Annotated in this window: 45 protein-coding genes, 1 tRNA gene and 1 pseudogene (2 of these 47 cut by a window edge); 31 read left to right on the forward strand and 16 right to left on the reverse strand. The window is 49.1% G+C overall.

Annotation, left to right across the window (positions count from 1 at the left end; translation table 11 throughout):
• The 5 genes in view from ACO0LI_RS24595 to ACO0LI_RS24615 are tightly spaced (at most 35 nt apart) and all read left to right on the forward strand, a layout consistent with a single transcriptional unit that may run on beyond the window.
• Nucleotides 1–343 carry the end of a hypothetical protein gene (locus tag ACO0LI_RS24595; RefSeq protein WP_423035946.1) on the forward strand. Its footprint begins 524 nt before the window's first position, so 343 of the gene's 867 nt are visible here — the last part of the coding sequence; its start codon lies off the left edge, out of view; its stop codon occupies nucleotides 341–343.
• A 5-nt stretch (nucleotides 344–348) separates the two neighbouring features.
• Nucleotides 349–1,011, forward strand: a complete 663-nt coding sequence (locus ACO0LI_RS24600; RefSeq protein ID WP_423035948.1) for a hypothetical protein — start codon at nucleotides 349–351, stop codon at nucleotides 1,009–1,011.
• A 35-nt stretch (nucleotides 1,012–1,046) separates the two neighbouring features.
• Nucleotides 1,047–1,826, forward strand: coding sequence for an enoyl-ACP reductase FabI (gene fabI, locus ACO0LI_RS24605; protein ID WP_422952338.1), 780 nt, complete (start codon nucleotides 1,047–1,049; stop codon nucleotides 1,824–1,826).
• Nucleotides 1,827–1,843: 17 nt separating this feature from the next.
• On the forward strand, nucleotides 1,844–3,265 hold the full coding sequence (locus ACO0LI_RS24610) for a bifunctional enoyl-CoA hydratase/phosphate acetyltransferase (protein ID WP_423035950.1): 1,422 nt from the start codon (nucleotides 1,844–1,846) through the stop codon (nucleotides 3,263–3,265).
• Entirely contained in the window at nucleotides 3,262–4,488 is a 1,227-nt protein-coding gene (locus tag ACO0LI_RS24615; RefSeq protein ID WP_423035952.1) for an acetate/propionate family kinase, read from the forward strand. Before ACO0LI_RS24610 ends, ACO0LI_RS24615 begins: the two co-directional genes overlap by 4 nt.
• Nucleotides 4,489–5,230: 742 nt before the next feature.
• Here the strand turns inward: ACO0LI_RS24615 and ACO0LI_RS24620 are convergent.
• On the reverse strand, nucleotides 5,231–7,801 hold the full coding sequence (locus ACO0LI_RS24620; RefSeq protein ID WP_423035954.1) for a cation-translocating P-type ATPase: 2,571 nt from the start codon (nucleotides 7,799–7,801) through the stop codon (nucleotides 5,231–5,233).
• 939 nt (nucleotides 7,802–8,740) lie between these two features.
• Here ACO0LI_RS24620 and ACO0LI_RS24625 point away from each other — a divergent pair.
• The 10 genes from ACO0LI_RS24625 (at nucleotide 8,741) to dnaK (ending at nucleotide 20,597) form a co-directional block, all read left to right on the forward strand.
• Nucleotides 8,741–9,901 carry an Acg family FMN-binding oxidoreductase gene (locus ACO0LI_RS24625; RefSeq protein ID WP_423035956.1) on the forward strand — a complete coding sequence of 387 codons (1,161 nt, stop codon included), beginning with the start codon at nucleotides 8,741–8,743 and terminating at the stop codon, nucleotides 9,899–9,901.
• A 4-nt stretch (nucleotides 9,902–9,905) separates the two neighbouring features.
• On the forward strand, nucleotides 9,906–10,751 hold the full coding sequence (locus ACO0LI_RS24630; RefSeq protein ID WP_423035958.1) for a DUF6920 family protein: 846 nt from the start codon (nucleotides 9,906–9,908) through the stop codon (nucleotides 10,749–10,751).
• A 401-nt stretch (nucleotides 10,752–11,152) separates the two neighbouring features.
• Nucleotides 11,153–11,644: a response regulator gene (locus ACO0LI_RS24635; RefSeq protein WP_423035960.1), complete on the forward strand. Its 492-nt coding sequence runs from the start codon at nucleotides 11,153–11,155 to the stop codon at nucleotides 11,642–11,644.
• 398 nt (nucleotides 11,645–12,042) lie between these two features.
• Complete coding sequence (locus ACO0LI_RS24640) at nucleotides 12,043–13,425, forward strand: NAD-dependent succinate-semialdehyde dehydrogenase (RefSeq protein WP_423035961.1); 1,383 nt, start codon at nucleotides 12,043–12,045, stop codon at nucleotides 13,423–13,425.
• Between the two features lie 333 nt (nucleotides 13,426–13,758).
• Nucleotides 13,759–14,793, forward strand: coding sequence for a zinc-dependent alcohol dehydrogenase (locus tag ACO0LI_RS24645; RefSeq protein WP_423035962.1), 1,035 nt, complete (start codon nucleotides 13,759–13,761; stop codon nucleotides 14,791–14,793).
• A 9-nt stretch (nucleotides 14,794–14,802) separates the two neighbouring features.
• Nucleotides 14,803–16,281, forward strand: a complete 1,479-nt coding sequence (locus ACO0LI_RS24650; RefSeq protein ID WP_423035964.1) for an NAD(P)H-hydrate dehydratase — start codon at nucleotides 14,803–14,805, stop codon at nucleotides 16,279–16,281.
• Nucleotides 16,282–16,292: 11 nt separating this feature from the next.
• Nucleotides 16,293–17,276 (forward strand): zinc-dependent alcohol dehydrogenase family protein, encoded by a 984-nt coding sequence (locus tag ACO0LI_RS24655; protein WP_423035966.1) that lies wholly within the window; start codon nucleotides 16,293–16,295, stop codon nucleotides 17,274–17,276.
• Between the two features lie 123 nt (nucleotides 17,277–17,399).
• Nucleotides 17,400–18,053, forward strand: coding sequence for a BON domain-containing protein (locus ACO0LI_RS24660; RefSeq protein WP_423035968.1), 654 nt, complete (start codon nucleotides 17,400–17,402; stop codon nucleotides 18,051–18,053).
• Nucleotides 18,054–18,146: 93 nt separating this feature from the next.
• A complete protein-coding gene (locus ACO0LI_RS24665) occupies nucleotides 18,147–18,644 on the forward strand; it encodes a general stress protein (protein ID WP_422952326.1) in 498 nt (165 codons plus the stop codon).
• Nucleotides 18,645–18,668: 24 nt separating this feature from the next.
• The gene (gene dnaK, locus ACO0LI_RS24670; protein WP_422952325.1) at nucleotides 18,669–20,597 is read left to right on the forward strand and encodes a molecular chaperone DnaK; all 1,929 of its coding nucleotides are present in this window, start codon (nucleotides 18,669–18,671) and stop codon (nucleotides 20,595–20,597) included.
• A gap of 377 nt (nucleotides 20,598–20,974) precedes the next feature.
• Here dnaK and ACO0LI_RS24675 read toward each other — a convergent pair whose 3' ends face one another.
• From ACO0LI_RS24675 to ACO0LI_RS24685, 3 genes are all read right to left on the reverse strand, one after another.
• Nucleotides 20,975–21,919 carry a CHAD domain-containing protein gene (locus ACO0LI_RS24675; protein WP_423035970.1) on the reverse strand — a complete coding sequence of 315 codons (945 nt, stop codon included), beginning with the start codon at nucleotides 21,917–21,919 and terminating at the stop codon, nucleotides 20,975–20,977.
• A gap of 84 nt (nucleotides 21,920–22,003) precedes the next feature.
• Nucleotides 22,004–22,393: a translational machinery protein gene (locus tag ACO0LI_RS24680; RefSeq protein ID WP_422977665.1), complete on the reverse strand. Its 390-nt coding sequence runs from the start codon at nucleotides 22,391–22,393 to the stop codon at nucleotides 22,004–22,006.
• A 130-nt stretch (nucleotides 22,394–22,523) separates the two neighbouring features.
• Entirely contained in the window at nucleotides 22,524–22,742 is a 219-nt protein-coding gene (locus ACO0LI_RS24685; protein ID WP_423035972.1) for a hypothetical protein, read from the reverse strand.
• A gap of 278 nt (nucleotides 22,743–23,020) precedes the next feature.
• Here ACO0LI_RS24685 and gnd point away from each other — a divergent pair, with 278 nt between their 5' ends.
• From gnd to ACO0LI_RS24725, 8 genes are read left to right on the forward strand one after another with little or no spacing between them, the layout of a single operon-like run.
• Nucleotides 23,021–24,073 carry a phosphogluconate dehydrogenase (NAD(+)-dependent, decarboxylating) gene (gene gnd, locus ACO0LI_RS24690; protein WP_422952321.1) on the forward strand — a complete coding sequence of 351 codons (1,053 nt, stop codon included), beginning with the start codon at nucleotides 23,021–23,023 and terminating at the stop codon, nucleotides 24,071–24,073.
• Nucleotides 24,073–24,858, forward strand: coding sequence for an HAD family hydrolase (locus tag ACO0LI_RS24695; protein WP_423007277.1), 786 nt, complete (start codon nucleotides 24,073–24,075; stop codon nucleotides 24,856–24,858). The genes gnd and ACO0LI_RS24695 overlap by 1 nt, the downstream gene beginning before the upstream one ends.
• 20 nt (nucleotides 24,859–24,878) lie before the next feature.
• Nucleotides 24,879–26,009 carry a transaldolase gene (gene tal, locus ACO0LI_RS24700; RefSeq protein WP_423035974.1) on the forward strand — a complete coding sequence of 377 codons (1,131 nt, stop codon included), beginning with the start codon at nucleotides 24,879–24,881 and terminating at the stop codon, nucleotides 26,007–26,009.
• On the forward strand, nucleotides 26,006–28,171 hold the full coding sequence (gene tkt / locus ACO0LI_RS24705) for a transketolase (RefSeq protein ID WP_423035976.1): 2,166 nt from the start codon (nucleotides 26,006–26,008) through the stop codon (nucleotides 28,169–28,171). The genes tal and tkt overlap by 4 nt, the downstream gene beginning before the upstream one ends.
• Nucleotides 28,172–28,176: 5 nt before the next feature.
• Nucleotides 28,177–29,844 (forward strand): phosphoglucomutase (alpha-D-glucose-1,6-bisphosphate-dependent), encoded by a 1,668-nt coding sequence (gene pgm / locus ACO0LI_RS24710; protein ID WP_423035978.1) that lies wholly within the window; start codon nucleotides 28,177–28,179, stop codon nucleotides 29,842–29,844.
• 3 nt (nucleotides 29,845–29,847) lie between these two features.
• On the forward strand, nucleotides 29,848–32,232 hold the full coding sequence (locus tag ACO0LI_RS24715; protein ID WP_423035980.1) for a phosphoketolase family protein: 2,385 nt from the start codon (nucleotides 29,848–29,850) through the stop codon (nucleotides 32,230–32,232).
• A gap of 13 nt (nucleotides 32,233–32,245) precedes the next feature.
• Entirely contained in the window at nucleotides 32,246–33,178 is a 933-nt protein-coding gene (locus ACO0LI_RS24720) for a DnaJ C-terminal domain-containing protein (protein WP_422952315.1), read from the forward strand.
• Entirely contained in the window at nucleotides 33,175–33,489 is a 315-nt protein-coding gene (locus ACO0LI_RS24725) for a chaperone modulator CbpM (protein ID WP_422977651.1), read from the forward strand. Before ACO0LI_RS24720 ends, ACO0LI_RS24725 begins: the two co-directional genes overlap by 4 nt.
• 349 nt (nucleotides 33,490–33,838) lie before the next feature.
• On the opposite strand, the gene ACO0LI_RS24730 is transcribed toward ACO0LI_RS24725, so the two are convergent.
• The 4 genes from ACO0LI_RS24730 to ACO0LI_RS24745 all read right to left on the reverse strand — a co-directional run bounded on the left by ACO0LI_RS24730 (nucleotide 33,839) and on the right by ACO0LI_RS24745 (nucleotide 39,792).
• Nucleotides 33,839–35,215, reverse strand: a complete 1,377-nt coding sequence (locus ACO0LI_RS24730) for an efflux RND transporter periplasmic adaptor subunit (protein WP_423035982.1) — start codon at nucleotides 35,213–35,215, stop codon at nucleotides 33,839–33,841.
• A gap of 64 nt (nucleotides 35,216–35,279) precedes the next feature.
• Nucleotides 35,280–37,643, reverse strand: coding sequence for an ABC transporter permease (locus tag ACO0LI_RS24735; RefSeq protein WP_423035984.1), 2,364 nt, complete (start codon nucleotides 37,641–37,643; stop codon nucleotides 35,280–35,282).
• A gap of 128 nt (nucleotides 37,644–37,771) precedes the next feature.
• On the reverse strand, nucleotides 37,772–38,524 hold the full coding sequence (locus tag ACO0LI_RS24740) for an ABC transporter ATP-binding protein (RefSeq protein WP_423035986.1): 753 nt from the start codon (nucleotides 38,522–38,524) through the stop codon (nucleotides 37,772–37,774).
• Nucleotides 38,525–38,667: 143 nt separating this feature from the next.
• Nucleotides 38,668–39,792: a sensor histidine kinase gene (locus ACO0LI_RS24745; RefSeq protein ID WP_423035988.1), complete on the reverse strand. Its 1,125-nt coding sequence runs from the start codon at nucleotides 39,790–39,792 to the stop codon at nucleotides 38,668–38,670.
• A 799-nt stretch (nucleotides 39,793–40,591) separates the two neighbouring features.
• Here ACO0LI_RS24745 and ACO0LI_RS24750 point away from each other — a divergent pair.
• From ACO0LI_RS24750 to ACO0LI_RS24760, 3 genes and pseudogenes are all read left to right on the forward strand, one after another.
• On the forward strand, nucleotides 40,592–42,106 hold the full coding sequence (locus ACO0LI_RS24750) for a hybrid sensor histidine kinase/response regulator (protein WP_423035990.1): 1,515 nt from the start codon (nucleotides 40,592–40,594) through the stop codon (nucleotides 42,104–42,106).
• Nucleotides 42,107–42,472: 366 nt separating this feature from the next.
• The gene (gene trhA / locus ACO0LI_RS24755; RefSeq protein ID WP_423035992.1) at nucleotides 42,473–43,090 is read left to right on the forward strand and encodes a PAQR family membrane homeostasis protein TrhA; all 618 of its coding nucleotides are present in this window, start codon (nucleotides 42,473–42,475) and stop codon (nucleotides 43,088–43,090) included.
• 663 nt (nucleotides 43,091–43,753) lie between these two features.
• Nucleotides 43,754–44,122 (forward strand): annotated as a pseudogene (locus tag ACO0LI_RS24760) (helix-turn-helix domain-containing protein); the annotation flags it as partial.
• A 236-nt stretch (nucleotides 44,123–44,358) separates the two neighbouring features.
• Here the strand turns inward: ACO0LI_RS24760 and ACO0LI_RS24765 are convergent.
• The 3 genes from ACO0LI_RS24765 to ACO0LI_RS24775 all read right to left on the reverse strand — a co-directional run bounded on the left by ACO0LI_RS24765 (nucleotide 44,359) and on the right by ACO0LI_RS24775 (nucleotide 46,853).
• Nucleotides 44,359–44,448 (reverse strand) — tRNA-Ser (locus ACO0LI_RS24765).
• A 107-nt stretch (nucleotides 44,449–44,555) separates the two neighbouring features.
• Entirely contained in the window at nucleotides 44,556–45,020 is a 465-nt protein-coding gene (locus tag ACO0LI_RS24770) for a rhodanese-like domain-containing protein (protein ID WP_423035994.1), read from the reverse strand.
• Nucleotides 45,021–45,080: 60 nt separating this feature from the next.
• On the reverse strand, nucleotides 45,081–46,853 hold the full coding sequence (locus ACO0LI_RS24775; RefSeq protein ID WP_423035996.1) for a putative bifunctional diguanylate cyclase/phosphodiesterase: 1,773 nt from the start codon (nucleotides 46,851–46,853) through the stop codon (nucleotides 45,081–45,083).
• Nucleotides 46,854–47,519: 666 nt separating this feature from the next.
• On the opposite strand from ACO0LI_RS24775, the gene glnA reads away from it, so the two are divergent.
• The 4 genes from glnA to ntrC all read left to right on the forward strand — a co-directional run bounded on the left by glnA (nucleotide 47,520) and on the right by ntrC (nucleotide 52,324).
• Nucleotides 47,520–48,935, forward strand: a complete 1,416-nt coding sequence (gene glnA, locus ACO0LI_RS24780; protein WP_422952306.1) for a type I glutamate--ammonia ligase — start codon at nucleotides 47,520–47,522, stop codon at nucleotides 48,933–48,935.
• 140 nt (nucleotides 48,936–49,075) lie between these two features.
• A complete protein-coding gene (locus tag ACO0LI_RS24785) occupies nucleotides 49,076–49,564 on the forward strand; it encodes a DUF4124 domain-containing protein (RefSeq protein WP_422952305.1) in 489 nt (162 codons plus the stop codon).
• Between the two features lie 85 nt (nucleotides 49,565–49,649).
• Nucleotides 49,650–50,723, forward strand: a complete 1,074-nt coding sequence (glnL, locus tag ACO0LI_RS24790) for a nitrogen regulation protein NR(II) (RefSeq protein ID WP_162058484.1) — start codon at nucleotides 49,650–49,652, stop codon at nucleotides 50,721–50,723.
• Nucleotides 50,724–50,800: 77 nt separating this feature from the next.
• Nucleotides 50,801–52,324, forward strand: a complete 1,524-nt coding sequence (gene ntrC, locus ACO0LI_RS24795) for a nitrogen regulation protein NR(I) (RefSeq protein ID WP_423035998.1) — start codon at nucleotides 50,801–50,803, stop codon at nucleotides 52,322–52,324.
• 56 nt (nucleotides 52,325–52,380) lie between these two features.
• On the opposite strand, the gene ACO0LI_RS24800 is transcribed toward ntrC, so the two are convergent.
• From ACO0LI_RS24800 to ACO0LI_RS24820, 5 genes are all read right to left on the reverse strand, one after another.
• A complete protein-coding gene (locus ACO0LI_RS24800) occupies nucleotides 52,381–52,905 on the reverse strand; it encodes a phosphatidylglycerophosphatase A (RefSeq protein ID WP_423036000.1) in 525 nt (174 codons plus the stop codon).
• On the reverse strand, nucleotides 52,902–53,870 hold the full coding sequence (thiL, locus tag ACO0LI_RS24805) for a thiamine-phosphate kinase (protein ID WP_423036002.1): 969 nt from the start codon (nucleotides 53,868–53,870) through the stop codon (nucleotides 52,902–52,904). Before thiL ends, ACO0LI_RS24800 begins: the two co-directional genes overlap by 4 nt.
• A 75-nt stretch (nucleotides 53,871–53,945) precedes the next feature.
• Nucleotides 53,946–55,133 (reverse strand): FAD-dependent oxidoreductase, encoded by a 1,188-nt coding sequence (locus ACO0LI_RS24810; protein ID WP_423036004.1) that lies wholly within the window; start codon nucleotides 55,131–55,133, stop codon nucleotides 53,946–53,948.
• 7 nt (nucleotides 55,134–55,140) lie between these two features.
• Nucleotides 55,141–55,305 carry a rubredoxin gene (locus ACO0LI_RS24815; RefSeq protein ID WP_110258335.1) on the reverse strand — a complete coding sequence of 55 codons (165 nt, stop codon included), beginning with the start codon at nucleotides 55,303–55,305 and terminating at the stop codon, nucleotides 55,141–55,143.
• 35 nt (nucleotides 55,306–55,340) lie between these two features.
• The gene (locus tag ACO0LI_RS24820; protein WP_422952300.1) at nucleotides 55,341–55,820 is read right to left on the reverse strand and encodes a rubrerythrin family protein; all 480 of its coding nucleotides are present in this window, start codon (nucleotides 55,818–55,820) and stop codon (nucleotides 55,341–55,343) included.
• Between the two features lie 282 nt (nucleotides 55,821–56,102).
• Here ACO0LI_RS24820 and ACO0LI_RS24825 point away from each other — a divergent pair, with 282 nt between their 5' ends.
• Nucleotides 56,103–57,671 carry the 5' portion of an NADP-dependent malic enzyme gene (locus tag ACO0LI_RS24825; RefSeq protein ID WP_423036006.1) on the forward strand. Its footprint extends 741 nt past the window's final position, so 1,569 of the gene's 2,310 nt are visible here — the first part of the coding sequence; the start codon lies at nucleotides 56,103–56,105; the stop codon falls past the right edge of the window.

Genomic DNA, 57,671 nt, shown 5'->3' on the forward strand with positions numbered 1-57,671 from the left:
GTTGACGCAGCATCGTGTTGAATTACAGAGATCTGGCGCAGACAATAGTGAGGCAATCAGATTAACTGAGCAAGCGATAGCTATTCGTGGAAATATGCTAAACATATTTAATGCCGAACCAGAAGATTTGCTGAAATCTATGCAGGAAGTCCTGCTAGCAATTCGCGGCGCAAATCTAGGTGAAGCACAGAGTCATTATAATGATTCTTTCGGGGAGGCCGAATCATGCCTCGGCTATGCGCAGGATTACTGGAAGGCGAAGGCCCTGAAAAATGAAGCATATTGGAAGACGCTGGTCACTCTTGATAACGATATTTGGCAGCAGTTTTCAAACTCTGTTTAATCCTCATGAATATACTCGCGGTAGAAGACCCGGGTATACCGGAAGTATTGGATTTGTCGTCTGGGTTGCATATGTCAGCTCATCAAGTCATCGGCACTGACTATGAGAAACTCATCCAGCTTCGTATGAAGATAAAAGAGAGGCTAAAGAATGGGATGCCTCTCTATACTTGCTCAGTCTGTGGAATTGCGGTGAGCTTGCTAAGGAACAAGATGAGTCGCCATTTTTTATTTAGGCATCTGAAGGAAGATGGATGGTGTCCGCAAATTTCTCGCGATGAGTTATCGAGAGAGGAGATCAATTCACGCAAATACAATGGTGCAAAGGAAAGTGCACTGCATGGCAGAATGAAGTCCTTAGTAGCTCAATCTCTGGCGGCAGACAAAGAATTTTCTGACATCAAGGTAGAAGAGAGGTGGATGGGAAGCCTGTCTGGCGAGTGGTGCCAGCCTGATATTTGTGCGACATATCGGGGAACAAAGATTGTATTTGAAATTCAACTTTCGACGACTTACCTGGATGTCATTGTAGAGCGGATCAGAACAAAGTTTGATCTGCATCAATGTTTTGACCTTGCGCTGACCAGTTTCTGGCATGCGCAAGCAAGATGGCGCTCGCAGATTATTTGTGTAGCTTCTTTATGTAACTTATTTATGCAACTTTCCTAAGCAGGTTTCCTACATCACCCTGATCGGTAAAACAAATGACTGAAGCAAGTTCTTCTTTTTCATTACAAGGCAAGCGTGGCATTATCATTGGCTTGGCCAATGAACACAGCATCGCCTATGGCTGTGCTGCCATGCTACGGCAACTGGGCGCAAAGATGGTGTTATCCTGCGTGAATGACAAAGCCCGGCAATTCGTGGCACCACTGGCAGGCGCGCTTGAATCAAGCTTGGTGGTGTGCGATGTCGAGCAGGATGGTTCACTGGAAGCGCTGGTTGATGCCGCAGCCAAAGAATTGGGTGAGTTCGACTTTGTCATTCATTCCATCGCCTGGGCACCGCTGGATGATTTGCATGGTCGCGTCATCGACAGTTCCAGTGCTGGCTTCTCGCGTGCCATGAATGTGTCCTGTCATTCATTTGCCCGCCTCGCTAAATTATGCGAACCACATTTGAGCAAGAATGCTAGTATCATGACCATGACCTATCTGGGGGCAGACGAAGCAGTTGCTCATTATGGCATCATGGGCCCGGTCAAGGCCGCGCTGGAATCAACAGTACGTTACCTGGCGACCGAGCTTGGCGCCAGGGGTACGCGGGTACATGCCATTTCCCCAGGTCCTGTGCCTACCCGCGCCGCATCGGGTTTGCAGGATTTTGATGCATTGATGCAAAAAGCCATCGCCCGCTCACCTTTGTGCCGGCTGGTGACGCTGGATGAAATCGGCAGACTGGCCGCCTTTCTGGTCAGCGATGCATCCTCAGGCATGACAGGGCAAACCCTGTATGTTGATGGTGGTTATCACATCGTGAATTGATGAAAGTCCAGATTCCAATGAATACCATAAACACTGATTTGAACGAGCCAGACATCATTTCCAACGTGGTGTACGAAGATTTGCAAATAGGGCAGAGCGCCAGCCAGGTACGTACATTGACCAATGCCGATATCCAGGCTTTTGCCACGGTCACTGGTGATGTCAATCCCACCCATCTGGATGCCGAGTATGCAGCGCATACCTTGTTCCATGGCGTCATCGCTCACGGCATGTGGGGTGGGGCGCTGATTTCCACTATCCTTGGCACGCGCCTGCCCGGGCCAGGTACGATTTACCTGGAACAAAACCTGCACTTTGCCAAGCCTGTACGCATAGGCGACACCCTGACTGTGTCTGCAACAGTCGTGGCAAAAGACGACGAAAAAAAACGCGTGACCCTGGACTGCGAAATCATCAACCAGAAAGGTGACAGGGTCGTCTACGGCAATGCCCTGGTCATCGCCCCGACAGAAAAAGTCAGTCGCCCGCGCACCCATTTGCCCACCATGACCATGTTTGACCTGGGCGAACGCCAGCGCCATTTGCTGGATAGTGTCAAGGATTTACCAGCGATACGCTGCGCGGTTGTTCATCCCTGTGATGCAGATTCTTTGCAAGGTGCAGTGGATGCCGCCAGGCAGGGCTTGATTATTCCGGTGTTGGTCGCCCCACTGGAAAAACTGCTCGCCGTTGCTGCAGCCGTGAATATTGATATCACAGGATTTGAAAAAGTTGATGCTCCACATAGCCATGCCGCTGCCGACATAGCCGCCGAAATGGCTGCCAAAGGCCAGGTAGAAGCACTGATGAAAGGCAGCCTGCATACCGACGAACTCATGCATGCCGTGGTTGAATGCACTGCCTTGCGCACTGGTAGACGGTTGTCGCACGTTTATCATCTGGATGTGCCCATGTATCACAAGCTCTTGTTGCTGACAGATGCCGCTCTGAATATCTATCCGACCCTGCCAGAAAAAGCTGACATACTGCAAAATGCCATCGACCTGGCCCACGCACTGAACATTCCTCTACCGAAGGTCGCGCTGTTGTCGGCGGTAGAAACGGTTAACCCTAAAATCATGTCTACGATCGATGCCGCTGCTTTGTGCAAAATGGCAGAACGCAAACAGATCACTGGCGCAATTGTTGATGGCCCGCTGGCATTTGACAATGCCATATCTGCCCGTGCAGCACAGATCAAGGGCATAGCTTCTGCCGTTTCTGGAGATGTTGATATTCTCATGGTGCCGGATCTGGAATCGGGCAATATGCTGGGCAAGCAATTTGAATATCTGGCAGGCGCTGCGACTTGTGGTGTCGTCCTGGGTGCAAAAGTGCCTATTGCATTGACCAGCCGTGCCGATGGGCCATCTTCCAGGGTTGCTTCAGCCGCACTGGTTAAATTACTGGCCCATGAATACCGGAAGAATGCACCATGAAAAACCCGGTCATCCTCTCTGTGAATTCAGGTTCGTCCAGTATCAAGTTTGCGCTGTACCCGTATACTGATGCAGGAGTCACGCGCAGCAATCTGACTGGGGTGATTGAGGGTCTGCAACCCGGTGGCAAGCCATTCATACAATTCCGTGCTGGCACCGAAGTGCAGCAATTGACTCTGGACGAAGCTGCAATCAAGGCGGCAGATGGTGATCAGTTTGCTGCTGCATTAGTAGCCCTGCATGGTTTATTGCTGAGTCATAGCGCAGATATGCAAATAGCTGCCGTTGCCCACCGCATCGTCCATGGCGGTGAACGTTTTTCATCTTCCATTATTATTGATGATGACGCCCTTGCTTACTTGCATACCCTTGATACGCTGGCACCCCTGCATCAACCGCATAATCTGGAAGGAGTAATCGCCTTCCGTCATGCCTATCCCGGCATACTGCAAATAGCCTGTTTTGATACTGGCTTCCATGCCGATATGCCTGCACGCGAAACCACGCTGGCTTTACCGCAATCTCTGCGTGCCATTGGCATACGCCGTTACGGTTTTCACGGCCTGTCTTACCGCTATGTCGCCAGCCACCTGGCTCAGCAATCGGCACGCGCATTTGATCCTGCTGCCGGGCGCGTCATCATGCTGCACCTCGGCAATGGTGCCAGCGCCTGCGCCATGAAAAACGGCAAAAGCATCGCCACCTCCATGGGCTTTTCTGCACTCGACGGCCTGATGATGGACACCCGCTGCGGTGCACTCGATCCCGGTGTCTTGCTGCATTTGATGCAGCAGGGCTGGGATGAAAAACGACTTGAAACGACTCTGTATAAAGAATCCGGTTTACTGGGGGTTTCCGGCATTTCTGCTGACATGCGCACCCTGCGCGCCAGCAGCGACCCGCAAGCCAACTTCGCCATCGATTTATTCACCTACCGCGTCATACGCGAATGCGGTGCTCTAAGCGCCTGTTTGAATGGCCTGGATGTGCTGGTGTTTACGGGCGGTATAGGCGAGCACGATGCTGTATTAAGGCAGCAAGTGGCAGAAGGGCTGGCCTATCTTGGCGTGCGAGTCGATACAAACAAAAATAGCGCAGCACGTGGGGACCACATCATGGCAATCCATACCCCGAACAGCAGCATAGAAGTTTGGGTGGTGCCTACTGATGAGGGACGTATCGCTGCAATGGATGCACAGCAGCTACTCCACCCCAAGCAATGAGGTGAATTTTTAAGTGACTCTAAGTGATTAAATAGCAGCCTTGTAACTGAAACAAAGTTTGCCGTGATATCAAAAATCTTGGCTCACTTTAGTTTTTCAAGGTTTGTAAGTCTTTTAGCGATTCAAGTGCTTTGGGAGACAGGTTTTCTGTCTCTTTCACGATGTCCAATAGCACGTCAGTGTTCTGACCAAGTTGAGTACCATACGACGCTAGCTAAAATACCTGCGCCTCTATTCCCGCATCCCCTGAGACAGGCGGAATCATATTGTAGAACCAGGTCGTATTCGGCTCTATGCTTTGCGCAACGCTGCCACTCCAGGGAAAGTGAACCTGTGGTGACCAAACCCATAACCATGGATACGCGATAGCTCCTTGTTTTGATGAGAATTTCAATAAACAATCACATGCAACTTGAAACAACGGCGTCCTTTATTGACAGTACACCTCACTAAAGATTACGACTAGCTGGACCAATTATGTTGGACGGAACCAGAAGGTTATTTTTTAGAAATCAAGCGTATCAGTACATCTTTAAAAAATTAGTAAAATCCTTAGCCAGGATCATAAAAAAGTATAAAAATCTAATTGGCCGTTCGAAATTTCGAACAGAATATCGTCTTCATAATTGGTATTGCAAGCGTCCACATTATTGTTTTGCATTTTCTGATCACTTGTCTTACCGTTACTTTCAAGTACCCAAACATCATTCCTGAGATTAAGCTGTGAGTGAAAGATTAGAAATCATTTCATAAATACTCTGAAGGTCGCCATCAGAGTGATGCAAAGCAGCGCGGCAAGCAAGCTGATTGCCAATTGAGCGAACGGTAATCTGGCAAAATAAAACAGCTTGACTAATTCAGGTAAAAACAGCGCCAAAGACAACACTGCGACAGCAAATGTTACCACCCACCACAACACTGGGTTGGGTAGGCGCAAACTATGCAAAATATTGGCTGACAAACTACGGTTGATGAAAATAAGACCTATATTGCCTATCACCATGGCCGTGAATGCCATAGTCCTGGCTTGATTCACTTCCATCGGTTGTTGCAGGGCCAGGTAGTAAATTGCCAGTATGGTTAAGAGCAAAGCTGAACCTTGCAGCAAACCCTTGAGTAAGGTTTTGCGGTTAAAGATGCTTGCATTGGTGGCGCGTGGTAGCCTATGCATGGCATCTTTTTCTTCCACCTCTGCTTCAAATACCAGTGAACAGGTAGGGTCGATAATGAGTTGTAAAAACAAAATATGCACAGGCATTAGCATGACAGGCCAACCCATCATGACGGGAATAACCGACATGCCAATGACAGGGATGTGAACGGCAACGATAAAACAAATGGTTTTTCTTAGGTTATCAAAGATCCTGCGACCTGATTTGACGGCTGCGACGATGGACGAAAACTCATCATCCAGTAATACCAATGCAGCAGACTCACGCGCCACGTCAGTGCCACGCTTGCCCATGGCAATACCTATGTTTGCAGCTTTCAGCGCAGGGGCATCATTCACCCCGTCACCCGTCATGGCAACGACTTCTCCGGCGGCTTTGAAGGCATTTACCAGACGCAGTTTTTGCTCCGGGGCGACACGGCAAAATATGGCTACGTCGGCAATGCGTTGCTGCAATTGCGTCTCATCCATGTCGTTGAGTTCTGCCCCGGTGATGATGCCCCCGGTAACTGGCAAGCCACACTGTGCTGCAATATTTTTTGCGGTTGCAGGATAGTCACCGGTAATCATCACTACCCGTATCCCGGCAGTCTGACATTCATGGATAGCTTCTGGCACTCCGGGACGTATCGGGTCTGCCATTGCTATCAGACCGACCAGTTCAAAATCAAAATCATGCTGGATGTCCGGCAGTTCAGCGTCCGCTATGTTCTCGATGATAATGGGCGCATGGGCGGCCTTGAATTTTGCTTTGGCAACACCGAGTACACGTAGCCCTTTTTCAGCCATCAAGTTGACTTGTTCCAGCAATGCTTCTACTTCATCGGTTGGCAAATGGCAAAGGTCGGCGATAGCCTCGGGCGCTCCTTTGGTGGCAATGACATACTGCTCCCTGTCTTCCGATGCCCATACTCTAGACATGGCCAGCAATTCCTTTGACAGTGGATATTCTTCGACCAGTCCCCAGCCCGCGTGCAAATGCTCGGTTTTGCCGAGCATGTTGTTACCGGCGTTCTGGATAGCCACTTCCATAGGGTCAAACGGCTCACGGTGGCTGGCCAGAATGGCGAACTCAAGCACTTCATGAAATTCTTCTGGCAAATCAGATGTCGGCTGCTGGCAGTCAATGACTTTATTCCCTGAGAATAATAGCACTACCTCCATTTTATTTTGCGTCAGCGTGCCGGTTTTGTCCGTGCATAAAACTGTCGTTGCTCCAAGAGTCTCTATGGCTGGTACTCTGCGCGTCAATACCTGCTGCTTTGCCATGCGCCATGCGCCTATACCAAGGAAGAGGGTTAATACGACTGGTAATTCTTCAGGTATCAAGGCCATTGCAAAAGTAAGACCTATCAGTACCCCATCCAGCCAAAGATGACGACTTAATCCATACCAGATTGCCAATAATACAGCCATGCCCAGGCTGGAGAGGGCGACATATTTGACTACCTTGCGGGTTTCAACTTGCACCCGCGTGGGCTCTATTTCGACCGACGATAAGGCTGCGCCTATCTTGCCTAAGGCAGTCTGGCCACCTGTTGCCAGCACTTGCGCCAACCCTTTGCCTTGCACTACCAGGCTACCAGAAAAGACAAAAGGCGTATCTTCACCTCCAGCTTGTCCCATTAGTGCTGGTAAAACTTCCTGGGCGGCTTTATTGACAGGAACAGATTCACCGGTCAGCAGGGATTCATCGACAGTCATATTCAAGCAAGACAACAAGACAGCATCTGCGGCTATCCTGTCGCCTTCGGCCAGTACAAGCATATCGCCAGGAACCACTTCACGGCCTGCTATCCGTATTTGTTGGCCATCCCTGATCACCAGCGCCCGCGGGCTGGATAAGTCACGCAAGGCCTCCAGCGCACGCTCAGTTTTGTGCTCCTGATAAAAAGTTATTGCGATGATGACAAAAACAAAAGCCAGCAGCACCAGCGCTTCACGCAAGTCTCCCAGTAACAGATAAATGCTGCCACAAGCGATTAACAGCAAGAGCATAGGTTCACTTAATACTGTCCAGGCAATTGCCCAGACCTTGCGTGGCTTGGCTGATGGCAACTCGTTGGGGCCGATTGCCAGAAGTCGCTCGCTTGAAGCGGCAGAGCTAAGTCCGGTGGTTGCAGCAAGCTCAGGTGTTGCCATGTCAGCGCCTGTCAGTGGTAATTCAAAGTTACAGCTTTACAGAGATAAGCAGGCTGGCATATTGATCAATCGCAAAGCTACGGCATTGAAGCAGGAAGTAGAACTCATTTCATCAATAGTAGTGGGTGCGGCCAAGTCGATTTGAGGTGTAGTGCAAGGCAACGCGATGGATGACACAACCACCTTCAGCATTTGAGACCTGACCTGTCTTTGATAGATGAATATAATATTGATGAAGAATTTTAATTTGTGAAATATGGGCACGCTTGCCTGCCTTAGATTCCAGAGACTTTTCGCTAAATCGCTTGACCAAATCCTCACATATGTCGCATCGCTGGAATCGCTCTGGTGGCGATGTGCCAGGCGAATAAAATTTACTGTCGAATTCCGTCAGCAGCAATTTGGCTTGAACCCCTAAGTTTACTCCGAGCAATACTGTAGTCGGAAACTATCAGCGATCTGATATGCAATTTACCTGCAGGACTGGCTGTGAACGGAAATACTTCAACATCGCACTCTAATCTTGATTAGATCCTAACGTTTATTTTGAACTTCTTGTAAGGGAAGTTGCTTTCCTGGTTCAGTTTACTCATGGTGTGATTCATATGGTCATTACCGAAATGAATCGCAAAATGATGGCTGGAAGAAAAATTTCTACTATGCATGGGAAGTTTTTTAAGGACGCTGGCCGCTTTGAGTTGAAAAATCGCTAGCATCAGTAAGGCATATCTTCACAAGATGCTTCGTTGCTCCAAAAACTCTTTCGATATAAGGAAAAATTCAGTTGCCTCATGCCTCTATGATACGTCCAGATTGTCGGATTTGTGCTTGCTAGTAACCACAAACAGTAAGTGTGTCAGCGCACAGAGTCAGCCTTAAGCAACGCGCATGATGATTGATTATGGAAGCTTAAACGCATGTACGCAAGAGGAGCAGCACATGGATCGTCGTATGTTCGTTCAGGTAGCCGGTGGCGGCTTTATCGTCTCTGCTGCAATAGCCTCCGCAGGATGCGCTCAACACATGCCTGCCGTTGCCATTGAGTCGTGGCGCGGCCCAGGCCAAGAAGCTGACCTCAGACGCTGGATAATCGGCTATGCGATCTTGGCACCGCACTCCCACAATTTGCAATCATGGATTGTAGATTTGCGTACACCGAATGAGATAGTATTGTGTTGCGACCTGACCCGCCTATTGCCAGAGACTGACCCATTCTCGCGGCAAATTATGATGAGCCATGGTACCTTTCTTGAGCTGTTGGATCTGGCTGCACGTGAGCGGGGTCTGAGAGCCGATATTTCACTGTTTCCAGAAGGCGTGTTCGGCTCGTCCGCGCTTGATCAACGACCGGTCGCGCGTATAAGGCTAGTGCCTGATCCCTCTGTAATCCGGGACCCCCTATTTGCTCAAATACTGAATCGGCGAACCAATCGTAGTGTTTATGACTCTGCCAAGCGCGTGCCGTCGGAGGCATGGCAAGCGATGTCGGAGAGTGTTAAACCGAATTCCTTGCGTATTGGATTTGTTGGCCTGGATCAGCCTGATGCGCTACATCGTCATCGTTCCATTGCTGCCGAAGCATGGCGTATCGAACTGAGTACGGCGAGGGTAGTCATGGAAACGTACAAGGTGCTGCGTGTGGGAGGTGCGGAAATTGCACAACACCGAGATGGCTTGTTCGTGCTGGACCGATTCCCTGTCGTGATGAGCAAGCTTGGGCTATTCAACCGCGGCAAGCCGCCCGCACCATCCGACTACGCCACCACCAGCCAGATCAAAGATTTCAATACAAAGCTCGACTCAACACCAGGCTTTTTGTGGATGGTTACCGATGGCAATGACCGCGTGACCCAGGTTAATGCAGGTCGCGCCTATGTTCGGGTGCAACTTGCTGCCACTGCCGCAGGAATCGCTTTGCAGCCACTTTCGCAAGCCTTGCAGGAATATCCAGAACAGGCCAAACCCTATGCAGATATTCGCAGTTTACTCAATGTATCTCATCCGGACGGCACCGTGCAGATGTGGGCTCGGGCTGGTTTTGCACCACCAGTCGGACCTGCTCCACGTCGTGGTGTTGACGCACAATTGCTAAAGGGGTGAGCTGATGATCATTCTGGCCTACATGATAGCGTTGGTGGTTTCGGCTACGGCTGTCGCTTTGACACAGGGCCGCTTGCGCTGGCAGCGCAGGAGCTTCGCCCTGTCCGAAAAAATGCAAGCTGCCTGTCGTCTCTTTTCCATAAAATTCTATGATCCAGTCGAAATCGAAGATCTACCGTTACCAGTGAAACGCTACTTTGAGACCGCATTGCGCGAGGGGCAGGCAATGATCGCCATTGTTCGGTTTACACAGCAAGGGACGTTTCGGCAAAACGAGAAGAAGGACAACTGGCAACCGTTCCAGGCTACCCAGTTCGTGACAACGCATCCGCCAGGATTTGAATGGGATGCGCGCATCAGGATGGCTCCGGGCATCTATGTCTGGGTTCGGGATGCCTATGTTCTTGGTGCCGGATCTTTGCGTGCTGCCCTACTCGGTCTTATAACAGTGGCAGACTTACGTGATACTGCGGCGTTGGCAAGCGGCGAGTTGATGCGTTATCTGGCTGAGGCGGTTTGGTATCCAACAGCACTGCTGCCTAGCCAGGGTGTGCTATGGCAAAGCATCGATGAAACCTCCGCAAGGGCGACTCTCAGTGATGGCACAACGACTGTCTCGCTAGATTTTAGATTCGGGGCAGATGGCTTGATCGCGGAAGTATGGTCTAAATCCCGTTCGCGAACGGCAACCGAGTCGGCACCATGGCTTTGCCGTTTAGGTACGTATGAACAGCGTTTCGGTATGTCTATCCCGCTGCTGGGTGAGGTGGAGTGGGAATTGCCGGCGGGACCGGCACCATACTTTAAGGGGCGATTGACAAACATTGATTATGAGTTCGTAAGCCAGTAAACAATTCATTCTGCTGATTAATTCGATCTAACGTCACTATTTCAATGGGAAATTGTTTCCAAATCTTCTCAATCAAATCACTTGCTTGGAATCATCATCGACCTATTCAGTCTGAGTAAATCCGTTCTCTATGATTTACAGAGATATCTTTGGTCTAGCACCTTGATGTAAATCAAACGATTTGTCGTTTGCACTCATATGTCCCATTACTGTTGCGCAATGAAATGAAATGCGTATAAGTGTGATGTCGCACAGACCAGAGCTCACATAAGGTTTAATCTCACCTGTGCACTTACTAAAGATAAAAACTTTTGTTTAACCAAGAGTTTTCCAACTTGGACTATTTTTGGTGTGTATAGATTTTTCTATGATCTCCAACTTATTGTAAAGAGGCTCCTGATTTGTCTAATACACATATTTGCAGTCAAGAAACTATTTTTTCCACGCAAAAAATCCTACCTGACTATCGTAAAGTGCTTTATATCGAAGACCATCCGGCAAATTTAGCTTTGGTAGGTAACTTGCTGGCGAGACGCCTTGACTGGAAGTTGCTAACAGCTAGGGATGGCAATCTTGGTATTACGATAGCCCGCACTAATCAACCGGATGTTATCTTGATGGATATTAACTTGCCCGGTATTAGCGGCTTCGAAGCATTAGAAATTTTGCTTGCAGATCCAGAAATTGCGCATATTCCCGTCATTGCATTATCGTCAGATGCGTTTCCGCATCAGATAGAAAAAGGCATCAAGGCCGGATTTTTTCGGTATTTGACCAAACCATACAAGCTCGATGATTTGATGGGTGCGTTGGATGATTCCATCTATTTTTCTTTAAATAACTGTGGTTACTCGGCAACCAATCTAGGCGAAGAGGCCACCGTTCTAACGTAAAAAAGACCGAAACATAGTAACCGTAATCCCAAGCAGCACAAGCACTATTTTCCTAGTTACTTTGTTCTTTTATGCGTCGCCACCTCAACCTGATAAGGCTACTGTTCCTTCACTGGTAGTCTGAATATTCACTCCATTTTTCCAGTATTTATTGCCGACAAATCGGTAACAAGGATGTTCTTACAAGCACGTGACGGCTTCAAATTCTTTCTCTAATCGTCGCTGCCAAATGTCGTGATAGTCCTTACATCGCGATATTTTTAATATGCGTGCCACCGTACCGAAGGCTATTGCATAGAAGTCCACTATCGGACGATTAGATTTACCTTGCAAACGATCATTCTCAGCAATATTGCAGAGAGCGAAGCCTTTGCAATTACTCAGAAAGAGTTCACATCATGGCCTATCAAAGCATCAACCCGAACGACGGTAAGATCATTAAAACATTTGAGCATTTCAATAAATCTCAACTTGAAAAATCACTCGCTACTGCTGAATCATGTTTTCAAGCATGGAGACATACTAGCTACAAAGACCGCGCCGCTATCGTAAATAGGGCAGCCAAGCTTATGGCTGCGAATGTGGATGATTTCGCCAAGCTGGCAACGCTGGAGATGGGCAAGCGCATCAACGAAGCGCGCGGTGAAGTTATTTTCAGCGCTGATATCCTGACCTATTACGCAGATCATGCCGAAAACTTTCTCAAGCCAATGACGTTGAGCCCGAAAGTCGGCGAGGCACACATAGAAAGCAGCCCATTTGGTGTGCTCTTTTGCGTTGAGCCATGGAATTTCCCGTATTACCAACTTGCGCGTGTCGCCGGACCGCAATTAATGGCTGGTAATGTCGTGGTAGTGAAGCATGCAGGCTGTGTACCACAATGTGCGATTGCCTTTGAAAAGCTCTGGATTGATGCTGGTGCTCCTGTGGGAACTTATACGAATTTACTGATTACACATGAACAGTCAGAGGCCGTGATCGACGATCCACGTATCAGAGGTGTGGCATTGACCGGGAGTGTTGCGGCGGGACGGGCCGTTGCTGCCCGAGCTGGGCAAAACCTCAAAAAGACTTCGATGGAATTAGGGGGTAGTGATGCGTTTATCGTGCTTGAAGACGCTGACCTCGAAACAACTATTCCATGGGCGGTCTGGGGAAAAATGTATAACGGTGGTCAAACTTGTTGTGCCGCGAAGCGTTTTATTGTGGTCGACTCTATAGCTGACGAATTTCTTGAGAAATTCTCGTCTGCATTGTCTGCATTAATACCAGGTGATCCGATGGACGAATCAACCACGCATGGGCCTTTATCGACAGAAGAAGCATTACTTCAATTAATCAAGCAGGTTGACGGTGCCGTGAAACATGGTGCCAAGCTAGTGATGGGAGGTAAGCGTCTTAACCGCGCTGGCTCCTTTATGGAAATCACGATCCTCACTGACATCAAGCCAGAAAATCCAGCTTTCCGCGATGAATTCTTTGGACCAGTGGTTTGCTTCTACCGTGTCAAAGACGAAGCAGCTGCCATTGCGTTGGCAAACGATTCCGACTTTGGCTTGGGCGGGTCAGTATTCACCCAAGACATCGCGCGTGGCAAACGTATTGCAAGCCAGGTCGATACCGGCATGATGTTTATTAATAATCTCGATTGGGCAGATGCTGAACTTCCGTTTGGCGGGATCAAATACTCCGGTTACGGACGCGAATTGGGCAACATGGGAATACAAGAATTCGTGAATAAGAAGTTGGTCCGTATTACAGAGCACGCTGCCCCCAACTGATTGACGAAAAAATTCAATCATGTACATCAACAACGTCTCAGTTTTAACAAAGCCACTTGCACGCAGGTGTCGCGTGGCACTTGAGCCTCCTTTGACTTCGACAATAAACGAAGCGGGCGACCATTCTCATCGTTTGAAGGGAACCTTAACAATGAAATCTCAAGACGGTAGATTGTCTGATACCAAAAACCAGATTAGCTATCAGAGCGGATCCTCGGACTGATTTCGTCCACTTTCAGCAGTCTGGCAATCAGGGGCAAAACCCATATCGGGGTCGTTGTCTTACCACATCGCAGGTTGCGTGAGCTTACGTAGGCTCAAAAGGAGATATTCATGACACAAAAAATGCAAGCGGCAGTTGTCGAAAATTTCGGTAAGCCATTAGCTATCAGAGAATGGGACATTCCCCAACCTGGTCCCGGCCAGATTCTCATAAAAACCGAAGCCTGCGGTGTTTGTCACACGGATTTACATGCTGCCAATGGTGATTGGCCGCTCAAGCCTGCATTACCATTCATTCCAGGGCACGAAGGCATAGGCGTTGTTACTGCCCTAGGTAAAGGAGTAACTGCCGTAAAAGAAGGCGACCGGGTAGGCGTACCCTGGCTCTACTCGGCTTGCGGACATTGCGAATACTGCCTGGCGGCCCGTGAGCCGGTGTGTGCTGATGCCCAGTTTGGTGGTTATACGAAGAATGGCGGATTTGCCGAATTCATTGTTGCTGATCCAAATTATGTTGCGCACATTCCATCACACCTGGCATCACGAGATGCTGCACCGCTTATTTGTGCGGGCATTACATCGTATAAGGGAATCAAAGAAACGCAAGCTAAACCCGGCGATTGGATTGTCATTTCCGGCGTTGGTGGCTTGGGACATTTAGCTGTTCAGTACGCAAAGGCGATGGGCTTGCATGTATGTGCAGTCGATATTGATGACAGTAAGCTCGCACATGCCAAACGTCTTGGCGCGGATGCAGTTGTCAATGCCAAGGCCGAGGATGCAATTGAAGCAGTGAAGAAAGCCACTAGTGGCGGGGCGCATGGAGTATTGATTACCGCACCTTCGCTTGCAGCGTTCAAACAGGGTGTAGGTATGACCCGCAAGTGGGGCACCTGTGTATTGGTAGGGTTGCCGCCCGGGGAATTCCCGACACCATTGTTCGATGTCGTCGCCAATTGCATCACGATTCGTGGTTCTTTCGTGGGCAATCGCCTGGACATGGCAGAAGCACTAGCTTTCGCTGTAGACGGCAAGGTCAAAGCTGATATTGAATTGCAACCACTGTCGGCGATCAATAAGGTATTCGAGCGACTTGCGCATGGCGATGTACCTGCCCGTGTTGTGCTCGAATTTATCGACTCATGAGGTAATCCAATGTCATTCGTCCTGAATACTTCGACGGCTTTGCTTACGGCAAATCAAATGGCTGAAGCTGATCGCTTGACTGCTGCGGTCGGCATCAGCGATATTGATCTGATGGAAAATGCGGGTCGCTCCGTCGCACAAGCTATCCTGCAGCGCTGGGCAAGACGTCCTCTCGTCGTTCTATGTGGCCCTGGTAGCAATGGTGGGGACGGCTTTGTGGTGGCCAGGCGACTAGCTGAAGCCAACTGGCCTGTGCGTGTTGCATTATTGGTGCCGCGAGATCAGCTTCGAGGCCCTGCTGCCCACCACGCAGCACTGTGGCGGGGGTCTGTAGAATGCATGGCTCCAGAGGCACTTGATGGCGCAGAATTGGTTGTTGATGCAATTTTCGGGGCAGGGTTAAGTCGTCCGCTCGAAGGTGTTGCTGCTACCACGTTAGCCGCAGCAGCTAGCAAGTTGCCAATCGTCGCGGTTGACGTACCTAGTGGCTTAATGGGTGACTCGGGTTTAAGTCTCGGTGCTGTAAAGTGTGTACTCACGGTAACTTGCTTTCGCAAGAAGCCCGGTCATCTGCTGTTGCCAGGACGATCGCTCTGCGGCGAAGTGGTAGTGGCCGACATTGGCACGCCGGTGTCCGTATTCGGTGAGGTCAATCCCGATACTTTTGAAAACGATCCAAGATTATGGGCAAGTGCTCTTCCTAAGCTCGCGGAAAATGACAACAAATATACGCGTGGACACGCATTGTTGATCGGCGGGTATCCAGCGACTGGTGCTGCGCGTATGGCAGCACGCGCTGCGGCACGTTCCGGCGCAGGACTGACTACCATAGCCGTGCCTGAGTTGGCATTGCCCATATACGCGGCTTCCCTGACCAGTATCATGGTAAGTCCCCTCGTGATTGCCGAAGATCTGCAATTGCTACTGTCTGATAGTAGATATACTGGATTTCTGATTGGCCCTGGCACAGGGTGTGGTCCGGCAACTCGTGTGCAGGTGCAGGAAATCTTGAAAACGGGGCGACCCACTGTACTCGACGCTGACGCATTGTCGACTTTCCGGGATGATCTATCAGTGTTGTCTAGGTCCATCATTGGACCCTGTGTGTTGACGCCCCATGAAGGCGAATTCACCCGCCTCTTCGATGTCAGCGGCGACAAGCTGACCCGGACCCGTGCTGCGGCACGAGCATGCGGCGCCATCATCGTTCTCAAAGGCAGCGATATAGTAATCGCGGCACCAGATGGAAGGGCCATTATCAATGCCAACGCACCACCCACCTTGGCTACTGCAGGTGCAGGAGACGTACTTGGCGGCATCATACTGGGCCTACTGGCACAAGGTATGGACCCCTTCCTGGCCGCCGCAGCAGCAGTTTGGCTGCACGGTGCTGCTGCTAGTGCTTTCGGTCCAAAGCTATTAGCTGAGGATATTCCTGATCTGCTTCCAACAGTCTTTTCGCAATTACAAGCGTTACCTAGGTCATAGGTGAATTTATTATGCAAGCAATGGTATTGAACAAGATTGGTACTCCGCTTGAATGGACGAATTTACCTGATCGTGAACCAGGGCCAGGCGAAATTCGCGTGAAAATTGGTGCATGCGGCGTCTGTCGCACAGACTTGCATGTGGTTGATGGCGAATTGCCTACTCCGCAGGTACCGATAATCCCTGGACATGAAATTGTAGGGAGAATAGATAAAATAGGATTCGGGGTTGAGGGATTCACGTTGGGCGAGCGTATCGGCGTCCCTTGGCTTGGCCATACCTGCGGTGTTTGCCCATATTGCGTCGACAACCATGAAAATCTCTGTGATCGACCGATATTCACCGGATACACTCGCGACGGTGGTTTTGCGACGCACACGATTGTTGATGCCCACTTTGCCATACGACTAGGGGAAGTGGGTAGCGATGTGGACCTTGCGCCTTTGCTTTGTGCTGGCCTTATTGGGTGGCGTTCCTTAGGTATCGCTGGACCCGGCAGAAAGCTGGGACTGTATGGATTCGGCGCATCTGCACATATCGTGGCACAGGTAGCGAAATGGCAGGGACGCTCTGTATATGCTTTCACCCGTCCCAGTGATATTGCGACCCAAGCTTTTGCGCTTCATCTTGGCGTCACCTGGGCGGGAGGGTCTGACGAATTGCCCACAGACCACCTCGATGCAGCGATTATTTTTGCACCCGACGGTGATCTAGTGCCTATTGCGTTAAAGGCGGTTCGAAAGGGCGGGCGTGTTGTATGCGCTGGGATTCACATGAGTGATATTCCCAGCTTGCCCTATCGCTTATTGTGGGAAGAGCGGCAACTTGTGTCGGTCGCAAACCTGACGCGGCAAGATGGAGCCGATTTTTTCCGACTAGCACCTCAGATTGGAATCGTTACCCACACCAACAGCTATCCCCTTAGCCAGGCAAATTCAGCGCTTGATGACCTTCGTGCCGGTCGGTTCGAAGGTGCAGCAGTGCTTGTTCCATAAGTGATTTCTTTTGGAATTACGCGTAAAAAATATAAAAAAGACTGCTATATGTTTGACATCGAACAGACCAAGCAACGAAATGCTTGTAGGCTAAATTTTCCCCAACTGTGAAAAGAGACAAAAATGAAAACCGATGCAAAACTGAAAGAAGACGTTAATGCTGAGTTGCAATGGGAGCCGTCTATTAATGCAGCAAGAATTGGTGTGGAGGTAAAGGATGGCATCGTGACTCTCGCTGGGCATGTCGATAGCTATTCAGAAAAACTGGAAGTCGAACGCGCTACACAACGTGTCACTGGTGTTAAAGCGCTCGCTGTTGAGATCGAAATTGATTTGCCTGGCACTAGCCACAGGCATGATCGTGACATTGCCGCTACGGCACAAAACGTGTTGGGCTGGATGTCGATTTTACCGTATGGATCAGTCAAGATCATGGTTGAAAATGGCTGGATCACTCTCTCAGGAGAAGTTGATTGGGAATTTCAAAAGGTAGCAGCAGTCGTTGCCGTTCGTTACTTAATGGGTGTCAGAGGCGTGAGCGACGATATCCAGATTAAAAGTAAAGTGTCCCCTGGTGTCGTCAAATCAGAAATTGAAGCCGCATTGAAACGCAGCGCCATGGATGACGCAAAAAAAATAAACGTCGTAGTGGATAACGCTAATGTGACCTTGTCCGGAAAAGTAGGCAACTGGGCTGAGCGTGAATCTGCAAGGCATGCTGCATGGGGTACACCTGGTGTAAAAAAAGTAGTCGATAACATGACGCTGTCTTATTGATCCTCAAGCAATACCAGCATCTTTACTCGTCTTTGTAGGTGCTGTTTAAATTCTCAATGCTCTCGCATTTCTTCAAATCTTTTAGGAAAAATAATGGACATTAAAAATTCACCCGCCTACATTTATAACACGCACCTAGAAGCGGAAGACGCCATTCGTTCGCTCAGTAAATCTGGCTTCGATGTAAAAAAATTGTCCTTAATTGGCAAGGGCTATCACAGTGAAGAACAACCGATCGGCTTCTACACAACCGGCGATCGTATTAGATCCTGGGGCGGAAATGGCGCTTTTTGGGGCGGGATTTGGGGGCTGCTAATGGCGCCTGCTGTTTTCTTCCTGCCCGGCTTTGGGTTGCTGGCTATGGCTGGTCCCGTGGTCACGGCTTTGGTTGCAGCCCTTGAAGGGGCAATGGTTGTTGGTGGATTGTCTGCAATAGGTGCTGCACTCAGTCAGATAGGTGTATCAGACAAACAGATAATTAAATATGAGATGGCATTAAAAGTTGATAAGTACATTCTCATGGTACATGGCAATGCTGATGACCTGGCACATGTGCATTCGGTTTTAGCAGATGCCGTAGCAGCAACCTGAAGCCTATCCAACAAAGGAATTATCATGACTAAAATTATCGGCATTGATCTGGGTACCACCAATTCTTGTGTTGCAGTGATGGAAAATGGCAAGCCAAAAGTCATTGAGAATTCTGAAGGTGCGCGCACGACGCCATCTATCATCGCCTATCAGGCAGATGGAGAAATCCTGGTGGGCGCACCCGCCAAACGGCAAGCAGTGACCAACCCTAAAAATACCTTGTATGCAGTCAAGAGATTGATAGGCCGAAAGTTTGATGAAAAAGAAGTGCAGAAAGATATTGCTCTTATGCCTTTTAACATCCTTAAAGCAGATAACGGTGACGCATGGATAGCCGTGCGCGACAAAAAGCTGGCTCCTCCGCAGATTTCTGCTGAAATCTTGCGCAAAATGAAAAAAACAGCAGAAGATTATCTGGGCACAGAGGTAACTGAAGCAGTAATTACTGTACCGGCCTATTTCAATGATGCTCAACGACAAGCTACTAAGGATGCTGGACGCATCGCTGGGCTGGAAGTAAAGCGGATTATTAACGAACCTACCGCTGCGGCTCTCGCATTTGGTATGGACAAGAACGAAAAAGGCGATCGCAAGATTGCCGTATATGACTTGGGCGGTGGTACTTTCGATGTATCTATCATCGAAATCGCTGAGTTGGCAGGTGAACGTCAGTTTGAAGTTCTGTCCACTAATGGCGATACATTTCTTGGGGGCGAAGACTTCGATCAGCGCATTATTGACTACATCATCGAAGAATTTAAGAAGGTACATGGACTTGATCTTAAAAAAGACCCTATTGCGCTACAGCGTATCAAGGCTTCTGCAGAACGTGCAAAGATTGAGTTATCGTCTGCGCAGCAAACTGAAATTAACGAGCCATATATCGCTATGGCCAATGGCGCACCTATCCACCTCTCACAGAAGATCACGAGAGCAAAGCTAGAAGCTCTGGTTGAAGAATTGATCAGCGCGACAATAGAACCATGCCGTATTGCAATTCAGGATGCTGGCGTCAAAGTGACTGACATCGATGACATTATTCTTGTTGGTGGTATGACGCGCATGCCAAAAGTCCAGGAGAAAGTGAAAGAATTCTTTGGGAAAGATGCTCGCAAGGATGTTAATCCAGATGAAGCTGTTGCTGTCGGTGCAGCGATTCAGGGTGCAGTGTTATCCGGCGACCAAAAAGATTTACTCTTGCTGGACGTTACACCGTTGTCTCTGGGTATAGAAACAATGGGCGGTGTCATGACCAAGATGATACCTAAAAATACGACGATTCCAACCAAGTTCAGTCAGGTATTTTCGACTGCTGATGACAATCAAGCTGCGGTAACGATCAAGGTGTATCAGGGAGAGAGAGAAATTGCCGCTGGCAACAAGACTTTAGGGGAATTCAATTTGGAAGGAATTCCACCCTCGTCACGCGGTACACCCCAGATAGAAGTCAGTTTTGACATTGATGCCAACGGCATACTGCATGTCGGTGCCAAGGACAAGGCCACCGGAAAAGAGAATAAGATAACAATTAAGGCCAACTCAGGCCTCACTGAAACAGAGATTCAGACTATGGTAAAGGATGCTGAACTAAATGCTGAAGAAGACAAGAAATTAAAAGATTTGGCGGAATCACGTAATCAGGCTGACACGTTAGTCCACACAGTGAGTAAATTGATGCGTGAACATGGTGAAAAGTTGAGTACGCTTGATAAGGAAAAATTTAATACAGCGATCAAAGACTTGGAAGCCGCCATGCTCGGCAATGACAAGTCGGACATAGATGCCAAACAGCTCGCCTTATCCAGTATTGCTCAAGAGTTGAGCCCTAAAATGAATAATCAATCTAACGAGCAACAGGCGCAACAAGACAAGCAAGCGTCTTCAGACATGCATCATGAAAAGCAGGACGGCACCGTTGATGCCGATTTTGAAGAAGTCAAAGAAGCGAAGTAATCTGCTTAAATTGAACTCAAGCTGTGCAGCCTAACTTACGTGTTCAACTGCATTAACAACATAAGCTCTTTTTTGGAGATTCTGTTGTTAATGCAGTGAACCTAATCACCCACGTGGGTCGGCGATAATTCCATCTATGTGATGCTTTGCATCTTCACAAGCAGCATTGATCGCATCGTGCCTGTTATCACGCACACATACTGGCAATGCGCTTTGAAAAGTGTCCAGGCCATGTGCGTCGAAGCATCCAATTTCACAGCTAGCCGACCATCGTCCATCGGATAAGGGAATGGCGAATGGACTGATTATCCAGTCACGATAACTAAGCTTGAATCCTTTACTCACACTATTCTCACTTTAAGAAGAAAATTTGATGTTCACTTAAGGTCCGGTAGATTTATGTGTTTATATAACTTCCAAAGTGGACGTAACTTGCGCTGTTGAGGTATGGATTGCGAAAGCACATACCCACGCGAAAAGTTACAACTTGCCAGATGATCTGGCTTATCTTGAATCAAATCAAGCAGTAGTATTTCAGCGACTGCAGCATCATTACTGACGCCCAAATTGTCCTGCAAGGCACTTAATGAAGCTAAGTATCTATCCATATCCTTTTTAGGAAACAAATCCCGAAAGAATATGCATGAATAGCGGGATCGCTTCACTGCTATCCGAAATTTGTGATTTTCAGAAGGATTTGCATCCTTATCTTGCTTAAGAAGGTGATTGCCAATCTTAAGTAAATGCCGTTGTTGACGCATTAAAATTTTCTTTGCTACATGCGGGATTTTTTTATTCCATTTCTTGTTCTTATGAGAATTGTCAGGCTCAGCAGATTTTTCTTGCTCAAGCCAATTTGATAAGGCAGACATCATTTGTGAAAAACCATTTTTACTTACCGCATCGTAGGCATTCTTCTCCTCTTTGTTGGTGATATTTAATGCAGTTTTTCCCAGGGTGGACATTTTTAATTCTGCCGGAGCGATTGCTTCGATTTCGATTAGTGACGAATCTGACAGTACTCGCCAATCCCGGGCCAATCCCAATTTTAATGATAAGTTGTCCAGATCAGTCTGCAGCGTTGTGGATAGCGGTGCAATCTCGTTAAACAACTCCAATGCGGACGATAAACGACGTAGACTTATATGCATTTGTCGAATGTGCTCAGGATTGTCGCGAAGTTGCATTGCTAGCTTGTTTTCTTGAACTTGTCTTAGGCAATTTCTTATTATTATTTTCACAGCTGACTCTGCCTTCATTTTGCGACGCAATTTCACTTCGTGTATTTTTACTGTCGCAGACTGCTTCACTTGTGGTAACAAATTCACCTCCCAGTTTTAGTGTGATATGACGCTAATACATTCGATGCTATTGATGGATTTAATGATTGATTGCATCTTCAAGACCTAAATTGTTGCGGGTTTAATTTCTTTGAGAAAATAAATTCGTGCATAAGCCAAGAGTTGCGCATCACTTGGATGACCTACTGTCTCTACACTTACAACCTTCTGTGCAATTGCATCATGGTGTTTCAGGAGATACTTCATCAGTTCCAGTTTTTCAAATCCAGGCCCAACAATCAGAATTTCCAGCGAGTCTTTTAGCTTGGCGGCGATATCATCAAAATATTGCGTATCCTCAGGTGCCCGGCCTGCTCCCACATTTCCTGCCTTGGTATGCAGATGAGGATGAGTAGAGTGAGTATGGATAATGTCAGTCTCTGCAGTATCCGCATTGAAATGAATTATGTGAGCCTGGACATGATCTATCCATACAAGGACAAGATTAGTTGACATGAAATTTCTTTCTGGGTAGGTGTAAAGACTGATTTGCAAAGAGGATGCGAATCAATAAAGGAGAGAGTCGCAATTGCCGTCGAGCTTGCAACACGGTCCAGGGAAGTGGTACTTACTAAACTTGTCGCCACTATTTGCTATTTTTGTCTGCTTCGTTAAATCCGTGCAGAGGCATGTCAGCATCCACGGCAATAGGGTCACTGGCGGGAAATGTTTCTTTCAAAGCTTCGTCTAAAGCTTTATCCACATCGTCTTCAATATCTGTCATCTTCGGTTGCACATGCGGGATGATTTTAGGTTGAATTTGGAGATGCTTCTTTGATTTTGAAGTAGTCGATTTTTTACTCATTTTAGTGTCAAACCTAGTTATCAAAAAAATGCGAAAGAGCGTCTTTTATGCCTCTTTTTTACTTCTTTGTATATCGATTTACTTCAAGATTATTTGCGGTGAATTTCTGTACATTCATAAAGCTACCGAACAAGTACATACTCAAGTGCTTATTCGAATTTTAAACGTATCATGCTGAATTTATTCTGTGCTGTCTGTGTGCCATCGAACAGATGGCTTGCTTATTTTGGCTTAATCTATAGCTTGTCCGTACTCTCACTTAAAGCAGGTAAACGACTATGCAAATGGGCATGATAGGTTTAGGCAGGATGGGCTCAGGCATGGTTAGGCGTCTGCTTGCAAGTGGGCATGACTGCGTTGTCCATGACTCTTTAGAGCAGGCAATGTCTGAAGTTGAAGCGGATGGTGCAAGTGTGGCCATTTCCTTGCAAAATTTGGTGCTGCAGTTGTCAACACCCCGAGCCATTTGGCTAATGGTGCCAGCAGCAATCGTCGACGGTGTATTGGCAAGTTTATTGCCCTTGCTTGCAAGGGGCGACATTGTTATTGATGGCGGAAATTCTTACTATCGCGACGATATACGACGTAGTTCTGAAATGCAGGAGCAAGGGATACACTACCTTGATGTCGGAACGAGTGGTGGCATAGCAGGTCAGGAGCGTGGCTATTGTCTGATGATAGGTGGCGAAGCCAACACCGTTGCTTATATGCGTCCAATATTTCTGTCTCTTTCACCTGGCGTTGCACTCGCTACCCGTACACCAGGACGTGTGCTCAATGCGCTTGAAGTTAATGATGCTGAACAAGGATTTTTACACTGTGGTGGTTATGGCGCAGGTCATTTCGTCAAGATGATACACAACGGTATTGAGTATGCAATCATGGCCGCCTATGCTGAAGGATTAAACATTCTTCATAGCGCCAATATAGGCAAGCTAGAGTTTAAAGTAGATATCGATGCTGAGAGTACTCCGCTACGCAATCCAGAATTTTATCAGTACGATATGGACTTACCTCAAATTACTGAGGTATGGCGTCGTGGTAGTGTTATTAGCTCCTGGCTGCTTGATTTGACCGCATCGGCCTTGCTTCAAGACCCTCATCTACAAGCTTACGCAGGGCATGTGGCTGACTCCGGCGAGGGCCGCTGGACTATCCTTGCTGGGATTGAAGAGGCGGTTCCCATTAGCGTGATGAGTGCTGCATTGTTTGAGCGCTTCGCTTCTCGAGGAAGGGGGGACTTTGCCAATAGGATGTTATCCGCAATGCGCAATGAATTTGGTGGGCATGTGGAAAAACATAATGCATCTCCCATAGAGAGCCCTCAATAATGTCACCTGAAAAAGATCTTGAGCTTGAAGAAATGCCTGTCAGGAAGAACCTGGTATTTTTGATTGACGCTGACAACACTTTACTCAACAACGACCAAATTTTATATGAATTAGGCCAGCTTCTTTATACAGATTTTGGTTCTGAAAGTGCCGCGCATTATTGGGACATCGTTGAGCAACTGCGCGTCGAATTAGGGTATGCAGACTACTTTGGTGCATTGCAACGCTTCCGGTCTGATCAAGCCTTTTCGATAGAAAATGAGTTTGGCCATAAGCATAGTGCAAACAATCAAGCATTACTGCGGATATCAAGTTTCCTGATGGATTATTTATTTGCAGACCGCTTGTACCCTCATGCTCTGGAGTTGATCGCGCAGCTTGAAACGATAGGAAGCACTGTTATCGTTTCTGATGGAGACATAGCTTATCAGCCACGGAAGATTCTCCGTTCTGGTTTATGGGACGCGGTGGATGGAAGGGTACTGGTTTATATTCACAAAGAAAAAATGATTGCGGCCATCGTTCATCAATACCCAGGGCAGCACTATGTGATGATAGACGATAAATTGCGGGTGCTCACCGCAATGAAGAAACTTATGCAAAACCGACTTACAACCGTATTCGTCCGCCAAGGTCATTTTGCTTTAGATGCAGACACATTGGCTATGTATCCACCTGCAGACATCAGTGTTGATTGCCTGGGGGACCTGATGGACTATAAGTACAACGCATTTGTCAACTTTGACAGTCCAATTGCTGTTAAGTCGTGGCCATTCTCTAGTTAGAAATATTAAATGGAACCAATATGAATGCTCATACCAGCCAATTGCGCGATCTGGGTCAAAGTGTGTGGCTGGATAATATTCATCGTGATCTACTCGAAAGTGGCACATTGCAAAGCTACATCGTCGATTTGAATGTGAGTGGTTTGACTTCAAATCCTACCATTTTCCAACATGCCATAGGATCAGGGACTAGCTATGACTCAGCCATTGTCCAACTCTCTAAAGAGGGATTGACTGGCCAAGAACTCTTTTTTACGTTAGCTCTAGAGGATTTGACGCAGGCAGCGCATTTGCTTGGCCCTATATTTGAAGCAAGTGATGGCGTTGATGGCTGGGTGTCGCTCGAAGTGTCGCCGCTCTTAGCACATGACACGCTCAATATGCTAAGAGCCGCTACGCACTTACACAATCAAGCGGCATTACCTAACCTGTACATCAAAATCCCAGCCACCCCAGCGGGGATGCTGACGATTGAGCAAGCCACCTTCGATGGCATTCCGATCAACGTTACTTTATTGTTTTCGCGTGAACAGTACCTGGCAGCGGCAAATGCTTATTTAAGAGGTATGGAACGACGTCAGCTTGCGGGCTTACATTTACACGTCCATTCAGTTGCCTCTTTGTTCGTGAGTCGCTGGGATGTTGCCGTGAAAGAGGAAATATCTCCTGAATTTCATAACCGCCTTGGTATAGCCATTGCTATGCAATGTTATCAAGCCTATTGCGAGCTGTTAATCTCTGAACGCTGGCAAAACCTGGCGGTTAATGGTGCAATGCCCCAACGGTTGCTATGGGCCAGCACCGGGACTAAAGATACAAATGTATCGGACACGATGTATGTTGAAGCCTTAGTGGCTGCAAATACAATCAATACCGTTCCTGAGAAAACACTTTTGGCATTTGCAGACCATGGCAAGGTAGCTACAGTATTGCCAAAGGATGGAGGCTATGCAAACGAGGTGGTGGAAGAATTCAGGCGTGAGGGTATTGATGTCGAAGCGCTTGCATCCCGTTTGCAAGACCAAGGTGTTCTCGCATTCACAGCTTCATGGAATGAAATGATGTCCGTCATCGAGGATAAGTGTAAACAAATTGACCTGGCTGCAAATTCGACAAACACCGCCGCACTAACAATTAGTTCCTTTTCATGAATGCCGACCATACTCTCAAAGAGAGTAGTGGTACAGACAGGCAAGATTCGCTTGCCGCGCTCGATGTGCTTTGTATCAATACCTTGCGTACGCTCTCCATTGACATGGTAGAAAAGGCGAAATCGGGTCACCCTGGCACCCCGATGGGTGCAGCGCCAACTGCGTATTGTGTTTGGCAACGTTATCTGCGATTTGATATCGATGACCCTGGGTGGCTCAATCGAGATCGTTTTGTGTTGTCTGTCGGTCATGCATCAGCTTTGTTATACAGCATGCTTTATTTATGTGGTGTCAAGTCGAAAGCCGATGATTTTTCTGACAATCTCGCCGTCAGCATGGCAGATCTGCAAAGCTTTCGTCAGGCTGGCAGCCGCTGCACAGGCCATCCGGAACACGGCTGGACTGCGGGGGTAGAAGCTACCACAGGGCCACTTGGTCAAGGTTTGGCGAACAGTGTTGGCATGGCAATTGCGCAACGCTGGCTGGCCGCCACCTACAACAGACCTGGCTATGCCCTGTTTGACTACAATGTTTACACCTTGTGTGGTGATGGCGACATGATGGAAGGTATCAGTGCTGAAGCGGCCTCCCTGGCAGGCCATTTGGAATTGGCCAATCTTTGCTGGATTTACGACAGCAATCACGTCAGCATTGAAGGTACGACTGCAATCACCTTTACAGAAGATGTCGTAGCAAGATTTCGTGCCTATGGCTGGCAAGTCATCAGCGTAGCTGATGCGAATAACCTGGATCAACAGACCAGTGCCTTACAGCGTTTTGTCGACACCCAGGACAGGCCAACGCTGATCGTCGTGCAAAGCCATATAGGCTATGGTGCACCCCACAAGCAAGACAGCCGGGAGGCACATGGCGAACCACTTGGCATTGACGAAGCGAGGCTGGCAAAACAGTCTTATCACATGGACCCGGATGCGCAATTTGCCGTACCTGACGGCGTGCAGGCACACTTCAGTGCGCAATTTGGTCAACGTGGCAAAGACGCCCATACCTCGTGGAACAGCTTGTTTGCCGACTATTGCCAGCAGCATCCCCAACTAGCAAAACAAATTGATTGCATGCAGGCCGGTGAATTGCCAGACGGCTGGGATCTCGCCTTACCTGACTTTTCACCAGACCAAAAAGGGCTCTCCACACGAGAAGCCTCGGGCAAAGTCTTGAATGCCATCGCGTCACACATGCCATGGCTGCTTGGCGGCGCAGCCGATCTGGCACCATCCACCAAGACAAATTTGAATTTTGACGCGGCAGGTGATTTTGAAGCCATTGTCACCATTGACAATGCCTACTTCAGTGCTGAACTGGGGAATGAATCTGCCAGTTATGCAGGACGAAATTTTCATTTCGGCATACGTGAACATGCCATGTGTGCTATCGCCAACGGCATGGCACTCTCCAGGTTACGGCCTTTTGCAGCCAGTTTCTTCGTATTTACCGACTATGCGCGTGCGGCAATCCGCTTGTCTGCAATGATGGGCATGCCGGTCATTTATCTTTGGACGCATGACTCGATTAGCATGGGCGAAGACGGTCCTACTCACCAGCCTGTAGAGCAGCTCGCGTCATTTCGTGCCATGCCCGGCATGGTTTTACTGCGCCCGGCGGACGCGAATGAAGTGCTGGAAGCCTGGCGGGTGATCATGAAAACCAGTGATCGCCCTTCCAGCCTGGTCTTGTCGCGGCAGGCATTGCCTACGATAGACCGACAAAAATACGCCAGCGCCAGTGGAGTCGCAAAGGGTGCTTATATACTCGCCGATGCGGTCGATGAAAGACCAGAAGTACTGCTGCTGGGAACGGGAAGCGAAGTTGCACTCTGTATTGCCGCTTACGAGCAATTGAGCGCAGAAGGCGTTCGCGCCCGCGTCGTCAGCATGCCATCCTGGGATTTATTTGAAAGCCAGAGCGAAGCTTATCGTGATCACGTATTGCCACCAGGCGTGCTGGCCCGGGTATCGGTTGAAGCAGCATCGGCATTTGGCTGGGAACGTTATACCGGCCAGCACGGCACGATGATATCCATGCAGTCGTTTGGCCTTTCCGCCCCGGGCAAAGTAGTCGAAACACATTTTGGTTTCGATGTCTCCCATGTCGTTGCGGCAGCCAGGGCGCAGGCATTACGTCATCGTTCATCTATCGGGTAAAAACCATGACAACATCTATTCATCCACTGGCAGGCAAACTGGCACCATTGTCTTCACTGATCAACGTTTCAAAATTGGTCACAGCTTATTTCACTTTAAAACCGGATCCATCCGTTCTGGAACAAAGAGTCAAGTTTGGTACATCCGGGCATCGTGGATCAGCTTACGACAGTACATTCAATGAAGCCCACGTGCTGGCAATTACACAGGCAATTTGTGATTTTCGTAGCTTAAATGACATTAATGGCCCACTTTTTCTGGGTATGGATACGCATGCCTTATCCGAACCGGCATGCGCCAGCGCCATGGAAGTACTGGCGGCCAATCGCGTCGAGGTCATGCTGGCGAGCAATGATGAATACACACCTACCCCGGCCATCTCCCTTGCGATATTGAGTTACAACAAGCGGCGCGATCATCTCACAGGCCTGGCAGACGGCATCGTTCTTACTCCGTCCCACAATCCACCGCGTGACGGCGGGTTTAAATACAATCCAACTAACGGTGGTCCGGCCAATCAGCAAATTACCGAATGGATAGAAAACGCAGCAAATCAATATCTGGAGAATGATCTGGCCGGTGTACGCCGCATCACCAGCAGCAAAGCCATGCAGGCAAAGACCACGCATCGTTACAACTTCATGGATTTTTATGTCGATGAAATTGGCAGTGTCATCAATATGAATGCCATTCGTGATGGACAGATACGCATCGGCGTAGACCCGCTTGGCGGTGCCGGTGTCCATTATTGGTCAGCCATCGCAGACCGCTATCAGTTAGACCTGACAGTGGTCAATAACGTGATTGATCCCAGCTTTGCTTTTATGCCGCTAGACTGGGATGGTCAGATCCGCATGGACCCGTCTTCAAAATATGCCATGCAGGGCCTGATCAGCATGCAAGACAAGTTTGATATTGCCTTCGCCTGCGACACCGACCATGACAGGCACGGTATTGTCAGCAGGTCGGCGGGCTTGCTGCCACCCAACCATTATCTCGCAGTTGCCATTGATTACCTCTTTACACACAGGCCACAGTGGGCTGGTTCTGCTGGAATTGGCAAAACCGTCGTCAGCACACAATTGATAGACAGGCTGGCAAAAAAACTGGAACGAGGCCTGTACGAAGTGCCAGTAGGTTTTAAATGGTTCGTTGATGGCTTGCAGAGTGGTGCTCTGGGTTTTTGTGGAGAAGAAAGCGCAGGGGCGAGTTTTCTGCGCATAGATGGTTCGGTGTGGACGACAGAAAAAGATGGTATTTCCACCGCCCTGCTGGCAGCAGAAATGACAGCAAAAACAGGCTACGACCCTGGTGTTTTGTACCGCAAACTGGCAAACGAATTAGGCGAACCCTTTTTTGAACGCGTAGATGCCCCGGCAACAAGGCAGCAAAAACGAAAACTCGCGGCTTTATCTGAAAAACAGATCAGCGTAGGCGATCTTGGTGGTGACAAGATAGAACAGATACTTACTCGTGCTCCTGGCAATAACAATGCGATCGGTGGGATCAAGGTCGTGACTGCCAATGCCTGGTTTGCTGCACGCCCCTCTGGCACAGAAGACACTTACAAAATATACGCAGAGAGTTTTATTGGTGAAGCGCATCTTCAGCAAGTTCTTCATGAAGCTCAGAACGTTGTTGATAATGCAATTTTATCATTGGAAGAAGGGTAGATCATGGACACATTTAATCCCTATACTTCGCATCCTCTTTCTGCCGAGCTGCTAGAAAAAATGCATGGCTACTGGCGTGCGGCAAACTATCTCACCGTGGGGCAAATCTATCTTCAGGCGAATCCTCTTCTCAAAGAACCATTGAAACTGGAGCACATTAAACCTCGCCTTTTAGGGCATTGGGGTACAACTCCCGGTTTGAATTTTATCTATGTACATTTAAACAGGCTGATCAAAGAGAACGACCTCAATATGATCTATGTGATTGGTCCCGGCCACGGTGGGCCAGGTATCGTTGCGCATACCTATCTTGAAGGTTCGTACACAGAACACTATCCTGCCATAGAACGGAATCAAAACGGCATGTTGCGATTGTTCCGTCAATTTTCGTGGCCAAACGGCATTCCTAGTCATGTCTCGCCAGACATCCCAGGCTCTATTCATGAAGGCGGTGAATTAGGCTACTCCCTGGTACACGCTTATGGCGCAGCATTTGATAATCCCGACCTGATCGTTGCATGTGTCATTGGTGATGGTGAAGCCGAAACTGGTGCTTTGGCGGCGAGCTGGCATTCGAATAAATTTCTCAACCCCGCACTGGATGGCGCGGTGCTCCCCATTCTTCATTTGAATGGATATAAAATTGCTAATCCTACAGTTCTTGCGCGCATTAGTCGTGAAGAGTTGTGTGAATTGCTGCGAGGCTATGGTCATGAACCTTACTTTGTCGAGGGTGATGATCCAGCGTTGATGCATCAAGCCTTGGCAGCGACACTTGACGCTGTGTTGCAGAAAATCAGAGACATTCAACATCTTGCACGCAATGCCATTGCGAAAGATGAATTGCAACGTCCCCGTTGGCCGATGATCGTATTTTGTAGTCCCAAAGGCTGGACAGGACCCAAATTCGTTGATCAATTGGCGGTCGAGAATACGTGGCGGGCACACCAGGTGCCGATTGCTGACTTCAAAAATCCACAACATCTGGCTCAACTTGAAGCGTGGCTGCAAAGCTATCAGGCCAATAAGCTTTTTGATGAAAATGGCAGATTATTGGAAGAGTTGGCGGACCTGGCTCCGACCGGACATCGACGTATGGGGGCTAATCCGCATGCCAATGGTGGGCGCATGTTACAAGCTTTGCAAATGCCTCACATGCATGATTATGCGGTTGCTGTTCCTATGCCCGGCTTGGTTAAAGCTGAGGCAACGCGCGTACTTGGAGATTTCTTGCGGCAGGTGATGCTCAATAGTCTTGATGCAAAGAATTTTCGCCTCTTTGGTCCTGATGAGACCGCGTCGAACCGCCTTGATGCCGTCTTTAAGGTGACCGGCAAAGCCTGGATGGCAGACATCAAGGACATTGACCTTCACCTTAGTGTCAATGGTCGGGTCATGGAAGTGTTAAGCGAACATCTTTGTCAGGGCTGGCTGGAGGGTTACTTGCTCACTGGGCGGCATGGCCTATTTTCTTGCTATGAAGCGTTCATACATATTGTTGATTCAATGATGAATCAACATGCAAAATGGCTTAAAGTCTGCAATGACATCCCGTGGCGCGCACCGATTGCGTCACTCAATTATTTGCTGACTTCGCATGTCTGGCGCCAGGATCACAATGGCTTCTCACACCAGGACCCAGGGTTCATTGATCATGTCGCCAACAAAAAATCTGAGGTGGTTCGTATTTATCTTCCTCCTGATGCCAATTGTCTATTATCAGTCACCGACCATTGCCTGCGCAGCCGCAACTATGTGAATGTCATTGTTGCTGGTAAACAGCCAGAATGGCAATGGCTGGATATGGCAGCAGCAATTCGACATTGTACTGTTGGTGCGGGTATTTGGCAGTGGGCGAGCAATGATATCGGAAGCCCAGATGTAGTTATGGCTTGCGCAGGCGATGTACCTACACTAGAAACCATTGCAGCAGTTAGCTTATTGCGCAGCTATGTACCGGGAATTCGTATCCGTGTAGTCAATGTCGTTGATCTGATGGTGTTGCAGCCTCAGTCTGAACATCCCCATGGTCTGGATGATAACGAATTTGATAACTTATTTTCGACTGACAAGCCAGTCATATTTGCATTTCATGGTTACCCGGCATTGGTACATAAACTGACTTACCGGCGACATAATCATAGCAATTTTCATGTTCGTGGTTATCGGGAAGAGGGCACTACCACAACACCGTTTGATATGGTCGTATTGAATAATCTTGATCGCTACCAGTTGGCACTTGACGCGATTATGCATATACCACGCTTTAGCGATCAGATACCAATTGCACAGGCACGATACTGGACAACGATGGAGCGTCATAAACGCTTTATATGTGAACATGGAGAAGATTTGCCCGAGGTAATTAATTGGCGCTGGATAAATTAAAGACTGGATTCCCATGAAATATAAAGATTATTACGAAGTTCTGGGTGTAGACAGGACGGCGACATTAGATGATGTCAAGAAAGCCTATCGCAAGTTGGCTCACCTGTATCATCCCGATATATCAAAAGACCCAAAAGGCGAGGAGAAATTCAAAGAAATTGCTGAAGCTTATGCTACTTTGAAGAACACAGATAAACGCGCAGACTACGACAAAATAGGCAGCCATAAAAACGGTGAAAATTTCACGCCACCTCCTGAATGGCAAGCGCAATACGGAGCAGGTGCTTCAAGTTTTGATGATGTTGATATTTCCGATTTCTTCAGTGCATTCAGGTCAGGCGGGCAAAAAAGAGCACATTCACCAGTGCGAGGTGAGGATTATTCGGTTTCCGTTTCCGTGCCACTCGAAACAATCTTTCACGGGGGACCAGTCAATGTATCTGTCGAAATGCCAGAATATGACCAACATGGCTTGCCTCATCGCAAGCCTCATACTTTTCGGATCACCATCCCAAAAGGAGCGCAAGAAGGTCAGCGCATGCGGCTTGCTGGCAAAGGTGGCCCTGGCCTCAATGGCGGTCAATCGGGTGATCTCTATGCGGTTCTGACAATTTCTCCGCATCCTTTGTTCAGGGTCAGTGGCAGTGACCTGTATTTTGACTTGCCACTGTCTCCTTGGGAAGCAGCACTTGGCGCGAGCATGCAGATTCCGACTCCTGGCGGCAATGTAGAACTCAAGGTAAAGTCAGGCACATCTTCGGGACAGCGTCTGCGCTTGTCAAAACGCGGGTTACCAAAAGTAGACGGACAAATCGGCGATCTGTATGCAGTTGCGCAAATTCAGGTTCCAAAAGAAATTAGCAAGGCCGAACAAGATATCTACCAACAGCTTTCTGGACTATCCACCTTCCAGCCCCGTGCCCACTTCAACTTGGAGGCTAAATGAACGTTCAAATTGCAGAATGGACTTTGCTCAATGATCAAAATGCCTGCTCCATCACTTACCTGTGTGACGTATCAGGCTTATCAGAAGGGGAAGTCAATGAGTTGATTGAAAATGGTCTAATTACTCCGATTGACGACAATGCGATGGCAAAGATATTTCCTATGCATTCCATTGTTACAGTGAGCAGTGCCCGCAGGCTGCGTGACGACTTTGAATTGGATAGTCATGGCATGATACTGGCACTCACCCTGATGCAGCGCATAGATGACTTGCAAAGTGAGTTACAACAGCTTCGTGCACAATTCAATTAAGTGAAAATAGTAATCTGATAGTGTAGGCTTTTGTTGCCATAGTGGATTCAAGTTCGAAGTGCAACTTGATCTTAGTGCGATTGAATCTGAGCCTGAAATACTTCGAGTGATTTTTGTAGTCAAGGTATTTTTAGGTCGATTCATGTTTCGTGGCTTCTTTTGCAAACGTATTTCAGTAGCAATCTTTTTGTTTTATCATCAGGTGGTGTTGTTGGTACATGCAGAATTTGAACATCCTAAAGCAATGCCATATATTGTCTTAATGGATTTTCATCTGTTCTGGCAAAGATTCCAGATTCCTTTCTATTCCCTCCAAAACCAAGAGTTAATTCTGTGTTCGATCTAATACTCACCGCACCTTGACTGCTGCTTTGTCCTTGAGCTTGCTATCTGGGTACACAATCACTTGGGTGCCTACGGGTAGCCCCTCTTTCACCCAGGCACTGACGCCATTGCGTGCTTCTACGCTGACTTCTTTAAGGACAGCGTGGTTCTTTTCAACGACAAATACGCCAGAGCGGGAGCCTATAGGGAACAGGGCGCTCACCGGTACCATGATGACATGGTCCACCACTTGCACCAATACCCGCACGTCGACCTTGAAGGCGTCGCCCAATGCCTGCCATTGCGCAGCCGGGGCTATTATGTCGATGACCACGTAGACGCGCTGCTCTTCTACGCCCAGCGCCGACACTTTAGTAAATGCAGCTGGCTCAACCCAGCGCACCTTGCTACTGAGCGCTTCTGCACCGCCCCAGTTCAGTAATTGTACGGCAGTACCTGAGCGCACTTGAGTTGCGTCTTCGGTCAGGAGATCAACCACCACTTCCAGCTTGGTCGGGTCACCTAGTTCCAGCAAGCCTGCGCCTGCCGCTACACTTGTTTCGCTTTGCTGCAAGATCTTCAACACTTTGCCGCTGACTGGTGCCTTGATAGCAAAGCTGGGCTGCGAACCACCCAACGGCGCTTGCGCAAACTGTTTTAGCGCAGCGCGAGACTGTTCCAGATCATGCCTTGCTGCATTTTCTTCCTGTCGCGCAGTTTCCAGTTCGTGGATGCGCAGGTTCAGATTGAGCCGCCCGGTTTCATTCTGATTGGGCGATACAAAGCCTTGTCTCGCCAAGGCTTCACTGCGCCTCAAGTCTGCCTGGGCCTGATCCAATGCCGCGTTCGCATGCCCCACGTTGGCCTGGGTGCGCGCCAGCGATGCTGCCACACTAGCAATGCGCGCACTTTGCTCGTCGCGGGCGCGCTCGTCCAGTAAGGCAGGTGCCATTGGCCACAACAGTGCCACGGTATCACCTTGTGTGACGCTGTCGCCTTGATTTAGTAGTACCCGTCCCACGCGGCCTGCCAGTGGAGTAGAGACAATGTAGCGGTTGCGCACACGAGTTTTGCCATATTCCTGTATGGCGCGTTCAAACCGGCCTTGGGTCACCTTGGCTACTTCCACGCTCAGCGGCTTGGGTTTGAATACCCACACCAGCAGCGCGATGACTACGAGGCCCACGCTCGCGATGATCAGATAGCGTTTCAGTTTGGTCTTAGGTTTAGTTGCTGGTGCATGTGCAGGTGGGGCAGTGGCGGGCGGAACAGGCGACGTGCCTGCCGTCGGCGCAACGGGTGTTACTGGCAGAGCCGCAGGTGCGACTTGTGTCGGAGAGGGAGGTGCCGGCGGTACCGTGCTCGGCTCTTGTGCGCTTGTTGGGGGCGAGCTATCAGTCATATTGAATCCAGGTTATTGTTGAGACGAAATCGTTAAAGGGATATGGTGTTGGCTGATGTGTATTTTATTCACGCGTCTTGAGCACGCTGACCATGTCCAGCCCATCTACACGCTGGCGCACGATAAAGGCGCTGACTATGCCTGCCAGTACCACGCAGATGGCAGCAAAGGCATAGGTGGCGGGCGTGATCACAAATGGAAAGTAAAAATCGTCGGTTTGTATCCCGCTGACGATGCCCGCCGCGAGCAGATATCCCAGCAACATGCCCAGCGGCATGGCAAGTGTGATTTCAATTGCAAGCTCGCCCAGCAAAATGGCAGACACTTCGGTGCGGGTAAAGCCCAGAACGCGCAGACTGGCCAATTCCCAGGCGCGCTCGGCCAGTGCGATGCGGGCGTTGTTATACACCACCCCCACGGCAATCACGATAGCAAAGGCTGTCAACACAGAACTGACCATCAGCAGGTTGCCGACGGTCACATCCTCTATGTTCTTGGCCATGGTTGACTTGCTGATGACCACGCCAACACGGGATAATCCTTGTAGACGTTGTAGCAGCTCGGGTTCAAAGCCGGGTTCAACCGCCAGGGTGAAGCTGTTTACCAGATCACCTTCGCGCAATAGATTGTTCAGGCTGGCTCGCTCGATGTAGGCATTCATGCCCAGCATTTCTTGTACCTTGCCAGTTACCGGCAATTCCAGCACTGCGCGTTCGCCTTCCTGTACCTCTACTCGTACTCTATCGCCCACGTGAAGATGCAACTTGGTAGCGAGACGATCGGTCAGCAACAGACCGTCCTGTGGGGCAGTGAAGAATTGCCTTTCCAGATTCACGATGCGTTGCAGTTCAGGTTGCGGCGCTTTGCCCATGATGATGCCGTGCCAGTTGTGGTTATCATGTACCAGCCGAACCGACACGCTGCGTGCCCCTTCCACCGCAGTGACATGGGGCAACTTGCCTGCTGCGTATAATACGTTGGCAGGCGTTGCTTCCAACAGGGCCACGACCACGTCGCCGCGCAACACTTGCCGAAACTGGGTTTCCATCAACACCGCCACCGAATCGCGCATAAAAGAGCCGGTAACCACAATTGCCATCGACATGGCAATACCAAACACCGTCAGGCTGGTACGCAGTGGTCTTCGCGTCATCGTACGCAAGACCATGCGTAGCGCCGGCGAAAACCATTTTTGCCAACCCCAACGTTCGATGAGCATGGGTTTGAAGATGCCTGGGGACGGGGCGCGCATAGCTTCTGCTGGTGCCAGGATGACGACCGCATAAATCGCGTTGACCGTGGCCAACACTGCTGCGGTTAATGCCACGCCGACGGCCACCAGCACAAGATCGGGGCGCAAACGAAAATGCATGTCAGGGAAGCGAAAGCTTTCCTCATACATGCCGACAAAAAACCTGCCCATCACTGTGCCCAGAGCCAGACCCAATGCCAGCCCTAAGGCCACGATAATCAACACCAGCTTTAAGTAATGCCAGCCAATTGCAAGGTTGTCGTAGCCCAGTGCCTTGAGTGCAGCGATCTGTCCGCGCTGAGTGGCAATTTGCCGACCTAGCACCACGTTAAGCAAAAAGGCAGCAACACCCAAAAAGATCGTCGGCAAGACTGTACCCATCACCCGCTGCTGAGTAATTTCAGAGCTGAGCATGGCGTGCGACATCTGCAAATCGCGGCCATGAGCGGTGTTCCCGCCGTAACGCTTCAGCAGGCGGTCTAGCTGATCTATCACCGCCCCCTCGCTGGCACCAGGGCTAAGCCGCACGGCAACCTGGTTGAACGCACCTTCCATATTGTAGGCTGACGCCAGAGCACGCTTATCCACCCAAAAGACGCCAAAACCGCGCTGGTCGGGCGAGCCCCCCAAACCCGCAAAAATATACTCAGGCGAGAGAGCAATGCCTACGATTAGCAGTTCTTCTCGTTTGCCATTGATGAGCGCGTTGACCCGGTCACCTGGCGCGAGTTTGCGTGCCACGGCAAAACCTTCCGATACCAGTGCTTCCATTGCGCCTGTATGGCGTGTAGCAATCATACGCCCCAGGCGAAGATTGACCTTATTGAGCCGCTGCGGCAGCAATGGGTCCATCCCCAACAACAGACCGACAATTGGGTCCACTACATTGGGGATATTCACTGGGACGACTTGGGCTTGGGATGTTTCAACATGCGCGGCACCAACAATTTCCTGCAATTGTCGCTCCAGAGTCAGTGGTGCTCGCTTGAGTGTGGCAAACACATCTGCAAAACGTGAATCGGCGTAATACAAATCGCGCGACCACGATAGCGCGTCGTAAGCGCTGAAGCTGGTGATGAAACCAGCGACGGCACTAGCGACCACCAGCGCAATTGTCAAGGCCTGACTCCACATTAAAGTTATGCCGCGCAGTAGCTTCTTGTTCAGCGTTTTCATGGTGGTCTTATCTGGACTCAGCGGACTGTAGTGACCCGCACCCTTATGTGGAAGCTAATGCAAATTAAGCTGGCTGTGTTGCGTATCTTTGCGCTTACTGGCCTTTATTAAATCAAGGGGCCAGAGCATTACCAGGTCAGTTGGGACGGTTGCAGCTTGTTAGTGTTGACTTCGATGCGCTGAATTCGTCCCTCACCCAAAAACAGCACCCGATCCGCCATGCCTGCAATGGCGGCGTTATGAGTGATGACGATTGTCGTAGTACCGATGCCTCGGTTGATGTTGGCAATGACCTCCAGCACCAGCTTGCCGGTTACATAGTCCAGTGCTCCTGTGGGTTCGTCGCATAGCAACACGTCTGGCCGCTTTACGATGGCGCGGGCAATCGCCACCCGCTGCTGCTCACCGCCAGATAATTGCGATGGAAAGTGATCTACCCTGTCTGCCAGCCCCACCAGCGTCAACGCTTCCAGCGCGGGCATGGGGTTAATGGCAATGTCGGTCACCAGCTCCACGTTTTCCCGCACCGTTAGACTGGGGATGAGGTTATAGAACTGAAACACAAAGCCTACATGCTCACGCCGGTAGGTGGTGAGTTCTTTCTCGTTGGCTGCGGTTAAATCTTGTTCAGCAAAAAGGGCACTGCCGCTACTAGGGCGATCTAGGCCGCCCAGAATATTCAATAAAGTCGATTTGCCGCTGCCCGACGGTCCCAACAACACTATGAACTCGCCCTTGTAGATAGTTAGATCAACATCAACCAGGGCAGTGACCGTTATCTCGCCCATCTGGTAGGTTTTGGCAAGTCCTTTGGCAATAAAAAGAGGTGTAACCTGCGGCGACACGGCGACAGGTAGCGCCTGGACGTTGATGTTTTGCATGACCTGCACGCTACTCCAATGGCTTGAAGTAGGTCTGTGCGTTGTCACACAAAGGCAGTCCCAATAGATCTTGGTATTTAATACGCTTTGCGGCTCAGGAAAGCAGGATTGCTAATTTTGAGGTAGATTAAAAATATCTTATATTATTTTCGGGGTAGATAAACTGAAAATACAGTGCCCGCATCTTGATCAGAACGTACATTAATATCGCCGCCGTGTGCTACAACGATTTCTTTTGCTATAAACAAGCCTAAGCCTAGACTGCTACGCGGCCTGTCGTTGCCATCCTGCTCTGGCAATTGCACCAATGAGCTGAATAATGTTGGTAATAGCTCTTCTGGAATTGGAGGCCCTTCATTGCAGACCTGAAGAAGTATGCGATCTTTTTCTCCCACTATATCGACGATGATCGGCCTATCCGGCGCACCATACTGTGCGGCATTGTTAATTAGATTTATTAACACTTGCTGAAGCCGTTGCTGGTCAAAAGCACCTTTCAACTCACCTTTGGTGTTCAGTTCGAACAGAGATTTTGGATGTACTGCAGTAGAGTCTTCAATAGCCCAACGGCCTATGTCGTTGAGATCACATTCAAGTCGTTCGATTGGAATGCCATCACCCAATTGAGTGCGGGCCAATATCAATAGATCATTGACCATCGCGTTCATTGTGGCAGCACTACGCTTGACACGAAATCCTATCTGCTGAATTTGATTGTCAAATGCGCCCGCTCTGGATAGATATGTGCCGGCCAATGCTGTAACTGCCAGGGGGCTACGCAAGTCATGACCTAATATGGCCAAAAAAATATCCCGGGTTTCATTCACTTTGTCCGAATACGCTATAGCAGCCTCGGCAAGTGATTGATCTATTGCTTCATTAAACCGCATCATGTCTTGCGCATTTTCTACCCAAACATTAGAACAACTTTGCTGCCATAGCTTAAGTACGCTTGCTCGCAATGCACGGTACTCGGCAATTAATTGACGTAGAGTAAATCCGCTCGCGTAACGCAATCTCCCATGAATTGATGAAGCACTCTCATCATTGGCTGGAGGTGAGCTGAGATCTTGTGATTTCGCCTCCTTTTGTTCCGGGGTCTCTGCTGTTTGAATATCTTCGGCCACGAACTGTAGTATTTGTTTAGCGTGATCCCGTAGTTCCTGAGTAGACATCTTATCCGCAACAGTACCAAAGGTCGCCGCGAATGCATCCCATTCAATAAGGATCAGCTCCATATTTTGATTAATGAATTTAGCGATATTCATAGTTTGAACGTGGTGAGGAGAAAGTGCGTCTTGAGAAGGATGCGAGAATGCTTGATTAATATTACTACATATCAAGTAGACAATGCTTTTGTACTTTGTAAGCTGTTTAAACTCTCTTCCTCTAAGATGTTTTGAGGGAAGTGCGAGTCAAACAAATCGCGCATTCTAAGATGCAAGAAATTGAAAATTTCCTAATATTTAAAACTGTTCTTTAACTCATAACCGAGTGAAAGAAATGATACAAGAATATAGGCTGACAAACGGCTAAGTGCATAATAATTCGAGATTGAAAGTGCTGAGCAACATATACTTTTTGCCTCTTTTGAATCTCAGTGACGTGATCATCCCGACAAGCTTGATGGGTAATATCTCCTTCTTTGTGCGGCAACGCACGGTTGCTTATTAATCCCTGATTTAGTCTATCGCTGACAATTTAGCTTTGTAGTTAAGTTATTTACAAATGAGAGATAAAGGCAGAATAACTATTGATGGCATAAAACGGCTTCGAAAGCCTATATTGATGGCGATCACTATTGTTTTTTTGTAACGAATAATGTAGTGTGCCAGCAATATTTCCTGACAATGTTAGCAGATGGTTATGGCCAACAAAAGCATTGATACCATAAAGTTCGTTGTCCATTGGCATTGCCTGATTTGGATTGGCCGAGTCCAGAATACTTGCTATGACACTACAATTTATCGTCGAAGTGATACCTATCGATACCATACTTGCAAACTCCAGAGATTTTTTAAGTCGGACACCGCATTTGCCTGTTATTAAGGGCGCAGAGGTTCAACTATGAGCGAGTTGCATATCAAAAATCGTGTCCTGATTTACGCACCCTACGGTAAGGACGCTACGCTCGTCGCCAATGCGCTACATAGCGCTGATGTGCTTTGCGAGCATTGTTCGGGCCTGCCGTCATTGCTAAAGGCAATGGAGGAGGGTGCTGGAGCGCTAGTAACAGTGGAAGAGGCATTGAACCTTGAATGGTTTGACGCGTTGTTCACATTTATTACCCATCAGCCTGACTGGTCTGATTTTCCTATTCTCGTTCTAACTAAGCCGGGTAGCAATCCTCATTGGGTACAGCACGCTTATGATGTTTTGGGTAATCTGACTTTGTTGGAGCGTCCTATACGCGTTCCAATCTTAATGAGCGCAGTGCGTTCCGCGCTACGAGGGAGGCAGCGGCAATACCAAATTTGTGAAGCATACCAGCACAAAGATGAGTTTTTGGCTATGTTGGCGCATGAGTTGCGCAATCCACTGGCTCCGATCGGGGCCGCTGCGCAATTGCTTAGCCTGCGGCCACAAGACGCAACGATAGTGCTGAAGACTAGCCAGACTATTGCGCGTCAAGTCAGGCATCTGTCACATCTCATTGACGACTTGCTGGACATGGCCAGGCTCACACGCAATCTGGTAGCGTTCGCGAGTGAGCAGGTTGATATGCGAAATGCAGCGTCAGAAGCCGTTGAGCAACTTGAATCTGCTATGCAAGCAAAGCAACACCGGCTAAACCTTTGCTTGCCTATTCGCCCTGTGTGGGTGAAAGGCGACCCGAATCGACTGGTTCAAGTGATCGCCAATCTTCTCAACAACGCAGTCAAGTACACATTGACTGGAGGAAGCATTGAAGTGATTCTCGCAGTTGAAAAAGATTCAGTGGTACTGGAGGTCAGTGACGATGGTATGGGCATAGAGCCTGATCTGGCCCCCTACATTTTTGACTTGTTTACTCAAGCTAAACGCACACCAGACCGCACTCAAGGTGGTCTGGGCTTGGGCTTGGCACTTGTGAAATTGATAGCCAATGCCCACGGCGGTAGCGTTCATCTGTGTAGTGAAGGCCTTGGGCAGGGCAGTACATTCACTCTCAGGTTACCTTGCCTGCCTGCTGATGAGGTGATGCAAGAATCGGTAGCCTGTAGAGAACCAATACCGAAGGTTCCAACCCAGCGGATATTGGTAGTAGACGACAATCAAGATGCGGCCGATATGCTCTGTACAGTATTACGTGAATTTGGTCATGAGGTCGTTGTTGCTTATGACGCTAGTGCTGCTCTTGATATTGCGCGCCGTCTAAAACCGCAAGTAAGTCTGCTGGATATCGGATTGCCTGATATGGATGGCATGGCATTAGCGAACAGCCTGCGTGAACTGCCAGAGACTGCGACCTCGCTATTAATTGCCGTGACTGGCTATGGACATGCTGAGGACATGCGTAAATCGCTTGCTGCAGGATTTGATGCGCATCTAGTCAAACCACTGGATATGGATGAATTACAAAAATTGTTGAATCGTAGTTGACCAAGTGTGATTTAAGTAAAGATAACAAACAAAACACAAATGTTTAAGGACAATGTCCTTGTTTTTGCTTTACGCCGCTTGTATCTGCGCTTTGAGATCATAGAACCAGCCTATGCGGAGCGACAGACAACAAGTGCCATCGATAAATATGCAATGTAACTTTTAAGCAGACTTAAAATAAAATTTATTAAAATGATAATCAACAACGTAGCTTGCAACAGTTTCACTTCGATCGGAAAGGACCGGGATTTGATGGGGCAAATGACCGGGTGGCAGCTTTCGCCAGGAGGTGCACAACGCGCCCACGCAAAAATATAATGTCGGGGCCGCAGCTTTCAATAGTGAGAAATTTGTAAGGGAATACGCATGTATTATGGAGAACGCTTCAACAGCATTACCCACATGGTGGGTGCTGCGCTGGCGGCAGTGGGTGGCGTATCGCTGATCACGATAGCAGTTCGCAGTGGAGACTATTGGAAGATTGTTAGTTTCAGCATTTACGCTGTCACGCTAGTTGCCCTTTATTTTACATCTGCCCTGTATCACAGCACCCAAGGGCCTGCCAAAGACGTATTGCGTCGGCTCGACCATTGCGCAATCTACTTGCTAATTGCTGGTACCTATACGCCATTCACACTGGTCAGCCTAAGGGGGACGTGGGGATGGTCGCTGTTCGGCGTGGTGTGGGGGCTTGCCGTTGCTGGAGTTCTGCAAGAATTGTTGTATGCCAAAGGAGCACGGCTAATGTCATTGCTAATCTACGTGGTGATGGGCTGGGTTGGAGTGATCGCAGCTAAACCTCTCATCAATGCGCTCACGATGGACGGCTTCTGGTGGCTGGCAGTGGGTGGTGCGCTCTACACCGGCGGCATCGCGTTTTATGCCACAGATCACAAATGGCGTCACGGACACGGGGTTTGGCACCTGTTCGTGCTTGGCGGGAGCATATGCCATTTTGGCGCGGTATTGCTGTACGTGGCGTAGAGGGCAAGCAGAGCGATTTGACTACTCCTGACAGAATTACTGCAAATCTGTTGATCGAAAGGTGCCAAATAAGTCTGTACATCGTCTCGTTCCATGAGTGTCGCCGGTATTTCTCTATACCAATTGATCAGGCACCGGAAATAGACACACATGAGAACAACGAACCCACAAAACAAAGCGCCTACTTGCATGAGCGGGTGTTGCGTGAGATCTGGTCTTGCCGGACCACTGCGGAATCTAACAACGACACAAGGATCCTCAATCCGCTCGACCCAAAATAGTTGCACTACTCAGAAAATCCGCCCAAGTTTGCATTAAGGGACGGCGTTGCTCCAACAAGTCTGTCCTATGATAAGCCGCCTCTACCTTATTCTCTACTTGGTGTGCCAACGAGCGTTCTGCTAAATCTCTGGAATGACCTTTCTCACTGCACCAGTCCTGAAAGCTCGACCTGAAACCGTGGGCAGTGGCAACACGACCATGAGTGTCAATATGCGCTTCTACTCGACGCAAGTAACTTGTCAATACCTTCTCAGACAGTTCGTAAGCCCCCAACCTGTTGATTTGCACTGAAAATTGACCCACTTTGCTGGATAAATTGCATCTAAAATTGACCCACGTTTAGCACACAATCCTACTTATCTTGATGAGTAGGGGACAGGAGTGATTGACGTGGCATTACTAGGTATTATTCGACGCTGGCACATTCGTGACCAGATTCCATTACGGGAGATTGCCAGACGACTGGGCATCTCCCGCAACACTGTCCGGCGCTATCTGCGCTCTGAAGTCACAGAGCCAGCCTATGCGGAGCGACAAACAAACAGAGCCATCGACAAATATGCATTGCAGCTTTCAAGCTGGCTTAAAACCGAAGCGGGTAAAAATCGCAAGCAGAGACGCAGCTTAAAACAGCTTCATCTGGATCTGAAAGAACTGGGATTTGAGGGGTCGTATGACCGGGTGGCCGCCTTCGCCAGGAAGTGGAAGGTGGATCAAACTGACAGGGTCAATTCAGCTAGCAAACGAACAAGTCAACACCTCTTTGAGCCTGTTGCTTAAGAATCGCCACAAGCCTGCATCAGGAAGTTTAGTAATTCATCGCGGAATTCAGCGGCGGCACAGGTTTGCTTTCGTTGAGCTTTTTAGAGGGACACATTGCCAATGCGTTCCAATAGCTTCCAAGCGGCGTTGGTACACCAAATGGCACACTGAAATAGCTAAAAAATAAAAAAGCCCTTGAAAATCAAGGGCTTATTCATTTATCTTGGCGGAGAAGGGGGGATTCGAACCCCCGGTAGGGATAAACCTACGCACGCTTTCCAGGCGTGTGACTTAAACCACTCATCCACCTCTCCTGCATTCGCTAAAACTTGCCGTAACAGCGAAGTCCGCTATTCTAGCAAAGCAAACTTCATTATGGAAGCTTTTTTCTTGTTTTTTGTAAATCTTGCTATGGATTAAGTCAGGCGCCCAGCCATGGCAGGTTGTTTTGGCACCAGCCGCCTACGGTTTTTCTGTGGCCTTGTTCGTCCTTGTCGCCTTCAAAACCTTGCAGGATGTCGTAGCAGTTGGTGTAGCCGTTTTCAGTTGCTAGTTTGGCGCCGTGGCGTGAGCGTACGCCGGAGCGGCAGAGGAAGAGGATGGTGCTGGCTTTGTCAGGCACGCTGGCTTGCAGTTGTGCGAGAAAGTCGGGGTTGGGTGTGCCGCCTGGGTAGAGGCTCCATTGCACGGCCAGGTGTTGGGCTTCGCTGATGTTGACTCTACCTACCCAGTCGCGTTCTGCATTGGTGCGTACATCGACGATTAATATCTTGCTGTCATTTTGCAGCAACGCAAACGCTTCTTTTGGCGTGACTGCACCTGCGTAGGGCAGGGCTTGTTCCTGGCCGCGCTGGCGTGCTGCTTGCAGGGTTTGATCTGTTGACATGGTAATTCCTTGATTGAAAATGGCGATTGCAAAAAAGGTAGTGCTAATGTGCCTGCTAGTTTATATTAAATCGGCACTGGGTTTGCCGTACAGATAACCTTGATAGGAAAGACAGCCCTGCTGTAGCAGGAAATCGCGCTGGGCTGCGGTTTCCACACCTTCGGCAATCACAGCCAGGCCCAGGCTTTGGCCGAGTGCGATGATGGTTTTGGTGATGACGGCATCATTGTTATTATTGAGGATGTCGCGTACGAAGGACTGGTCTATCTTGAGCTGGTCCAGCGGCAGGCGTTTGAGGTAAGACAGGGATGAGTAGCCGGTGCCAAAGTCATCTAGTGAAAAACCTACGCCTCTGGCTTTGAGCTGGTTCATCTTGTCTATGGTTTCTTCTATATTATCGATGAGCAGACTTTCTGTCAGTTCGAGCTTGAGTTTGCTGGCTTCAATCTCATAGCGGGCGATGTTATCCAGCACCTGTGCAACAAAATCATATTGCCTGAACTGACGGGCGCTGACATTCACTGCCAGGCTCATATGCTGTTTATCTTCTGTTTTTTTCCAATCGGCCAGTTTGATGCAGGCGGTTTTTAATATCCATGCGCCCAGGCTGAGGATGAGGCCTGATTCTTCTGCGAGTGGGATAAAGTCGGATGGCGGTATCAAGCCCTTTTGTGGATGTTGCCAGCGCACCAGGGCTTCTGCGCCGGTGATCTGACCTGTGCTGCTGACCTGCGGCTGGTAATGCAGAACGAACTGTTCTTGCTGCAGGCCCAGGCGCATGTCGGCTTCCAGTGCTGCGCGGGTGTTGACGATGACAAGCATGTCTTTGTCAAAGAAGCGGAAACTATTGCCGCCACTGGACTTGGCCTCATACATGGCGACTTCTACCTGTTTGAGCAGTTCTTCGGCTGAGGTGCTTTGTCTGTCAAACAGGGTGATGCCTATGCTGGCACTGCTGTGATATTCAGTGTGTTCTAAATCATAGGGGGCGAGCAGGTCTGCCAGGATTTTGGTGGCGATCATTTGTGCTTCTATGGCGGTTTCGCGGATGTTGTCGCTGAGTTCTTCGAGCAGTAATACAAATTCATCGCCGCCGTATCGTGCCAGGGTGTCGCCTTTGCGTATGCTGTGGGCCAGGCGTTTTGCGGCAACCTTTAAGAGCATGTCGCCTTTGCCGTGACCACTGCTGTCATTGATGGTCTTGAAATTATCGAGATCAAGAAACAATACAGCGCCATACAGATTACTGCGGCTCTTTGCCAGCAGGCTGTGTTGCAGGCGGTCTATTAATAGTCTGCGGTTGGCCAGTCCTGTCAGCGGGTCGTGATAGGCAAGGTGTTCCAGTTTTGCTTCTGCTGCTTTTCTCTGGGTGATGTCGAGCATGGTGGCTACATAGTTGATAACCTGGCCGCTCTGGTTTTTGACGGCAGTGATGGTCAGCCATTCTGGATAGACTTCGCCATTTTTTCTGCGGTTCCAGATTTCACCCTGCCAATAGGCGTTGGCATCGAGTTGTCTGCCCATGTCTTCATAATAGCTATTGCCATGCAACCCGGATTTGAGCAGACTGGTTTGCTTGCCCAGTGCTTCTTCGCGGCTATAGCCGGTGATGTGAGTGAACGCATTGTTGACACGCAAAATAGTACGGTGCTGGTCGGTGATGACCATGCCTTCCTGGGCTTCAAAGGCAATCGCGGCGATGCGCAAGTCTTCTTCTATATGTTTGCGCTTTGCTCGCTGTTTGCAGATGATTTTTTTGAGTCGTTTTTTTTGTTCACCTGCTTCTTGCAGCAGTTTGATTAGTTTCAAGGTGACAGAGGTGCTTGCCAGCATGGACAGGATCAAGGTCAGGGCGGCAAGCAAAAACGGCTTTCGCGGGCAGGGGTGGGGCAACATAATATATAGGCTGAAAAATCAATACCGGCTGAAAAACATTGCCAGCGGGGCGGCAGTTCTGTGCTGGATCTTTGTAATTGACATGCGGCCAGACTGGCAAAGATGGTGACAGTCTAAATGAGCGCGAATGCGACACGAGCCTATACAAAGGAAAGTTGATTTTGATCAAGCATATTTGCTTTTTATGAAACATTGCTCATGGGGTGGCAGCGTTTCATCCAATACGATTTTGATCAGCTGAAAAATTGCACCAAAAAAATGCGCAATAGCAGTTTTAAATCAATAACGCACCAAAAACGAACATTTAATTTTGCGTGCATTGTTTTGGTGTGAATTGTATTTTGTCTGTTTGTTAAGCAGTTTCCCTTTTGGTCAGGAAAACGCCACAAAAACAAGCATTTAACAAATTTCGATTTTATATATGTCTGATCTGGATGATGGCACGGTTTCTGCTATTATCCCCACTGAGTTTAGCCGCCAGGCGAAAATGCTGTTGTAAGAGCAATAAGGCAAGGTTTGTCTGTTGGTCAAAATTGCACATAACTGGCAGGCGCAGGGCTCGGCAATTTCCGAATTTATTTTTAGCTCTCAGAGGAGTTTCACATGGCAATGACAGCCGCAGAAGTCTTGAAAATGGCGAAAGATAACGAAGTCAAATTCGTTGATTTTCGCTTTGCTGATACCCGAGGCAAAGAACAGCACGTAACTGTTCCAATTTCCCAGTTCGACATCGATAAATTCGAATCTGGCCACGCATTCGACGGCTCGTCCATCGCTGGCTGGAAAGGCATTGAAGCATCCGACATGTTGTTGATGCCTGATCCATCTACTGCCAACATTGATCCATTCTTCGAAGAAACCACATTGTTCATGCAGTGTGACGTGATCGAGCCATCTGATGGCAAAGGTTATGACCGTGACCCACGTTCCATCGCGAAACGTGCTGAAGCGTATCTGAAATCCTCAGGCATTGGTGATACAGCTTACTTTGGCCCAGAACCAGAATTCTTCATTTTTGACAGCGTACGCTGGAAAGTAGATATGTCTGGCTGTTTCGTCAAGATTGATTCTGACGAAGCTTCCTGGACGACAGGTGAAAAACTGGAAGGCGGCAATACTGGCCACCGTCCAACGGTGAAGGGCGGTTACTTCCCGGTTCCTCCAGTCGATAGCTTCCAGGACATGCGTTCTGAAATGTGTCTGATTCTGGAATCCCTGGGTATCCCGGTTGAAGTGCATCACCATGAAGTGGCTGGCGCTGGTCAAAATGAGATCGGTACCAAGTTCTCTACTCTGGTAGAACGCGCTGACTGGACACAAAACCTGAAATACGTAGTCTGGAATGTTGCCCATACTTATGGCAAGACAGCGACTTTCATGCCTAAACCTATCGTTGGCGACAACGGCTCTGGCATGCACGTGCATCAATCCATCTGGAAAGATGGCAAAAATCTGTTTGCTGGTGACGGCTATGCTGGTTTGTCTGATTTCGCCCTGTACTACATCGGCGGTATCATCAAGCACGCTAAAGCACTGAATGCGATCACTAACCCAGGTACCAACTCTTACAAGCGTCTGGTTCCAGGTTATGAAGCTCCGGTGAAACTGGCTTACTCTGCCCGTAACCGTTCTGCTTCCATCCGTATTCCTTACGTTGCCAATCCTAAGGGCCGCCGTATCGAAACACGTTTCCCTGATCCACTGGCGAACCCATACCTGTGCTTCTCTGCACTGATGATGGCAGGTCTGGACGGCGTACAGAACAAGATCCATCCTGGCGAAGCAGCCAGCAAAGATCTGTACCATTTGCCACCAGAAGAAGATGCATTGATCCCAACAGTGTGCGCATCTTTGGAAGAAGCACTGGATGCATTGAACAAAGACCGCGAGTTCCTGACACGCGGTGGCGTATTCAGCGACAGCATGATTGATGCTTACATTGATTTGAAAATGCAAGAAGTACAACGCTTCCGCATGACAACTCACCCTGTTGAATTTGACATGTACTATTCTCTGTAATTACCCTCTGCAATCAGGGTAAAAACGCAAAAAAGCGGGGGTAACCCCGCTTTTTTTGTTACAAATGCTAATTTGTTCGTAATTGTGTTGCACGGCTGCATGACATACACTTACAGTCTATCCATGAATATTGCCTTCCTATGAACCGACTCTTGTCAGGATTACTTCTTTTTATTGGCGTGCAGGCGTATGCCCATGCACAGGCCGAGGTATATCTATGCGTCGATGATAATGGCAAAAAAGAATACAAGAACACAGGTGCTGTCAAAGGCTGCAAGAAAGTGGATTTGCAAGGCCTGACTGTTCTGCCAGCGCCTGTATTGCCGGCCCCTGCCAAGAAACCGCAAGGCAAGCCTGCCAGCAGCCCCAGTGATTTCCCCAAGGTAGATGACAGTACGCAAAAAGCCAGGGATTCTGACCGCAAACAGATTTTGCAGGACGAATTGAAGACAGAAGAGCAAAAACTGGCGAATATCAAGAAAGAATACAATAATGGTGAGCCTGAGCGTCGTGGTGATGAAAGAAATTTCGCCAAATATCAGGAACGCACCAATTTGATGAAAGAAGACATCAGTCGCACCGAAAAAAACATAGAAGCACTAAAACGTGAAATTGCCAATGCAAAATAAGTTGCCAGTGTGAACGGCAAAAGTGCTTCCGGGCATGATGCTTGCGTAAAGGTCGCTCTGTGCGGCCTTTTTTTATGGACAAGTTTTGAAAACTCCACTTACCTCATTTGCCGGACTTGACCTGCTGACATCCGCGGTCATTGTGCTGGATGCTGAAGGCAGCATTTTATTTGCCAATGCTGCTGCTGAAAACTTGCTTGATTCTTCTTTCAAGTCACTGACACATTTAAAGCTGACAGACCTGTTCCTTAATGGGCAGGAATTGACTGCGGTCTTTCATCAGGCAGTAGCTCACCAGTTTGCTGACAAGCGCCAGGACCTGACTTTGGAGCGGGCAGGGCGTGACCCCTTGCATGTGCACAGCATCGTCACTGCACTCGATAATCCTGATACGCCAGTGCTGATAGAGCTGCGTGAAAACGTACAGCAACTCAAGCTTGACAGGGAAGAGCGCATGCTCGACCAGAGCAAAGCGAACAAGGAGTTGATACGCAATCTGGCGCATGAGATCAAGAACCCACTAGGTGGCATACGTGGTGCAGCGCAATTGCTGGAGCTGGAATTGCCCGAGCGCCACCTGCGCGAATTGCGTGAATATACCCAGGTCATCATCAAGGAGGCCGACAGGTTGCAGACCCTGGTAGATCGCTTGCTGGCACCGCATCGTTTGCCACATATCGTTGGCGACGTGAATATCCATGAAGTGTGTGAACGTGTGCGCAGCCTGATCGTTGCTGAGTTCCCGCAAGGGCTGACGATCAGTCGTGACTATGATTTATCGATACCTGAATTTCGTGGTGACAAAGAACAGCTTATCCAGACAGTGTTAAACATTGCCCATAATGCCGCGCAGGCATTGAGTGAGCGTATCAGGCAGGGTGATGCGGTGCTGACTTTCAAGTCGCGCGTGGTGCGCCAGATCACTTTGGCCAAGGTTCGTTACAGGCTGGCATTAGACTTGCATATCATCGATAACGGTCCGGGCATCCCACCCGAGATTCGCAACCGTATTTTCTATCCCCTGGTGTCAGGCAAGGAAGGCGGTAGCGGTTTGGGATTGACGCTGGCACAAACTTTCGTTGAACAACATTTGGGTGTCATCGAATGTGAGAGCCGGCCAGGATGTACGGATTTCCGGATACTGATACCACTACCTTAAATAAGGGTGTGGCAAAGCGGCGGCACCAAAAGTGCTCCTTCTATCGATATGCTTAACACAGACTGCAAAACGACAATATGAAACCAATCTGGATAGTGGACGACGACGATTCAATTCGCTGGGTGCTGGAAAAAGCACTGGCGAGAGAAAATCTGGCAACCCGCAGCTTCACCAATGCAAGAGATGCAATGAATGCCTTGCAAAGCGATACGCCACAAGTGCTGGTGTCTGACATACGCATGCACGGCGCATCCGGCCTTGAACTCTTGCAAACCGTCAAAGCCAAATATCCTGGCTTGCCTGTAATTATCATGACGGCGTTTTCTGATCTGGAATCAGCAGTTGCGGCTTTTCAGGGCGGTGCGTTTGAATACCTTGCCAAGCCGTTTGACCTGGACAAGGCCGTAGAGCTGATACGCCGCGCCATGGATGAGAGCCTGCGCGAATCCAGCGTAGAGCAAAGCATGTCTGAAACGCCTGAGATACTTGGTCAGGCACCTGCCATGCAAGATGTGTTTCGCGCCATAGGCCGGTTGTCACAATCGAATGTGACGGTGCTCATTACTGGCGAATCGGGCAGCGGTAAAGAATTGGTGGCACGTGCATTGCACAAGCATAGCCCGCGTTCTTCTCAACCTTTCATTGCTTTGAATACTGCAGCGATCCCCAAGGATTTGCTGGAGTCTGAATTATTTGGTCACGAGCGCGGCGCCTTTACTGGCGCGCAAACCACACGTCGTGGTCGCTTTGAGCAGGCCGAGGGTGGCACGCTGTTCCTTGATGAAATTGGTGACATGCCTTTTGATCTGCAAACACGCTTGTTGCGGGTTTTGTCGGACGGTCATTTCTATCGGGTTGGTGGACACCAGCCCATGAAGGCGAATGTGCGCGTGATCGCCGCGACCCACCAAAATCTCGAAACCCGCGTTAAAGATGGTTTGTTCCGTGAAGACTTGTATCACCGTCTGAACGTGATTCGCCTGCGCCTGCCGAGCTTGCGCGAGCGTCGTGAAGATATCCCTTTGCTGACAAAATACTTCTTGAACCAGAGCGCCAAGCAATTGGGTGTGGATGTCAAACGCATGTCGGAACCGGCTTTGCAATTTTTGTCCAGCCTGGATTTTCCGGGCAATGTGCGCCAGTTGGAAAACCTATGCAACTGGATCACCGTCATGGCGCCTGGCCAGACGGTGGAAGTGCCTGATTTACCGCAAGATCTGGTGCCAATTGCCATGGGCGCGGCGAGTCCAGTTCAGGTTCCCGTTGGCGGCAGTGTTAATGAAATGCATGGCAGGGGAGGTGAACATCTGCAGGCGCAAGCTTCACAAATCAATGGCAGCGCCTATCCAGAAAAACCAGTGTACCGCAGTGGTGAAAGCTGGGTTTCTTTGCTGGAAGCAGAAGCAACAGCGATGCTGGCAGAAGGTCAGTCTGAAGTCATCGACAAACTGGGGCGTTGCTTTGAATCTGTTGTCATCAAGGCCGCATTGCGCCATACCCATGGTCGCAAGAATGATGCTGCGATACGTCTGGGCATAGGCAGAAATACCATCACCCGCAAGATTCAGGAACTGGGGATAGATGGGGTTAAGGACGAGTAAGTATTCTTCAATATGGAACAGTAAAAAATAATGGCTGCAATTTGCAGCCATTATTTTTAGAAGTTACGCCATAGTGCAAAACTCAGCAGACAAAAGAAAGCCGCCACAATATCATCCCACATGACACCAAAGCCCCCTTTGAAGCGGCGGTCAAAATAACCTATCGGTGGTGGCTTGACCATGTCAAAAAAGCGGAAGCCGATAAACGCCCACAACTGGGTTTGCCAATCTGCAGGTACGATGAATAGCAACACCAACCAGAAGGCAATGATCTCATCCCATACCATGCTGCCATGATCAGCGACTCCCATGTTCTTACCTGTGACATGACAAGCCCAGACTCCAACAGCAAAGCCAATGACAATGATGGCGAGCCAGTTAAGCGTTGTGAATACCTCAGGCCAGCGGCTGGTTAGAACATAAAAACTCAGCCAGGCAAACAGGGTGCCCGATGTGCCAGGCATGACGGGTGACAAGCCGCTGCCAAAACCCTGAGCCAGAATATGGGCAGGGTGACGCAGCATGAAGCGCCAGCCAGGGTGGGTGACGATGGCTGTCTGGCCGTGTTCTAAAGTGTTCATGGATTTACGAAGTGATCGAAGGATTTATATTGCAGCTGCACTGGCTTGCCATCTTCATCGACCAGGCGCAAGCCAACATTTGCTTCTATCTGGCCTATGCGTGTGACAGCAGTGTGCGATTTTGCTGCTGCGGCAATGACTTGTTGTCTGTTACTGCCGGGAGCCGTAAAACATAGCTCATAATCATCACCACCATTCAGGGTAAATTGCCTGCGCAATTCCTGAGGCTGCGTTTGCAAGACCGGGCCAGCAGGCAATTGATCAATAAACAGGCTGGCGCCTACCGCTGATTTTTCCAGTATGTGGCCAAGATCACCCGCCAGACCATCAGAAATATCCAGCGCTGCATGCGCTATGCCACGCAAGGCCATGCCCAGTGCAATACGTGGGCTGGGTTGGTGCATGCGTGTTGCCGCCAATTGATGATCAGACTCACTGAGAGTGACTTCATTCCAGTAGCCTGCCAAAGCCAGGCGGGCATCGCCCAGTGTGCCAGATACCCAGATGTCATCGCCAACCTTGGCGGCATCGCGGCGCAGGGCGGTGCCGGGTGGCAGCTCACCAAAAATCGTGATGCAGATATTGAGTGGTCCCTTGGTGGTGTCACCACCTATCAGGTGGCAATGATGTTCATCAGCCAGCGTCAGCAAGCCGCGAGAAAATTCTGCCAGCCAATCCTGGTTTGCTTCAGGCAGTGACAGTGCCAGGGTAAAGCCCAGCGGCGCAGCGCCCATGGCAGCCAGGTCAGACAAATTCACTGCCAGGCATTTATGCCCCAGCTTGTATGGGGCAGCATCCGGGAAAAAGTGGCGGCCAGACACCAGCATGTCGCTGGAAATGGCCATCTGCATGCCGGGGCTAGGGTTGAGCAGGGCGCAATCATCCCCTATGCCGAGGGCGACGCGGCTGTCTTGAATACTGTGCTGCGCAAAGTAGCGCTTGATGAGATCAAATTCGGAAAGCATGCGCGCATTGTACCTAAGCTGACCCAGGATTCAAGATAATCCCCAGGCGCCTTGGATACTATGCGCCTTGCTACATTAGTTCAACCGCGTTGCTTGTGCTTCTGTTAATTCTGCAATCAATGCATTTCTCGATTTGGCATCTTGTGGGGCGACTGCAAAGCCGTGCAATTTTTTGTTCTCATCAAAGTAGCGGCTGGTGGTAATGCCATCCGCATGATCTGATTCCCACGCGCCTGATTTGCTGACCGCAAACGCAGGTGGGATCAGTGCAACCGGGTAGCAGGGCGTCTTGACCAGCACTGCGGCAGGCTTCATGTCTATGCTGGTCATTTGACCGCTCAGGCTTTGTGCAATTGCCCGCGCTGCAGTCATGATGGGGGCCACATACGGCATCAGGCTTTGGCTGCCATCTGCTTGCTTGTACTGCGCACAATCTCCAAGTGCGAATATTTCTGGCACACTGGTCTGGCCATACTCATTGATGATAATGCCACGATCTGTCTGCAATTGTGCTGCTTGCGCCAGACGTATATCGGCACGCAAGCCGACTGCAGACAAGACGACATCAGTGTTAAAACTCTCTCCATTTGACAAGGTTATTTTTAAGGCATTATCCAACGTGTCAATCTGGCTGGCAGTGGTGCCCAGTTTGAGTTGTACACCTTTTGCATTCAGTGCGGCATGCAAGCCTTGTGAAATAGCGGTCGGTGCCAGTGCAGCGAGCGGCAGTGCGTTTGGGTCTATCAAGGTAACTTCATGCCCCGCGCTGGCCAGGTCATCGCTGAATTCACAGCCTATCAAACCCGCACCCAGTATGGTGACCCTGGCCTTGTCACCAGCTTGCGCCAGCTTGTCGCGAAACACGGCATAGTCAGCCAGGTTATTGACCGACAAAACCTGGTCAGCCGCATTGCCAGCGATAGGCAGGCGTATGGCTTGCGCACCAAGCGCCAGCACCAGTTGGGCATAATCAAAATCACCCACTTTGGTTTGTATGGTCTGCGCCTTTGTATTAATGCCGCTCACCACGGTTTTGGTCAAAATAGTGGCAGTCAGCTCGGCTGCCATCTGATCTACCGTTTTGCTTTGCAATTGCTGTGGTTGCTTGCCCATGGCAAAAGCATTCGACAGCATGGGCTTGGAATAAAAGCCGCCATCATCGCCAGTGATGATCAGCAAGGGCGTAGTTTTATCGAGCTTGCGAAATTCTCTGGCGACTGTATAACCAGCCAGGCCGGAACCGATGATGGCGATGGGTTTCATGACTACCTCAGATTTCTATCATGTCAAAATCAGCTTTGGCAACGCCACAATCAGGGCATTCCCAGTCGGCTGGAATGTCATCCCAGCGTGTGCCGGCGGCGATGCCTTCTTCTGGCAAACCTTTGGATTCTTCATAGATAAAGCCGCATACGATGCATTGGTAAGTTTTCATAATGTCCTCTGTGTTTGATGGAGTGTTTTTGGGGCTCAGGCCTGATTGGCTTCGAGCACAGCGCGGTAGTGATTGGCGTGGCGCTCTTCTACCTTGGCCAGTGCAGCAAAACGCTTGGCAGCGATTTCTAAAGTCCGCTTAAAGTTTTCAGCGTGTTCCTTAGATTCTGCGATTTGCTCATCGTATTCAGCGACGGCAGCCTGATTGCCTTCTTCCACAGCGAGATGACGGAATTTTGGGTACATTTCTGTGTATTCATAAGTCTCACCTTCAATGGCAATTTCCAAAGCACGTTGCGGCGTCAGCTGGCTTTTGGGATACAGCAAATCCAGATGACCAAAGGCATGCATGACTTCTTGATCAGCGGTTGCTTCAAATGCTTCTGCAATTTCTATCGCACCCGCTTCACGCGCCAGTTTGGCGAAATAGCGGTATTTGATATGGGCCATGGATTCACCTGCAAAAGCGGATTCAAGATTCTGGATGGTGACGGATGGGTTTGCCTGGGTGCTCATAATGCTCTCCTTGGTGATTTACGGTGCTTTAGGGTGTTGTTTGCATTTGCTATCAACATGAGATACATAATAGATTTTAATAATTGATTTGAAAAGATAATTGATTTTATCGATTCGATAGTTAAGAACTATGTGTTATTGCTTAACAGAATAAATTGCATTTGGTTATGCTAGAAAAGCATAAGAGTCGTACAAATACGTATAAAGTTAGAGGGTTCCCTCTGCTAGAATCTCTACCAGTAAGATTTCCGTAAGCAAAAAAATAGAAAGAAGGTCAAGCACATGGATTCGTCAGATCAAAAAGAGCAAATACGTCAACAATTGCGTCAGGCAGCGCTGGAATATCATGAATTTCCAACTCCTGGCAAAATCAGTGTCACTGCTACCAAGCAACTGACGAATCAACGTGATCTGGCTTTAGCGTATTCCCCAGGTGTTGCTGCACCTTGTGAAGAAATCGTCGCCGATCCAACTGCTGCATTCAAATACACTGCACGTGGTAACCTGGTGGGTGTCATTACTAACGGTACTGCAGTGCTGGGCCTGGGTAATATCGGCCCGCTGGCATCCAAGCCTGTCATGGAAGGCAAGGGCGTACTATTCAAGAAATTTGCCGGTATTGATGTATTCGATATCGAAATCAATGAATCTGACCCTGACAAACTGGTCGACATCATTGCTTCACTTGAGCCTACCTTTGGCGGCATCAATCTGGAAGACATCAAAGCACCAGAATGCTTCTATATAGAACGCAAACTGCGCGAGCGCATGAAGATACCAGTCTTTCACGATGACCAGCATGGTACAGCGATCATTGTTGGCGCAGCTATTCTGAATGGCTTGAAGGTTGTTGGTAAAACTATCAAAAATACCAAGCTGGTGGTATCTGGAGCAGGTGCAGCAGCGTTGGCCTGTCTGGATTTGATCGTTGATCTTGGTTTCCCGCTGGAAAATATATTCGTTACTGATCTGGCTGGCGTAGTTTATAAAGGCCGTGTTGAGTTGATGGACCCGGACAAAGAACGCTTCGCGCAAGAAACCTCGGCCCGCAGCCTGCGTGATGTCATGCCTGATGCAGATATCTTCCTTGGCTTGTCCGCTGCCGGTGTGTTGAAGCAAGATATGGTCAAGCTGATGGCACCAAATCCTTTGATCCTGGCTTTGGCCAACCCTACACCAGAAATTCTGCCTGATGAAGTCAAGGCTGTACGTGATGATGCCATCATGGCGACCGGGCGCTCTGATTTCCCGAATCAGGTGAATAATGTTCTGTGCTTCCCGTATATTTTCCGTGGCGCCCTGGATTGTGGTGCGACCACCATCACGCGTGAAATGGAAATCGCGGTCGTGCATGCGATTGCTGAGCTGGCTCAGGCTGAGCAATCAGATGTCGTCGCTTCTGCATATGGCATCAGTAACCTGTCCTTTGGCCCGGAATACCTGATACCCAAGCCGTTTGATCCCCGTTTGATGATCAAGATTGCCCCCGCTGTTGCCCGTGCAGCAGAAGAATGCGGCGTGGCTGTGCGTCCTATCCAGGATATGCAGGCTTATGTAGAGAAGTTGCAGCAATTCGTCTACCACAGCGGCACTTTCATGAAGCCATTGTTCCAGATCGCCAAAAAAGCACCTGCTGACCGCAAACGTATCGTCTATGCCGAAGGTGAAGAAGAAAAAGTCTTGCGCGCAGTGCAGGTTATCGTTGATGAGAAACTGGCAGCGCCTATTTTGGTGGGCCGTCCGCATATCCTCGACCAGCGCATAGAAAAATTCGGTTTGCGTCTAAAGGCGGGTGTAGATTTTGAAGTCATCAACCCTGAGCAGGATGATCGCTATCGCGACTACTGGCAG

Source organism: Undibacterium sp. Tian12W (assembly GCF_049339405.1).
Classification (GTDB): domain Bacteria; phylum Pseudomonadota; class Gammaproteobacteria; order Burkholderiales; family Burkholderiaceae_D; genus Undibacterium.

What these genes read in the sequence shown, in the direction of transcription:
- ACO0LI_RS24600 (WP_423035948.1), top strand. Translation starts at nt 349, where the DNA reads ATGAATATACTCGCGGTAGAAGACCCGGGTATACCGGAAGTATTGGAT.
- fabI (WP_422952338.1), top strand. Translation starts at nt 1,047, where the DNA reads ATGACTGAAGCAAGTTCTTCTTTTTCATTACAAGGCAAGCGTGGCATT.
- ACO0LI_RS24610 (WP_423035950.1), top strand. Translation starts at nt 1,844, where the DNA reads ATGAATACCATAAACACTGATTTGAACGAGCCAGACATCATTTCCAAC.
- ACO0LI_RS24615 (WP_423035952.1), top strand. Translation starts at nt 3,262, where the DNA reads ATGAAAAACCCGGTCATCCTCTCTGTGAATTCAGGTTCGTCCAGTATC.
- ACO0LI_RS24620 (WP_423035954.1), bottom strand. Translation starts at nt 7,801, where the DNA reads ATGGCAACACCTGAGCTTGCTGCAACCACCGGACTTAGCTCTGCCGCT.
- ACO0LI_RS24625 (WP_423035956.1), top strand. Translation starts at nt 8,741, where the DNA reads ATGGATCGTCGTATGTTCGTTCAGGTAGCCGGTGGCGGCTTTATCGTC.
- ACO0LI_RS24630 (WP_423035958.1), top strand. Translation starts at nt 9,906, where the DNA reads ATGATCATTCTGGCCTACATGATAGCGTTGGTGGTTTCGGCTACGGCT.
- ACO0LI_RS24640 (WP_423035961.1), top strand. Translation starts at nt 12,043, where the DNA reads ATGGCCTATCAAAGCATCAACCCGAACGACGGTAAGATCATTAAAACA.
- ACO0LI_RS24645 (WP_423035962.1), top strand. Translation starts at nt 13,759, where the DNA reads ATGACACAAAAAATGCAAGCGGCAGTTGTCGAAAATTTCGGTAAGCCA.
- ACO0LI_RS24650 (WP_423035964.1), top strand. Translation starts at nt 14,803, where the DNA reads ATGTCATTCGTCCTGAATACTTCGACGGCTTTGCTTACGGCAAATCAA.
- ACO0LI_RS24655 (WP_423035966.1), top strand. Translation starts at nt 16,293, where the DNA reads ATGCAAGCAATGGTATTGAACAAGATTGGTACTCCGCTTGAATGGACG.
- ACO0LI_RS24660 (WP_423035968.1), top strand. Translation starts at nt 17,400, where the DNA reads ATGAAAACCGATGCAAAACTGAAAGAAGACGTTAATGCTGAGTTGCAA.
- ACO0LI_RS24665 (WP_422952326.1), top strand. Translation starts at nt 18,147, where the DNA reads ATGGACATTAAAAATTCACCCGCCTACATTTATAACACGCACCTAGAA.
- dnaK (WP_422952325.1), top strand. Translation starts at nt 18,669, where the DNA reads ATGACTAAAATTATCGGCATTGATCTGGGTACCACCAATTCTTGTGTT.
- ACO0LI_RS24680 (WP_422977665.1), bottom strand. Translation starts at nt 22,393, where the DNA reads ATGTCAACTAATCTTGTCCTTGTATGGATAGATCATGTCCAGGCTCAC.
- ACO0LI_RS24685 (WP_423035972.1), bottom strand. Translation starts at nt 22,742, where the DNA reads ATGAGTAAAAAATCGACTACTTCAAAATCAAAGAAGCATCTCCAAATT.
- gnd (WP_422952321.1), top strand. Translation starts at nt 23,021, where the DNA reads ATGCAAATGGGCATGATAGGTTTAGGCAGGATGGGCTCAGGCATGGTT.
- ACO0LI_RS24695 (WP_423007277.1), top strand. Translation starts at nt 24,073, where the DNA reads ATGTCACCTGAAAAAGATCTTGAGCTTGAAGAAATGCCTGTCAGGAAG.
- tal (WP_423035974.1), top strand. Translation starts at nt 24,879, where the DNA reads ATGAATGCTCATACCAGCCAATTGCGCGATCTGGGTCAAAGTGTGTGG.
- tkt (WP_423035976.1), top strand. Translation starts at nt 26,006, where the DNA reads ATGAATGCCGACCATACTCTCAAAGAGAGTAGTGGTACAGACAGGCAA.
- pgm (WP_423035978.1), top strand. Translation starts at nt 28,177, where the DNA reads ATGACAACATCTATTCATCCACTGGCAGGCAAACTGGCACCATTGTCT.
- ACO0LI_RS24715 (WP_423035980.1), top strand. Translation starts at nt 29,848, where the DNA reads ATGGACACATTTAATCCCTATACTTCGCATCCTCTTTCTGCCGAGCTG.
- ACO0LI_RS24720 (WP_422952315.1), top strand. Translation starts at nt 32,246, where the DNA reads ATGAAATATAAAGATTATTACGAAGTTCTGGGTGTAGACAGGACGGCG.
- ACO0LI_RS24725 (WP_422977651.1), top strand. Translation starts at nt 33,175, where the DNA reads ATGAACGTTCAAATTGCAGAATGGACTTTGCTCAATGATCAAAATGCC.
- ACO0LI_RS24730 (WP_423035982.1), bottom strand. Translation starts at nt 35,215, where the DNA reads ATGACTGATAGCTCGCCCCCAACAAGCGCACAAGAGCCGAGCACGGTA.
- ACO0LI_RS24735 (WP_423035984.1), bottom strand. Translation starts at nt 37,643, where the DNA reads ATGAAAACGCTGAACAAGAAGCTACTGCGCGGCATAACTTTAATGTGG.
- ACO0LI_RS24740 (WP_423035986.1), bottom strand. Translation starts at nt 38,524, where the DNA reads ATGCAAAACATCAACGTCCAGGCGCTACCTGTCGCCGTGTCGCCGCAG.
- ACO0LI_RS24745 (WP_423035988.1), bottom strand. Translation starts at nt 39,792, where the DNA reads ATGAATATCGCTAAATTCATTAATCAAAATATGGAGCTGATCCTTATT.
- ACO0LI_RS24750 (WP_423035990.1), top strand. Translation starts at nt 40,592, where the DNA reads ATGAGCGAGTTGCATATCAAAAATCGTGTCCTGATTTACGCACCCTAC.
- trhA (WP_423035992.1), top strand. Translation starts at nt 42,473, where the DNA reads ATGTATTATGGAGAACGCTTCAACAGCATTACCCACATGGTGGGTGCT.
- ACO0LI_RS24770 (WP_423035994.1), bottom strand. Translation starts at nt 45,020, where the DNA reads ATGTCAACAGATCAAACCCTGCAAGCAGCACGCCAGCGCGGCCAGGAA.
- ACO0LI_RS24775 (WP_423035996.1), bottom strand. Translation starts at nt 46,853, where the DNA reads ATGCTGGCAAGCACCTCTGTCACCTTGAAACTAATCAAACTGCTGCAA.
- glnA (WP_422952306.1), top strand. Translation starts at nt 47,520, where the DNA reads ATGGCAATGACAGCCGCAGAAGTCTTGAAAATGGCGAAAGATAACGAA.
- ACO0LI_RS24785 (WP_422952305.1), top strand. Translation starts at nt 49,076, where the DNA reads ATGAACCGACTCTTGTCAGGATTACTTCTTTTTATTGGCGTGCAGGCG.
- ntrC (WP_423035998.1), top strand. Translation starts at nt 50,801, where the DNA reads ATGAAACCAATCTGGATAGTGGACGACGACGATTCAATTCGCTGGGTG.
- ACO0LI_RS24800 (WP_423036000.1), bottom strand. Translation starts at nt 52,905, where the DNA reads ATGAACACTTTAGAACACGGCCAGACAGCCATCGTCACCCACCCTGGC.
- thiL (WP_423036002.1), bottom strand. Translation starts at nt 53,870, where the DNA reads ATGCTTTCCGAATTTGATCTCATCAAGCGCTACTTTGCGCAGCACAGT.
- ACO0LI_RS24810 (WP_423036004.1), bottom strand. Translation starts at nt 55,133, where the DNA reads ATGAAACCCATCGCCATCATCGGTTCCGGCCTGGCTGGTTATACAGTC.
- ACO0LI_RS24815 (WP_110258335.1), bottom strand. Translation starts at nt 55,305, where the DNA reads ATGAAAACTTACCAATGCATCGTATGCGGCTTTATCTATGAAGAATCC.
- ACO0LI_RS24820 (WP_422952300.1), bottom strand. Translation starts at nt 55,820, where the DNA reads ATGAGCACCCAGGCAAACCCATCCGTCACCATCCAGAATCTTGAATCC.